The organism is Duganella flavida (assembly GCF_009857445.1).
GTDB classification, from domain to species: domain Bacteria; phylum Pseudomonadota; class Gammaproteobacteria; order Burkholderiales; family Burkholderiaceae_D; genus Rugamonas; species Rugamonas flavida.
In genome coordinates this window covers 1-57109 of record NZ_WWCN01000018.1, presented here as the reverse complement: position 1 = coordinate 57109, position 57109 = coordinate 1, and the positions used below count along the sequence as shown (strand labels likewise).

Annotated in this window: 50 protein-coding genes, 2 pseudogenes and 1 riboswitch (1 of these 53 cut by a window edge); of the genes and pseudogenes, 20 read left to right on the top strand and 32 right to left on the bottom strand. The window is 62.0% G+C overall.

Translation table 11 applies throughout. From position 1 onward, the window contains the following. The 17 genes from GTP46_RS24060 to GTP46_RS23980 all read right to left on the bottom strand — a co-directional run. A protein-coding gene (locus GTP46_RS24060; RefSeq protein WP_161009162.1) for an MMPL family transporter crosses the window boundary here: on the bottom strand, positions 1–176 show its beginning. Its footprint begins 2176 nt before the window's first position; only the first 176 of its 2352 coding nucleotides appear in the window; the start codon lies at positions 174–176; its stop codon lies beyond the left edge, outside the window. Continuing rightward, a complete protein-coding gene (locus GTP46_RS24055; protein ID WP_161009161.1) occupies positions 173–781 on the bottom strand; it encodes an outer membrane lipoprotein carrier protein LolA in 609 nt (202 codons plus the stop codon). The genes GTP46_RS24060 and GTP46_RS24055 overlap by 4 nt, the downstream gene beginning before the upstream one ends. Further along, positions 768–1208 (bottom strand): acyl-CoA thioesterase, encoded by a 441-nt coding sequence (locus GTP46_RS24050; protein ID WP_161009160.1) that lies wholly within the window; start codon positions 1206–1208, stop codon positions 768–770. Before GTP46_RS24050 ends, GTP46_RS24055 begins: the two co-directional genes overlap by 14 nt. After that, positions 1201–2766 (bottom strand): HAL/PAL/TAL family ammonia-lyase, encoded by a 1566-nt coding sequence (locus GTP46_RS24045; RefSeq protein ID WP_161009159.1) that lies wholly within the window; start codon positions 2764–2766, stop codon positions 1201–1203. Before GTP46_RS24045 ends, GTP46_RS24050 begins: the two co-directional genes overlap by 8 nt. Continuing rightward, positions 2753–3706, bottom strand: a complete 954-nt coding sequence (locus tag GTP46_RS24040) for a lysophospholipid acyltransferase family protein (RefSeq protein WP_371869741.1) — start codon at positions 3704–3706, stop codon at positions 2753–2755. Before GTP46_RS24040 ends, GTP46_RS24045 begins: the two co-directional genes overlap by 14 nt. Further along, positions 3691–4434 (bottom strand): glycosyltransferase family 2 protein, encoded by a 744-nt coding sequence (locus GTP46_RS24035; RefSeq protein ID WP_161009158.1) that lies wholly within the window; start codon positions 4432–4434, stop codon positions 3691–3693. The genes GTP46_RS24040 and GTP46_RS24035 overlap by 16 nt, the downstream gene beginning before the upstream one ends. Then, positions 4427–6163, bottom strand: a complete 1737-nt coding sequence (locus GTP46_RS24030) for an ApeI family dehydratase (RefSeq protein WP_161009157.1) — start codon at positions 6161–6163, stop codon at positions 4427–4429. Before GTP46_RS24030 ends, GTP46_RS24035 begins: the two co-directional genes overlap by 8 nt. Continuing rightward, on the bottom strand, positions 6156–6701 hold the full coding sequence (locus GTP46_RS24025) for a COG4648 family protein (protein ID WP_161009156.1): 546 nt from the start codon (positions 6699–6701) through the stop codon (positions 6156–6158). The genes GTP46_RS24030 and GTP46_RS24025 overlap by 8 nt, the downstream gene beginning before the upstream one ends. A 5-nt stretch (positions 6702–6706) precedes the next feature. Next, positions 6707–6958: an acyl carrier protein gene (locus GTP46_RS24020; protein ID WP_161009155.1), complete on the bottom strand. Its 252-nt coding sequence runs from the start codon at positions 6956–6958 to the stop codon at positions 6707–6709. A gap of 40 nt (positions 6959–6998) precedes the next feature. Continuing rightward, positions 6999–7253, bottom strand: a complete 255-nt coding sequence (locus tag GTP46_RS24015; RefSeq protein ID WP_161009154.1) for a phosphopantetheine-binding protein — start codon at positions 7251–7253, stop codon at positions 6999–7001. Continuing rightward, positions 7246–8028 carry a lysophospholipid acyltransferase family protein gene (locus GTP46_RS24010; RefSeq protein ID WP_161009153.1) on the bottom strand — a complete coding sequence of 261 codons (783 nt, stop codon included), beginning with the start codon at positions 8026–8028 and terminating at the stop codon, positions 7246–7248. The genes GTP46_RS24015 and GTP46_RS24010 overlap by 8 nt, the downstream gene beginning before the upstream one ends. After that, positions 8021–8695 (bottom strand): beta-ketoacyl synthase chain length factor, encoded by a 675-nt coding sequence (locus GTP46_RS24005; protein WP_308495446.1) that lies wholly within the window; start codon positions 8693–8695, stop codon positions 8021–8023. Before GTP46_RS24005 ends, GTP46_RS24010 begins: the two co-directional genes overlap by 8 nt. A 219-nt stretch (positions 8696–8914) precedes the next feature. Continuing rightward, positions 8915–9985: an ABC transporter ATP-binding protein gene (locus GTP46_RS24000; protein WP_161009151.1), complete on the bottom strand. Its 1071-nt coding sequence runs from the start codon at positions 9983–9985 to the stop codon at positions 8915–8917. 24 nt (positions 9986–10009) lie between these two features. Continuing rightward, positions 10010–11791, bottom strand: coding sequence for an ABC transporter permease (locus tag GTP46_RS23995; RefSeq protein WP_161009150.1), 1782 nt, complete (start codon positions 11789–11791; stop codon positions 10010–10012). 12 nt (positions 11792–11803) lie between these two features. Continuing rightward, complete coding sequence (locus tag GTP46_RS23990) at positions 11804–12889, bottom strand: ABC transporter substrate-binding protein (RefSeq protein ID WP_161009149.1); 1086 nt, start codon at positions 12887–12889, stop codon at positions 11804–11806. Between the two features lie 24 nt (positions 12890–12913). Continuing rightward, positions 12914–13885: a Bug family tripartite tricarboxylate transporter substrate binding protein gene (locus tag GTP46_RS23985; protein WP_161009148.1), complete on the bottom strand. Its 972-nt coding sequence runs from the start codon at positions 13883–13885 to the stop codon at positions 12914–12916. Continuing rightward, positions 13885–14949, bottom strand: coding sequence for a porin (locus GTP46_RS23980; RefSeq protein WP_161009147.1), 1065 nt, complete (start codon positions 14947–14949; stop codon positions 13885–13887). Before GTP46_RS23980 ends, GTP46_RS23985 begins: the two co-directional genes overlap by 1 nt. 194 nt (positions 14950–15143) lie before the next feature. On the opposite strand from GTP46_RS23980, the gene GTP46_RS23975 reads away from it, so the two are divergent. From GTP46_RS23975 to GTP46_RS23965, 3 genes are read left to right on the top strand one after another with little or no spacing between them, the layout of a single operon-like run. Further along, the gene (locus GTP46_RS23975) at positions 15144–15863 is read left to right on the top strand and encodes a response regulator (RefSeq protein ID WP_161009146.1); all 720 of its coding nucleotides are present in this window, start codon (positions 15144–15146) and stop codon (positions 15861–15863) included. Between the two features lie 5 nt (positions 15864–15868). Beyond that, complete coding sequence (locus GTP46_RS23970; RefSeq protein ID WP_161009145.1) at positions 15869–17329, top strand: sensor histidine kinase; 1461 nt, start codon at positions 15869–15871, stop codon at positions 17327–17329. 25 nt (positions 17330–17354) lie between these two features. Beyond that, the gene (locus GTP46_RS23965) at positions 17355–17696 is read left to right on the top strand and encodes a ribonuclease E inhibitor RraB (RefSeq protein WP_161009144.1); all 342 of its coding nucleotides are present in this window, start codon (positions 17355–17357) and stop codon (positions 17694–17696) included. A gap of 2 nt (positions 17697–17698) precedes the next feature. Here GTP46_RS23965 and GTP46_RS23960 read toward each other — a convergent pair whose 3' ends face one another. Then, the gene (locus GTP46_RS23960) at positions 17699–19582 is read right to left on the bottom strand and encodes a methyl-accepting chemotaxis protein (protein WP_161009143.1); all 1884 of its coding nucleotides are present in this window, start codon (positions 19580–19582) and stop codon (positions 17699–17701) included. 136 nt (positions 19583–19718) lie between these two features. Here GTP46_RS23960 and GTP46_RS23955 point away from each other — a divergent pair, with 136 nt between their 5' ends. The 4 genes from GTP46_RS23955 (at position 19719) to GTP46_RS23940 (ending at position 23586) form a co-directional block, all read left to right on the top strand. Next, positions 19719–21140 carry a sensor histidine kinase gene (locus GTP46_RS23955; protein ID WP_161009142.1) on the top strand — a complete coding sequence of 474 codons (1422 nt, stop codon included), beginning with the start codon at positions 19719–19721 and terminating at the stop codon, positions 21138–21140. After that, entirely contained in the window at positions 21130–21699 is a 570-nt protein-coding gene (locus GTP46_RS23950) for a hypothetical protein (protein WP_161009141.1), read from the top strand. Before GTP46_RS23955 ends, GTP46_RS23950 begins: the two co-directional genes overlap by 11 nt. Continuing rightward, the gene (locus GTP46_RS23945; RefSeq protein ID WP_161009140.1) at positions 21696–23096 is read left to right on the top strand and encodes a sigma 54-interacting transcriptional regulator; all 1401 of its coding nucleotides are present in this window, start codon (positions 21696–21698) and stop codon (positions 23094–23096) included. Before GTP46_RS23950 ends, GTP46_RS23945 begins: the two co-directional genes overlap by 4 nt. Before the next feature lie 169 nt (positions 23097–23265). Continuing rightward, complete coding sequence (locus GTP46_RS23940; RefSeq protein ID WP_161009139.1) at positions 23266–23586, top strand: BON domain-containing protein; 321 nt, start codon at positions 23266–23268, stop codon at positions 23584–23586. Positions 23587–23681: 95 nt separating this feature from the next. Here the strand turns inward: GTP46_RS23940 and GTP46_RS23935 are convergent, their stop codons facing one another. Both GTP46_RS23935 and GTP46_RS23930 read right to left on the bottom strand, forming a co-directional pair. Beyond that, positions 23682–25004 (bottom strand): homoserine dehydrogenase, encoded by a 1323-nt coding sequence (locus GTP46_RS23935; RefSeq protein WP_161009138.1) that lies wholly within the window; start codon positions 25002–25004, stop codon positions 23682–23684. Positions 25005–25038: 34 nt separating this feature from the next. Then, positions 25039–26271, bottom strand: coding sequence for a pyridoxal phosphate-dependent aminotransferase (locus tag GTP46_RS23930; RefSeq protein WP_161009137.1), 1233 nt, complete (start codon positions 26269–26271; stop codon positions 25039–25041). Positions 26272–26445: 174 nt separating this feature from the next. Here GTP46_RS23930 and GTP46_RS23925 point away from each other — a divergent pair, with 174 nt between their 5' ends. From GTP46_RS23925 to GTP46_RS23880, 10 genes are all read left to right on the top strand, one after another. Continuing rightward, on the top strand, positions 26446–26838 hold the full coding sequence (locus GTP46_RS23925) for an Mth938-like domain-containing protein (protein WP_161009136.1): 393 nt from the start codon (positions 26446–26448) through the stop codon (positions 26836–26838). Next, positions 26838–28499, top strand: a complete 1662-nt coding sequence (locus GTP46_RS23920; protein ID WP_161009135.1) for a glycosyltransferase family 39 protein — start codon at positions 26838–26840, stop codon at positions 28497–28499. The genes GTP46_RS23925 and GTP46_RS23920 overlap by 1 nt, the downstream gene beginning before the upstream one ends. A 17-nt stretch (positions 28500–28516) precedes the next feature. Then, positions 28517–28888 carry an SMR family transporter gene (locus GTP46_RS23915; protein WP_161009233.1) on the top strand — a complete coding sequence of 124 codons (372 nt, stop codon included), beginning with the start codon at positions 28517–28519 and terminating at the stop codon, positions 28886–28888. A gap of 62 nt (positions 28889–28950) precedes the next feature. Then, the gene (locus tag GTP46_RS23910; RefSeq protein ID WP_161009134.1) at positions 28951–30087 is read left to right on the top strand and encodes a DegT/DnrJ/EryC1/StrS family aminotransferase; all 1137 of its coding nucleotides are present in this window, start codon (positions 28951–28953) and stop codon (positions 30085–30087) included. Next, positions 30084–31106 (top strand): glycosyltransferase, encoded by a 1023-nt coding sequence (locus tag GTP46_RS23905; RefSeq protein WP_371869740.1) that lies wholly within the window; start codon positions 30084–30086, stop codon positions 31104–31106. Before GTP46_RS23910 ends, GTP46_RS23905 begins: the two co-directional genes overlap by 4 nt. Further along, entirely contained in the window at positions 31099–32025 is a 927-nt protein-coding gene (locus GTP46_RS23900) for a formyltransferase (RefSeq protein WP_161009133.1), read from the top strand. Before GTP46_RS23905 ends, GTP46_RS23900 begins: the two co-directional genes overlap by 8 nt. Positions 32026–32048: 23 nt before the next feature. Continuing rightward, the gene (locus GTP46_RS23895; RefSeq protein ID WP_161009132.1) at positions 32049–33101 is read left to right on the top strand and encodes a bifunctional UDP-4-keto-pentose/UDP-xylose synthase; all 1053 of its coding nucleotides are present in this window, start codon (positions 32049–32051) and stop codon (positions 33099–33101) included. A gap of 21 nt (positions 33102–33122) precedes the next feature. Further along, positions 33123–34067 carry a polysaccharide deacetylase family protein gene (locus GTP46_RS23890; protein WP_161009231.1) on the top strand — a complete coding sequence of 315 codons (945 nt, stop codon included), beginning with the start codon at positions 33123–33125 and terminating at the stop codon, positions 34065–34067. A gap of 18 nt (positions 34068–34085) precedes the next feature. Further along, positions 34086–34541 carry a peroxiredoxin gene (locus tag GTP46_RS23885; RefSeq protein ID WP_161009131.1) on the top strand — a complete coding sequence of 152 codons (456 nt, stop codon included), beginning with the start codon at positions 34086–34088 and terminating at the stop codon, positions 34539–34541. A gap of 287 nt (positions 34542–34828) precedes the next feature. Further along, the gene (locus GTP46_RS23880; RefSeq protein ID WP_161009130.1) at positions 34829–36631 is read left to right on the top strand and encodes a PhoH family protein; all 1803 of its coding nucleotides are present in this window, start codon (positions 34829–34831) and stop codon (positions 36629–36631) included. A gap of 75 nt (positions 36632–36706) precedes the next feature. Here the strand turns inward: GTP46_RS23880 and GTP46_RS23875 are convergent, their stop codons facing one another. Further along, a complete protein-coding gene (locus GTP46_RS23875; protein WP_161009129.1) occupies positions 36707–37345 on the bottom strand; it encodes a CCXG family PEP-CTERM protein in 639 nt (212 codons plus the stop codon). A gap of 278 nt (positions 37346–37623) precedes the next feature. Here GTP46_RS23875 and GTP46_RS23870 point away from each other — a divergent pair, with 278 nt between their 5' ends. Then, the gene (locus tag GTP46_RS23870; protein WP_161009128.1) at positions 37624–37914 is read left to right on the top strand and encodes a type II toxin-antitoxin system HicB family antitoxin; all 291 of its coding nucleotides are present in this window, start codon (positions 37624–37626) and stop codon (positions 37912–37914) included. A 64-nt stretch (positions 37915–37978) separates the two neighbouring features. Then, on the top strand, positions 37979–38179 hold the full coding sequence (locus GTP46_RS23865) for a heavy-metal-associated domain-containing protein (RefSeq protein WP_161009127.1): 201 nt from the start codon (positions 37979–37981) through the stop codon (positions 38177–38179). Here the strand turns inward: GTP46_RS23865 and GTP46_RS23860 are convergent. Next, a pseudogene (locus GTP46_RS23860) lies at positions 38180–38599 on the bottom strand (glutathione S-transferase C-terminal domain-containing protein); the annotation flags it as partial. Positions 38600–38678: 79 nt separating this feature from the next. Between GTP46_RS23860 and GTP46_RS23855 the strand changes: the two are divergent. After that, positions 38679–39428 (top strand): annotated as a pseudogene (locus GTP46_RS23855) (sulfite exporter TauE/SafE family protein). On the opposite strand, the gene GTP46_RS23850 reads toward GTP46_RS23855, so the two are convergent. From GTP46_RS23850 to GTP46_RS29555, 10 genes are all read right to left on the bottom strand, one after another. Then, entirely contained in the window at positions 39425–41467 is a 2043-nt protein-coding gene (locus GTP46_RS23850) for a TonB-dependent receptor (RefSeq protein WP_161009126.1), read from the bottom strand. The pseudogene GTP46_RS23855 and the gene GTP46_RS23850 overlap by 4 nt on opposite strands. Next, positions 41464–45468 (bottom strand): cobaltochelatase subunit CobN, encoded by a 4005-nt coding sequence (locus tag GTP46_RS23845; protein ID WP_161009125.1) that lies wholly within the window; start codon positions 45466–45468, stop codon positions 41464–41466. Before GTP46_RS23845 ends, GTP46_RS23850 begins: the two co-directional genes overlap by 4 nt. Next, the gene (locus GTP46_RS23840) at positions 45455–45790 is read right to left on the bottom strand and encodes a DUF2149 domain-containing protein (RefSeq protein WP_161009124.1); all 336 of its coding nucleotides are present in this window, start codon (positions 45788–45790) and stop codon (positions 45455–45457) included. The genes GTP46_RS23845 and GTP46_RS23840 overlap by 14 nt, the downstream gene beginning before the upstream one ends. A gap of 1 nt (position 45791) precedes the next feature. Next, on the bottom strand, positions 45792–46340 hold the full coding sequence (locus GTP46_RS23835; RefSeq protein ID WP_229259074.1) for a MotA/TolQ/ExbB proton channel family protein: 549 nt from the start codon (positions 46338–46340) through the stop codon (positions 45792–45794). Positions 46341–46455: 115 nt separating this feature from the next. Beyond that, a riboswitch (cobalamin riboswitch) is annotated at positions 46456–46672 on the bottom strand. A gap of 4 nt (positions 46673–46676) precedes the next feature. Then, entirely contained in the window at positions 46677–47063 is a 387-nt protein-coding gene (cueR, locus tag GTP46_RS23830) for a Cu(I)-responsive transcriptional regulator (RefSeq protein WP_161009122.1), read from the bottom strand. Then, a complete protein-coding gene (locus GTP46_RS23825) occupies positions 47060–49237 on the bottom strand; it encodes a heavy metal translocating P-type ATPase (protein WP_229259073.1) in 2178 nt (725 codons plus the stop codon). The genes cueR and GTP46_RS23825 overlap by 4 nt, the downstream gene beginning before the upstream one ends. A gap of 67 nt (positions 49238–49304) precedes the next feature. After that, entirely contained in the window at positions 49305–50153 is an 849-nt protein-coding gene (locus tag GTP46_RS23820) for a FecR family protein (protein ID WP_161009121.1), read from the bottom strand. Further along, a complete protein-coding gene (locus GTP46_RS29560; protein WP_202414416.1) occupies positions 50122–54753 on the bottom strand; it encodes a beta strand repeat-containing protein in 4632 nt (1543 codons plus the stop codon). Before GTP46_RS29560 ends, GTP46_RS23820 begins: the two co-directional genes overlap by 32 nt. 15 nt (positions 54754–54768) lie before the next feature. Further along, positions 54769–56352 carry a ShlB/FhaC/HecB family hemolysin secretion/activation protein gene (locus tag GTP46_RS23810; protein ID WP_161009120.1) on the bottom strand — a complete coding sequence of 528 codons (1584 nt, stop codon included), beginning with the start codon at positions 56350–56352 and terminating at the stop codon, positions 54769–54771. 162 nt (positions 56353–56514) lie between these two features. Further along, the coding region (locus GTP46_RS29555) for a hypothetical protein (protein ID WP_371869739.1) at positions 56515–57109 on the bottom strand (595 nt) is incomplete at its 5' end.

Here is a 57109-nt window from a genome sequence, read left to right as displayed (position 1 = left end):
TCCACCATGTGGCTGAACGACGCCTGCAACACTGGGTCGCGCTCCTGAACCGGTAGCAGCGCCATGATGTCGGTATCCGGCACGATGCGCTTGATCGCCCACAGATAGACGTTATGGCCCAGCAGCAGGCAGACCACCAGTGCCCACAACAGCGCGAGTTGTCTGGTGCGTGTCAAAACAGCGCTGCCTCTTCCTTGCTCATCGCACCCTCACCGGTTTTGATGTCGGAGAAGACGATGGTGGTACGGTCGCCGCTACCCTCGCTCATGACGATGGATTTGACGTAAGCGCCGCCATCCAGTTTGATGGTGCCGATGGCTTTTTCCAGCGCGGCCTGGCGCGGCTTCAGCGCCACGCTCCAGCTGTTGACGTCCACCGTGCCGTCGCCGTCAAACAGCGTATCGAGTTGTCCGAGGTCGCCGGACAGCAGCGAAAACAGCACGTTGTTAATCATGCGTACCGTCGGTTCGGTCTTGGCGTCGAGACGCATGGCCACGCGGTCACCCTGATAATTGACGATTTCGTCGCGCGTCAAACGCAGCGTGCTAGGGAAAGGCTTCAGCGTGCGCCACAACACGCCCTTGCCGGCGATGACGCAGAAGCGGCCTTCGGAAGCCAGCGGCTTTTTCATGCCGGCCAGTTGCTTGGTCTGGTCGAAGCGGCCGCACATCAGCGCCGGCTTGGCCAGCATGGCCTGGATTTTAGCCGCCGGAATAGCGGCCTGCGCGCAAGTGGCGCCGGCCAGCAAGGCAGCAGCGATAGCGTATTTAAACTTGTTCATCAGGCGAGATCCCCAGTTTTTCAAACAGCACCGGCGGCGACACGTAGCACATCTCCTTGGTGGCGATATCGACGGCCACCATGACCGTGCTGGCGCGGTTCAGGCGCTTGCCGGTTTCCGCATCGGTGATCAGGTAATCGATCTTCAGACGATTTTCCCACTCAACGATATCGGCGCGCAGCTTAAGTTTTTGGCCGAAGGTGGCCGAACCCACATACCGCAGCTGCATGTCGATTACCGGCCACGCATAGCCGGACTCCTTCATCTGCGGGTAGTTGTAGCCTATCTTATCGAGCAAGGCGCAGCGCACCACTTCCAGGTACTTGACGTAGCGCCCGTGCCAGACAATCTCCATCGGGTCCAGGTCGAAGAACTGGACCTGCATCTCGACTTCCGCAAACCAGCGGCTTTCTTTTTGCTTACGCATACAGCTCCCATGCCTGCGCACGGATACGCTCCAGCATCAGGCGCAGGTCCGGTTCCAGGCGGCGGTCTTCCACCACCGGCTGGATGTCGTTTTCCAGCGCCGCCTGCATCGCCGACAGTGCGGCCTGCGGTTGCAACTCAGAGCTAACTTGCTGACGCAGCCACACGCCTTGGCGCACGGTGATCAGCAAGGCTGCCACCACTTGTTCGGTCAGGTCCAACACGCGCAGGCAGTCACGCGCGGCGATGGTACCCATGCTGACTTTGTCCTGGTTGTGGCATTCGGTCGACCGCGAGAACACCGAAGCCGGCATGGTGCCCTTCAACGCTTCCGCCGTCCACGCCGAAGCGCTGATCTGCAAGGCTTTCAAGCCATGGTTGATCGGTGCGCGCTCGCCCTTGGCGCCGGACAGGTTGGCCGGCAGGCCGTGGTTGTAGCGGCTATCCACCAGCAGCGCCATCTGGCGATCCAGCAGGTCGGCCAGGTTGGCGACCGCGTTCTTCATGCCGTCCATGGCGAAAGCGATATGACCTCCGTAGAAATGACCACCGTGCAGCACACGCTCGTTATCGGCATCGATCAACGGATTGTCGTTGGCGCTATTCAGCTCATTCTCGATCATGGTGCGGAACAGCGGCATGGCGTCGGCCAGCACGCCGATCACGTGCGGCGCGCAGCGGATCGAGTAGCGGTCCTGCAGACGCTTGCCGTTGCGTTCCCACTGGTCGGTCGGTAGGTCGGTGCGCAGCCACGCGGCCACCTGCTGCATGCCCTCGTGCGGCTTGGCCGAGAACAGCACTTCGTCGAAGTGGTGCGCGTTACCGTCCATCGCAAACGATGCCATCGCGGTAATGCGGGTCGCCAGTTTGGTGAGGTATTCGGCGCGGCCGTAAGCCACGCAGGCCAGCGCCGTCATGACAGCAGTGCCGTTCATGATGGCCAGGCCCTCTTTCGGACGCAAACGCAGCGGCGTGATGCCAGCTTCCTGCAATGCTTGCGCCGCCGGCACTTGCACGCCGTTGCGCCATACTTCGCGCTCGCCGCACAGTACCGCCGCCAGATAGGACAGCGGCGTCAGGTCGCCGCTAGCGCCGACCGAGCCTTCCGATGGAATCAGTGGCAGCAGGCCAGCATCCAGCAGGCGGGTGATCTGCAGCAGCAGTTCCACGCTCACGCCCGAATAGCCTTTGCTCAGCGACGCCAGACGCGCAGCCAGGATGGCGCGGGTCTGCGGCGGCGTGAAATACTCACCCAAGCCGACGCCGTGGTAGGTGTACAGGTGGTGCGGCAGTTCCGGCACCAGCGCCAGCGGCACGTTCACAGTGCACGAGTCGCCATAGCCGGTGGTGACGCCGTAGATAGTGCCGTCCTCGCGCAGCAGGCGGTCGAGGAAATCGGCACCGCGCTGGATGGCGGCGCGGAACGTTGGATCGTCCGACAGCGCGGCGTTGGCGCGGCCTTGTGCGATATCGACGATGTCTTCGATCGTCAGACGGCTTTGGTCGAAGCGCACGGTGCGCGGCGTGTTATTGAGTTGAGCGATGTCAGCGAGGTGCATCGGATGGTTCCAGTTCAGGTAAATGCCAGAAATCGTAATAGTTAAACCACTGCAGCGGCGCGCGCAGTGTGTAGTGTTCGAGACGGCGCGCATAGTCCGCAGCCAATTCAGCCAGCGCGGCGTCGCGGCCTTGGCGCGGAACGCGAACTTCGTCGCGGAAGCGTTCAAAATGTACTTCCGACTTGTCGCCATTGCGGATCGAGAACAGCAGGAATACCGGGCAACGCAGCACGCTGGCCAGCACGTAGGGACCAACCGGGAACGCCGCCGGCGCGCCAAGAAATTCCGCCACCGCCACGCGCGGATTATGCGACACCGGCACTCGGTCACCGGCGATGACTACCAGCTCGCCACGCGCCACGCGCTCGGACAGCAGCATGGCGGTGGCCGGCGTCATCTCGGTCACCTGCATCAAATTCAGCTGGCTCTCCGGATTCAGGCGGCCCAGCATGTCGTTGAAGGCTTGCGCGTGTTTGGTATGCACCAACACCGTCAGTTTGAGGTCACTGCGCTGGCGCGACAGTACGCGGCACAGTTCCAGGTTGCCGAGGTGGGCGCAGATCAGCAAACCGCCCTTGCCCGCAGCCACTGCTTCAGTAATCAGTTCACCGCCATGCAGTTCCACCTGATCCAGTTTGAACAAGCCGCCCCACAGCAGCATTTTGTCGAGAATGCTCTCGCCGAATGCAGCAAAGTGGTGCAGCACACCCGGCAAGCGCGTGCCGCTGCGCGCCGACACACGTTGCAGGTAGTCGCGCGAGGCACGGCGCGGCAGCGGCTTGGTCGCTACATACCACGCCAGCACAGGATACAGCACCACACGGAACGGCCAGCGGCCGAACACCCGGCAGATCCAGAACAGCAGGCGCATGCCAGCCACGAAACTGATTTCGTTGATCGATGCCCAGTGCAAACCGCGTGCGCTCATCGGGTTTGCCATTTCCGCGCCAGCAGTTTGGGTATGCGCGGCAGCATGCCGAAGAACAGCACCGTGTGCATCCACGAGATCAGCACATTGTCGCGCAAGACGCGGAAGTGCGATACGCCGTCCGCCGGATACGACACGCGGGTGCCGAGGTTAATCACGCGCAGGCCGTCCCAGAACAGGCGCACAATGATGTCGGTATCAAAATTCATCCGTACGCCTATCGCATGGCGCGCCGCCAGTGCGTTGACCGGCGCTATCGGATAGACGCGGAAGCCGCACATGGAATCGCGGATTTCCAGCGACAGGGTATTGATCCAGACCCAGATATGGGTGGCGTAGCGACCGTACAAGCGGGCCTTCGGTACCGACTCGTCGTACACCGGATGGCCGCTGATGATGGCCTGCGGATGGGCTTCTGCCAACGCCAGGAACGCCGGCACGTCGCCGGTATCGTGCTGGCCGTCGGCGTCGATTTGCAGCACGTGCGTGTAACCATGCAGCGCGGCCTGGCGGAAGCCGGCCAGCACCGCCGCGCCCTTGCCTTGATTGTGCGGCAGGCGCACCAGCTCCACGCTCGCCGCATGCTCGCGCGCCAGTTCGTCCAGCACGGCGGCGCAGGCGGCAGAACTGCCGTCGTCCACCAGCATGCACGGCACGCCATGACGCAGCAAGCCGGCCAGCACTGCGCCGATGGCGTGTTCGTGGTTGTAGACCGGGACCACAACGACCGGCTTAAACATCGCCGTTCCCGAACAGAATACGGCCGCTGGCGTGCTGCCCGGCGTCCGACACGTAGCGGAATTGCAGGCTGCCTTTGACTGCGTCATGCGCCAGCTCCAGCTGCACCGGCACACCCGGCACCACTACTTGCTGGAACTTCAGCTGCTGCATGCCTTTGAATGCCGGCGGCAGCGCGAAGTACTGGCGGCCGTAGTGGATCGCCCAGTCGACTTGCACCACGCCCGGCAAAATCGGCGCGACGTCGAAGTGGCCGTCGAAGTACAGCAGGTTGGCGGGCGCGATAATTTCCAGTTCCACGCGGCACGGCTCTTGCGCCAGTTCGCGCATGTACGGGAACTGCGGGCGTTCATCGCCGAGCAGCGCGAGCAAGGCCTGCATGGTGGTCTTGCCTTGGGTGTTGACCGGCATCTGGTCCAGATAACGCCAGCGGCGTGGCAGCGCGACGGCTTCCACCACCGTCGCCAGCACTGCGCGCAGGCGGTTGTTCAGCGCCGCTTTGCCTTCGCCGTCCAGCACTGCGCGGCCTTGTGCGCTCGGCACGACAAAGGCGGCCAAGCGCTGGCGCATGCCGCCATCCGGTTCGCACAGCAGCATGCGCGCTTCAGCGGCGAGGCCGGAGGCGATCAACGCAGCTTCCACGCCGTCCAGCGAGATGCGTTTCTCTTCAATCTTGACTATGCGATCGCGCCGGCCTTGCAGCAGGAAGCGCTGTTCGCCGGTGCGCTCGACACGTTCGGCGCGGTCGGCCAGCGCCAGCCAATCGTCGTCCGGCAGGTGCGGCGAGCGCACTTCCAGCGTGCTGTCTTCTTCGTTCAATCGCCATTGCACCGTGGGGAACGGCGTCCATGCATTGTCGTCAATGGATGCACGCTGGCGCCATGCGACGCCGCCGGTCTCCGAACTGCCATACACTTCCACCGGCACGGTGCCTAGCAAGGCACCCGCAGCCAGCGCCGCATCCGGCGCCAGCGGACCGCCGGACGAAAACACCGCGCGCAGCATACCAGCGGCGCCGCGCCAGTCCAGATGATCCGGCAAGCGCTTCAAGTGCGCGGGGCTGGCCACTAGCACGCAAGGTGCTGCGCCCAGCGCCGGCGCCAGTTCTTCAGGATAGATCACGCTCTGGGCGTGGATGCCTCGGCAAGTGGTCAAAGGCCACAGCACCTTGAACAGCAGGCCGTAAATGTGCTGGTGCGACACCGTGGCCCACACCGAGGCGTCGCCGGCGCGTGCGCCGAACAACACGTCCAGCGTTTCCACCTCGCTCGCCATCTGCGACAGTTTTTTTGGAATCGCTTGCGCTGCGCCGGTGCTGCCGGACGTGAACACCACAAGAGCAGGCAAGTCGCCACGGAGACTCCGCGCCAAGGCCGCAGCCGGCGAAGGCTCCGCAGCCGGCTGCAGCGGTGCGCAGTAGGCCGGAAACTCGCCGAGGAAACCATCTACCGATGGCAGCAACAACTGGCACGTTGCAGGCAGGGTATCGGCACTAAGCCACACGGTTTTCCTTGCATGCCAAGCGCCCAGCAGCGCCGCACCAAACTCGATGCTGTCATCGAGATAAAGCGCAAAATTGCGGCCAGCTTGCGCGGCAAGCAAACCATGCCACGCATGCACGCGCTTCAAAAACGCCGCATTGGACACCGGCTCTGCGCCGCGCCAGCCGACCACACCGTCGGCAGGACGGGCCGCCATCGCGGCATATAAATTCTCGATACGGTCAGACATGATGCAAACGTTTAAATCGCAGACGCACCAGGTACTCCGCACCAAACAAAATGCCCATCAGGGCGTACGACACCACGCCGGTGTACAGCGACCACACGGCCTCCGACGCCCACAACGCGGTGCCGAAAGCAATCGCGCCATTCAGCACGAAGAAGCCGCACCACACCTGCGTCACCTTGCGCATATAGGCTTGCGCCACCGGCGGAAAATCCTGTCCGCCCATACGCGCCATGCGCTCGACGGCGGACATAGGCGTGGTCAGGCTGTAGCCGAAACCGGCCAACAGCGCCATGTTCACCAACACCGGATACAGTTTTAACGGCAGCAGCAGATTGCTCCAGATGGCGCAGCCGACCAGCACCAGCGCGCCGGCCACCGACCAGCGTGCAACGCCGCTCAGCTTCAGCGCAGGCAGGCGCGTGGCCGCAGCCAGCAGCAGCAAGCCGGCCAGCCAGCGCGGCTCCACCTGTCCGTGGCCGAACCAGATTGCTAATGGATACAGCAGCGTCACCGCCACCGTCAAGACAGTCATCGGCATCGTGCTTACGCCACCTGCTCCGTCATGCCGGCCAAGGCGTCGACCACGTCGCCGATGGTGCGGATATTCTTGAACACTTCCGGCGCCAGACGCTTGCCGGTCATTTGTTTCAGCTTGACCGCCAGGTCGACCGCATCGATGCTGTCGATATCCAGGTCCGCGTACAGGTTGGACTCCGCAGTCAGGCCGGACTTATCAAGTTCAAACATCTCCGCCAGCAGGTCCGTCACCCAGCTTTGCAGCTGGTCTCTATTCATTGAGTTCAAATCGATCATCTCTACATCCCTTCTTTATTACTTACTTTTTTCTATGGCTTTCAATCATGGCCGCCAGTGCCTGCACCGAGGCGAAATGGCGGCGCGTATCTTCCGAGTCTGCCGACAACGAGATACCGTACTTCTTCTGCAGGGCCACGCCCAGCTCCAGCGCATCGATAGAATCCAGCCCCAGTCCTTCAACGAACAACGGTGCTGCGCTATCGATATCTTCTGGCGTGATGTCCTCCAGTTGCAGGACATCGATAATCAAATTCTTCACTTCCAGTTCAAGCATGGCTTTGACACTTCCCGGTAAAATAATTTTGTAAAAACTCTGTCAGCTGGCGCGCCGCCAGCACTTCGCTGACGCCGTTGCCGGTAAATTCCGCGACGGCCAGGTCGTCCTGCACTGCGATCTGTATCAGCACCCGGCGCGGCGGCACGCGCCACCATTTATCGCCTTTGCCCAGCGTCGCAGGTTCGCAGCGTATCAGCACCGGCGTCATATCGCGCGCACCGCGCACTGCGATATTGGCCGCGCCGCGCTTCATGCTAATCAGGCCATTGACCGGAGTACGCGTCCCTTCCGGGAACACGATCAGGTTATTGCCATGCTCCAGGCTTGCAATGCAGTCGTCCACCAGGCCTGCGCCGCTGTCGTTGCGGATGTAGCCGGCGGCGCGCACCGGTCCGCGCGTGAACGGGTTATTCCACAACGCGCTCTTGACGATGCAATCGGCATTTTTCACAAACGCCATCAGGAACACCGTATCAATCAGCGTCGGATGGTTGGCCAGTATCAGCAGGCCGCCGCGCTCCAGTTTCTCTAGTCCGCGGACGTCATACCGCAGCACGCCCAGCATGCGCATCAACTCCACATACGCGCGGAAGGCACGGCGTATCACCGTGCGCGCCGCCCGCACGCGCCGGTGCGGCGTCCAGACAAAGACATTCAGCAGCGGGAACACCAGCACCCGCAACAGCACGCCGCCGACGCCAAACACCACGAAACTCAGACCCGTTGCAAACACCCGCCAGCACAGCGACAGGCGCGCCATCACATCACGCATCGCGGCTCCAGCGCCAGCGCAGGCGCCCATCGCAACGCTCCAGGCCCGGCGCTTCGCCCAACAAGAAAGCGGCAATCTGCAAGCCGCCCGGCATGCCGGCAGCCGGCGCTTCATCGCTGGCGCTCCAGCTCAACGACAGTGCCTCGTCCTGCGGCGCCGTCAGCAGCCACGCCCAGGCGTAGGGCTGCTCCTCGCAATCTTCAAATGGCGTGAACAACTCCGGCAACGGGCAATCGCACGCCACCAGCAGCACCGATTGCGCGCCATCGGCCAGCAAACCGCAAGCTTCAATCACCGCATGTTCGATAGTCGCCGCGCCGGATGCCAGCGCAATGTGATTCGCGCGGTCGCTGCGGGCAATCGAAAACAGGCCGGGAATCGCGTTATGCACCGCCATGCCGAAGGCAGTCGGCGACAGCGCTTCAGCGCGCGCCAGGTCGGTCAGCAACTCCAGCGCGCGCGCCACATCGCCATGGCGCGAACAAAACACGGTAGGAATGTCGCTGCGGCCGTCCAGGCACTGATACGCCACTTCCAGCGCCATCTTGCCAAGAAAACCGGCACGGCGGCGCAACATGGCCGGCATCGCCTTTGCACCCGGCTCCTCGCCCGGCACGATAGCTTGCGGTGCTTGTGCCCACGCGGCCCATGCTTCAGGTGTGCTCAATCCAGGCGCCCAATGGGCATGCCGGGCGATAGAAAAACGAAGGCCTTGATTGCGCATGTGTTGATATTTTGTTCAGAATAGGCCAGTCAGCGTACTTTTCAAATTATAAACTATCAGTCAACAGGGTGCGACAAAATACATTGATACGCGGCAACTATTAAAAAAGGCGGCCCGCATCGCTGCGGAACCGCCTTATCAAAAACAGCAGGAGCAAGGTTTTTAGAACACCCAGAGTTTCTCCACCGGCAGCTGGAGCCAATAACGGCTGCCCGGCTCCAGCCGGTAGCGCGAGTAGGCTCGCAGATTAATGTCGCCGCTATCGCTCTTGAACAGGCACTCGAAGCGGTCGCCGAGGTACATGCAGGTCAGCAGCGGCAGTTCGATGGCGTTATCCACTTGCGTGGTGCTGATCTTCACTTCTTCTACCCGGATGATGGTGCTGCCCTCGGCTGCTGCGCCGCGCGCGGTCGCTTGCAGGCGCGTGCCGTTGACGTCGAGCTGCACCTGCTGGCCGTCACGCTGGACCACGCGCGCCGGCAGCTTGTTGTTACTGCCCATGAACTCCGCCGTGAACAAGGTGTCCGGCGTTTCGTACATGCTTTGCGGCGTACCTTGCTGCTCGATCTTGCCGTTATTGAGCAGCAGGATGCGGTCCGAAATCGCCATCGCCTCGGCTTGGTCGTGGGTGACCATCAGCGCCGACAGGCCCAGTCGCACAATCAGCTCACGCAGGAAGGCGCGTGCTTCCTCGCGCAGTTTGGCGTCGAGGTTGGACAGCGGTTCGTCCAGCAAAATCACCGGCGGGTTGTAGACCAGCGCGCGCGCAATCGCTACACGTTGTTGCTGGCCGCCGGATAGCTGGTGCGGAAAGCGTTCACCCAAGTGGCCCAGCCCAAGGTTCTTCAATACGTCATTGACCTTGTCCTTGATTTCAGCCGCGCCCATTTTGCGCAGCTTGAGGCCATACGCCACGTTGTCGAACACCGTCTTGTGCGGCCACAGTGCGTAGGACTGGAATACCAGCCCGAGGTTGCGCTGCTCGGCCGGCATTTCGAAATTCTTCGCGCCGTCGAACACATTGCGGTCGCCGATGTTAATGGTGCCGGCCTTCGGGCTTTCCAGCCCGGCCACAGCGCGCAGCAGCGTGGTCTTGCCGCTGCCCGATGGTCCCAGCAGCGCCACCACTTCGCCTTTTTGCAGGTGCATCGACACACCTTTCAGGATCGGATTGGCGCTGGCGCCGCTGCCGTAGTCCAGGTGCAGATCGTTGACGGTCAGTTCGTTAGTCATGATGTCTCGTTTCATAATGTTCTCTTAGTTGTGCAGCTTGATGCCGAAGCGCAGCGCGATCCCAAGGCCGACTGCCACCAGCGCGATATTGATCAGCGAAAGCGCCGCCACCAGGTCGGTGGAGCCGGTCGCCCACAGCGACACCAGCAACGCGCCGATTACCTCGGTGCCCGGTGACAGCAAGTACACGCCGGTCGAATATTCGCGTTCAAAAATCAGGAACACCATCAGCCACGCGCCCAGCAAGCCGTATTTGATCAGCGGGACCGTGACATCACGCGTCACCCGGCCGCGTGTTGCGCCAACCGCACGCGCCGCCTCTTCCAGCTCCGGGCCCACTTGCAGCAGCGCGGTCGAAATCAAACGCATGCCGTAAGCCAGCCACACCACCGAATACGCCAGCCACAGGGCGAAGATGGTCGAGCGCAGGGAACGCAGCATCGGAATCGCATGCTCGCTCAGCCACAGGGCAGCGCCGTTATCCATGCCCTTCAAAGCGCCATCCAGCCAGCTAGGCACAAACAGGAACACCCACAGGAAGGACAGGCCGGCCAGCAGACCAGGTACAGCGCGCGGCACCAGTACGCTGTAGTCGAGGAAGCGGGTAATCATGTCCGGCTTGCGGTGCATGGCCAGCGCGATGCCGCAGTAGCAGATCACCGCACAGCCGCCGCCGATTACGCCGATCAGCACCGTGTTGAAGATGCCGCGCACCAGCGCTGGTTGTTCGAGGATTTCGCGGAAGTGCTGCAAGGTCAGTACGTCGGCCAGGTTCACGCCCTCCCCCCAGTACTGCACGAAAGAGCGCAACACGATGCCGGACATCGGCATGATGATGGTGAACATCAGCCAGCCGAAGATCAGCGCAAACGCCAGCCACTTCCAGCGGCCCAGCGGCATGGCTTTAGAACGCGCGCCCTTGCCCTTGATCGATACGAATTTGTTGGAGGATTTAAGCAGCCAGCGCTGCACCATCACCAGCGGCATGGTCACCATCACCAGGCAGACAGCAACAGCGGCCATCAGGTGATACGACGGCGTACCGAGTTTGTTGGTCAGTTTGTACAGGTAGGTCGCCAGCACCATATGGCCTTCCGGATCGCCCAGCACCAGCACCAGGCCGAAGACTTCAAAGCCGAGGAAGAACACCAGCACACCGGCATAGGCCAGCGCCGGCGTAATCATCGGCAGCGAGACGTTGAACATCACCTGCAGCGGCGAAGCACCGGTGACGCGCGCAGCTTCCTCCACGTCCGAACCAAGACTCTTCAGCGCCGACGACGCATACAGGTACACGTGCGGCACGTGGGTCAGGCCCGCAATCACTACGATGCTGGTGAACGAATAGATATTCCACGGGATGAAGCCGAGAATGTTCTTCGCCCACAGCGAGTAGAAGCCCACCGGCCCCATGGCCACCACGTAGCCGAAGCCCATCACCATCGGCGACACGAAGATCGGCACCAGCAGCAGCGGCGCGATAAAGCCCTTGCCCGGCAAGTCGGTGCGGATCATCAGGAAGGCCAGCATGCCGCCCAGCGGCACGGCGATCAGCGCCAAACCGCTGGCCAGCCAGAAGGCGTTCTTGAAGGCCACCGCAAAATCGGGATCTTCAAAGATGAAGCGATAGGCATCCAGGCCCAGCTCCTTGGCCGGCATGAAGAACGGCGCATTCAAAAAGCTTTGATAAAAAATCAGGAACAGCGGCAGGAAGATGGCGCAGGAAGCCAGCGCCACGACCACACCGCGCGGCCAATTGATGCTGGCCAAGCGGCTCGGCCGGCTGGAGTGAGCGAGTGTTTGCATAATAAGTGCCTCTTACTTTTTACCTGCGGTTTCTTTCCACTGCTTGAGGAAGGCCATGCGCTTGGCTGGTCCCAGGAATTGCAGCAGAATCGGGTGCACCGGCACTGGCTTGATTTTGTCGGCACCGATTTGCTTGATTAGCTCCGCCGACGTGGTTTCGCCGGTAACGTCGGCGCGGATCGCAAACAGCTTGGAGTCGTTGGCGATGATGGTCTGGCCGCGATGCGACAGCATGTAGTCCAGCCACAGCTTGGCGGCGTTGACGTTTTTGGCTGCCTTGTTGATGAAGAACACGCGCGACATCACCAGCGTGTAATCCTTCGGCAGCACCACGCCGATCGACGGATCGGTCTTGGCGCGTACCAGCGCGTAGGAACCCAGCACGTTGTAGCCGATCAGATTTTCGCCCGACGAGATACGCTCCATCATGGTGCCGGTGGACGATTGCACGCGCACCTTGGCCACGCCGAAGGCGTTCTCCAGATCCAGGAATTTCGGATTTTCACGCGCATCCTGCGTCATGAACATGAAGCCAACGCCGGATTTCTCGATATCGTAGGTGGTGACTTTGTCTTTAAACTTAGGCTGCTGGATCAGCGCCGCAAAATCAGCGTGGGTTTGCGGTACTTCCTTGGCGTCGACCAGGCGCTTGTTGTAGACGATGGCGGCTGGCTCGAAAGTGGTGCCGTAAGCCTTGTCGTCCCACACCGCCCAGCCGGGGATCTTGGACGCTTCCACCGATTTGTATTGCAGCGCGTAGCCGTCCGAGGCCAGGCGCATTTGCAGGTCCATAGCGGACGACCACATGGCGTCGGCGGTATTGCCGCCGGCTGCCACTTCGGAGATGAAGCGGTTATACACTTCGGTGGAATTCATGTCGTTGTATTCCACCGTAATGCCAGGGTACAGCGCACTGAAATCTTTGATCAGCGGCTGGGTGGCCTTGCTGTCGGTGGCGCCGTAGATCACCAGCTTGCCCTCTTTTTTAGCGGCGTCGATGATCTTCTGGTAGTCGGCCGGATAGCCCGCCGGAACCTGTGCCAGTGCGGAACCGGCGAAAAGCGCGCATGCGGCGGCCACAGTCTGTTTCAACATCATCGTAATCTCCAGTTTTTTGAGTGTTTAGCGCACCAGGCCTAGTTCGGCGGCACGCTTGCCGTAGTCGTCCACGGCTTTCTTGACATAGACCGCCAGCGCATCGCCGGTCAGCCCAAAGGGATACAAGCCCGAAGTGGCGCGCATCTGCGCAAACTGCGGACTGGCCAGCACCCGGTCGAAGTGCGCGACCCAGCGCCGGTAGTCTTGATCAGGCACATTGGGCCCCATCCACACGCCGCGAATGATGGGCCACACCACATCGAAGCCCTGCTCGCGCGCAGTCGGCACGTTAGCTAGCACGCCGGGTAAGCGCTGCTCGGACAGCACTGCCAGCACGCGGGTGTTGCCACTCGCCGCGTACAGCGTCGCCTCGCTGGCGTCGCCCGAGACCACGTGCACGAAGTTGGCGTGCATCGCGGTGAAGGCTTCGCCGCCGCCTTCCAGCGCCACGAAACGCAGCGCTTTTGGATCGAGACCGGCGCTCTTCGACAGCAGCGCCATCTTCAGCCAATCCTGGCTGCCGATGGTGCCGGACACGCCGATCAGCACCTTCTCCGGATTGGCTTTCAGTGCCGCGACCAGGTCGCGCAGCGTTTTGTACGGCGAGTCGGCACGCACGGCGATCATGCCGTAGTCCGCGCCCAGCGCCGCCACCCAGCGCACATCAGATGATTTCACCTTGCCGAACTTGCCCTGCGCGAGATTCAGCAGCGAGCCGCCGGAAAACGCTACCAGCGTATTCGGCTCGGTGCGGCGGCGCGACACCAGCGAGTGCCACGCCACTGCACCGATCCCGCCCGGCAGATACGTGATGTGCATATCGGACGGCGGCGCATTCGGCGTGTCTTGCAGACCCGCCAAACCTTTTTGCGCCAGCTTGCAGGTCAGGTCCATCGCGCCACCCGGTTTGGACGGCACGATGCATTCCAGTCCCGCCGCCTGGGCCGCCGCGCCGAAACACAACGCGCAGATAAGGAGCAGCAAGGTTTTCATCATCAGTAGCGGTGCTGCATGCCGATGGTCAGGCCATGCTGGTTGGTGCCATAGCCGGCGTCGTCGCGCGACAGGCCGGTGAGCTGGCCGTTCTTGGCTTTGGCGTAGGCTGCGGTCACGTGCAGGTCGGTGCGCTTGGACAGCGCGTAGCGATAGCGCGCCACATACATGGTCGGGTCGGCGTCCTTGCCGGCAGCAACGTTCTTCACGTTGACGTGGTAGACCGCGCCGGTCAGCGTGGTTGCGCCGCCGGTTTTGTACGCAAGGCCGGCCCACGTGGTAGTTGCGTCGACATCAGCGGTGAGCGCTTTGCCCGCAACCAGTTTGTAGTCACGCACCACGGCCCACATCTTGAACGGACCGGTTTCATACATGCCGCCGACGTGCCATACGGTGTTCTTGTCACGGTTGCCGGTGGCGACCACGGTGTTGCCGTTATTGCGTTCCCAGGTTGCCATCAGGTTGACGTCACCCAGTTTGTAGACCGTGCTGAAACCCGTCTTGGCGCTGTCTTGCGCACCGGTGGTTTGTTCACCGGCCGCATAGTTGGCGCCGACCTTCCAGTCGCCAAAGCTGCCTGCGTATTTGATGATGTTGTCGTACTGGGTGGTGAAACCGTATTTGCTTGGGCCGGTGGCCGGGCCGGAAGTGGCCCACGAATAGAACGGCGCAAAGCCCATCGGATCGAACGCGATGACGGTGTCGTACACGGTGGTGAACGAGCGGCCCACCACCACGCGGCCATATGCGCCTTCCAGGCCGACGTTGGCCTGGCGCTTGAACAGCGCGCCGTCTTGTGCGCCGGTGTCCATCAGGATGCCGCCTTCTAGATTGAAGACGGCTTTCAGGCCGCCGCCCAGGTCTTCACTGCCGCGCAGGCCCCAGCGCGAAGTGTTCATGCCGCCGGAGATCACGCGGGTCATGCTGCCGCCGGTTGGGCTCTGGTTGTTGGCGGTCTCCATGCCAACGTCCAGCAGGCCGTAAACCTGCACGTTGGATTGGGCCTGTACGCTACCGGCGGCCGCGAACAATGCCATGACCGCGAGGGCCAAGGAGGATTTCTTCATGAATTGTCTCCAGATATAGTTTTATGTGTGCCTGATTTCTCAATCAGTGCTGCCACTATAGGAGCGTCAATCTTTCAATTGCCTTTCAATGTCTCCTGCTGACCACAAGCGCGGCGGGGACTTCCCTTTTCTGCGCGCCAGGGCCATGATGCTGGCCTTACCCTGCACTTATTTGAACGAACTGGCAAGTCCTCATGCGCATACTGTTAGTAGAAGACCACACTGAATTGCAGCATTGGCTGGCCAAAGCCCTGCGCGACGCCAACCTCGCGGTGGAATGCGCCGACAACGGCGCAGATGCGGACGCCCTGCTGCACACCCAGGATTACGCGCTGGTGATCCTCGATCTCACCCTGCCGCGCATGGATGGACTGGATGTGCTCAAGCGCCTGCGCGCACGCGGCGGCCCGCGCGGCAAAACGCCAGTGCTGATTTTAACCGCGCGCGGCGGATTGGAGGACCGTGTGCAGGGGCTGAATCTCGGCGCGGACGATTACCTGGCCAAGCCGTTCGAACTGGCGGAACTGGAGGCGCGCGTGAAAGCGCTGCTGCGCCGCAGCGGCGGCAGCACGGTGGTACACAACTGCGGCGCGCTGAGTTTCGATACCGTGACGCGTATGTTCAGCTACGCCGGCAATGCAATGGCGCTGACGCCGCGCGAGCATGCGGTGCTGGAGACGCTGATCACACGTACCGGCCGCGCGGTCTCGAAGGAAAAGCTGTTCGATGAAGTGTTCTCGCTGGGCGATGACGCCGGCATCGATGCGATAGACCTGTACATCCACCGCGTCCGCAAAAAGCTCGACATTCCCGGCCCCGACGCCGCCGTCATCACCACCCTGCGCGGCATCGGCTACCTGCTACAGCCTCGCTCCGCAGTCGGCGCCCCAGCCACGCCGGGCGGCGCGGCTTAACTGGCATGCCGCTGCTGCCCGCCCTCGCCCGCCGCCTCGGCATCGGCCCCGGCGCCGCGCCGGGCAGCTTGCGCGGACAGCTGCTGCGATGGCTGCTCGGCCCCTTGCTGATACTGGTCGCACTCAACACCTTCTCGGTCTACCGCAACGCGCTGGACGCCGCCGATACCGCCTACGACCGCTCCCTGCTGGCCTCCACCCGCGCGCTAGCCGAACGCGTCTCCGTAGTCGAAGGCAAAGTGGTAGCCGACGTGCCTTACGTCGCGCTGGACAGCTTCGAAACCGATACGCTGGGCCGCATCTACTACAAAGTAACCGACATCACCGGCGAAACCGTTTCGGGCTACGGCGACCTGCCGCCGGTACCGGCCAACGTGCCGCGCTCGGAAGCCTATCCGGCGCTGGTGCGCTTTTACCACGCCAACTACAACGGCCAGCCGGTGCGCATCGCCGCGCTGCTGCAGCCGGTGTACGACGACTCCATGCGCGGCATCGCGCTGATACAAGTCGGCGAAACGCTGGAAGCCCGCCGCGTACTCTCCAACAAAATCCTGTTCGACACCCTGCTGTGGCAAGCCTTGCTGCTGGCCGCAGTGGCGCTGCTGGTGTGGTTCGCCGTGCGCCTCGTGCTGCAACCGCTGATGCGCCTGAAAATCGCCGTCGAAACGCGCGGCCCGAACGACGCCTCCGACGTCGATCCAACGCTGGTGCACAAGGAAGTGCGCCCGCTGGTCGCTGCCTTGAACAGCTCCCGCTCGCGCATGCACATGCTGATCAACAGCCAGCGCCGCTTCATCGCCGACGCCTCGCATCAATTACGCACGCCGCTGACCGTCTTGAAGACGCAAGCCGAACTAGCACTGCGCGAATGCGACAAAGCCAGCAACGATCCGGACGCACTGCGAGAAATCGTCCGCAGCATGGCTAACACCACCGACTCCACCGTCAACCTGGCTAACCGCTTGCTCACGCTGGCACGCATCGAACACCGTGCAGAGGACAGCACCACGCCAGTCTCACTGCGCGAGACCGCGCGCCAGGTCGGCCTTGAGCAGGCCATCGCCGCCGTCAACAAAAACATCGACCTCTCGCTGGAAGCCGACCAAGAAGGCATAGTGCAAGGCCAAGCCCTGCTTCTACACGAAATGCTGGCCAACCTGGTCGACAACGCCCTGCGCTACACGCCACAAGGCGGAGCCGTCATCCTGCGCGTGATAGAAGATGCCAACGGCACCACGCTGGAAATCGAAGACAGCGGTCCGGGCATCGCAGCAACGGAACGAGAGCGCGTCTTCGCTCCCTTCTACCGCGCCACCGCCACGATGGAAATCAATCCGGCCGGACATGGTCTCGGTCTCGCCATCGTGCGCGACATCGCCACCCTGCACAACGCCGCCATCACATTGGAAGACGCCTCCACCAGCAACGGCCTGAAAGTACGCATCTCCTTCGGCGCGGTAAAATAGCGGCCTAACCGTCAAGGATCAAGAAATGATTACCAAAGAAGAAATGGTCGCGCTGTTCGCCGACATGAAGCAAAACGCCCCGTGGGATATCACCAAGCCGCTGCTGTGGGGGTATTTCTTTGCCGATGCCGACAAGGCCAAGCTGGAAGCTGCAGCGACCGCGCTGCAGGCCAAGGGCTACCAGTTCGTCGGCATCTACGACTCCAAGCCGGAAGCCGGCAATGCCGCGCTGTGGTGGCTGCACATTGAAAAAGTCGAAAAGCACACGGTCGACACCCTGCACGCCCGCAACCAGGATTTCTACAAGTTCGCCGAAGAACAGCAGCTGGAATCCTACGACGGCATGGACGTCGGCCCGGCGCAATAATCCTATCGGCGAGCGTCATCCAGTTTAAACACGCTGACCACCTGCTGAAGATTAGCCGCCTGCTCCTGCAATGATCCTGCAGCGGCGGCGGCCTGCTCCACCAGCGCCGCGTTCTGCTGCGTAGTGCCGTCGATATCGGTAACGGCCAGATTGACTTGTGCGATGCCCGAACTCTGTTCGCGGCTCGCTGCCACAATCTCGCCCATGATGCCGGTCACCTGCTGCACCGAGGTCACCACTTTGCTCATGGTCGCTCCGGCTTCGTCCACTAGCTTGCTACCGGCATCGACCTTCTCCACCGAGTCGTTGATCAACTCCTTGATCTCCTTGGCCGCACTGGCCGAGCGCTGCGCCAGCGTGCGCACTTCCGATGCTACCACCGCAAAGCCGCGTCCCTGTTCGCCGGCACGTGCCGCTTCCACCGCAGCATTCAGCGCCAGGATATTGGTCTGGAACGCAATGCCATCAATGACGCCAATGATGTCGACAATCTTGCGCGAGCTATCCTTGATCGACTCCATCGTCTGCACCACGCGCCCCACCACCGCGCCACCTTCCGATGCAATGCCCGCCGCCGACTGCACCAGCTGGTTGGCCTGCTGCGCGTTGTCGGCATTCTGGTTCACGGTGGCCGTCAGCTGTTCCATCGCCGATGCCGTCTGCTCAAGGCTGGAGGCCTGCGCCTCGGTGCGCGCCGACAGGTCCAGGTTACCGCTGGCGATTTCGCTGGACGCCGTGGCTATCGTTTCCGTGCTATCGCGCACTTTACGGATAGTGTTATTGAGCGACGCAACGAAGCGGTTAAAGCCATCCGCCAGCGCGCCCAGTTCATCCTGGCTTTCGACCGGCATACGGCGGCTCAAGTCACCATTGCCGTCGGCGATCTCGCCCAGCATCTGCGCCGCGCGCGCCACCGGCGCAGCAATCGCCGCACTCACCAGATACACCACGAACAAGCCGATACCGCCGCCCACCAGTCCACCAATCAGCGCCGACACCGTGAGCGAACGCGTGACCTGCCCCAGCACCTCGGCCTCCGGCACCTCCGCAATCACGTACATATTCAGCTCCGGCACAAACGACGCGGCCACCAGCCGCTTGCCGTCCGGTGCGGAATAGCTGTCGCTGGTGTAGCGATCGGATCCCAGCAGCTTGCCGATCAGCGCCGCGTCAAAGCCAGGCAGGTCTTTCATATTGTGCTTGCCATCGGCCAGCGCCGCGTCGCGATGGATAATCAGCGTGCCGTTCTGCCGCACCAGATACACAAAGCCGGACTGCCCGACCTTGTAGCCGCGAATGGTCTCGGCCAGCTTATCCACCGCCAGCCCCACGCTGGTGGTGCCGATCTTGCCGTCGCCGGCATCGAAGCGCGTGTTGACGAACACGTTGTAGGTCGCGCTGCCGACTTCCTTGTCCAGATTGAGCGTGTACGGCTTGCCGGTGGCGAGGAAGCCGTAGAACCACTGATCGCCGGAAGCGCCCTTGTCCAGCGTGCGCTTGTAACCGTTGTGATCGAAGTATTTGCCAGTGGCCGCCGACACCCACGACACCGACGCCGCGCCGGTCAGCTTGCGGATGTTTTCGGCGTAGGCCTTCCACGCCGCCTGTCCCTCGTCGGGCAGGCCGGCTTTTTCCCAGTTCAGCAAAAAGGTGTTGGCGGCGATGGCGCTGGCTGCAGCCAGCGGCACGGTGATCTGGCGCTGGATATCGTTACGGATCTCGCCCACCTCGGCCGGCAGCTCCTGCGTGATGACGCGCTGGCGGATGGTATTGCCGGTCATGACCACGCTCAGCGTCGCCGAGATGGCGCCAAACAGCAGCAGGCAGAACGCCATGCTCAGCAGCAGCTTGTTACGGATCGACAGCCTGTTCAACAAATTCGACATAACGCCTCCCTTGCCCCGGAGAATCCAGCGTAATCGAAACCCGTAGCGGAAGGCAACAAGTTCCGGCCAATCGTACAGGCCATCGCGGCTATTTAGCCATATGATTTGATCAACTTAGCCTATTTCTACCTAGACGATGCTTACGAAACTGTCGTTTCGGCAGCTGCTGCTGGGCGTCTTCCTGCTGATCGCCGTGCTGCTCAGCGCCGCTTCGCTGCACGCGCTGTGGACGCTGGACCGGCTGGCTGCCCACAGCCGCGACAGCGGACGCCACGCACTGGCCCTCACCGAACACACCCAGCAACTGGCCGAACGCAGTGTCGCCATGAGCCGCAGCGCACGCCAATACCTGGTGCTGGACGATCCTGCCTTCCTCAAGCGCTACGCCGACACCTGGCGCGACGCGCAAGCCTCGCTCGACGAAGTCGCCGCAGCCCTGCCCTACACGCCGGCCTCGCTGTTCGAGCGCTGGCGCCAGTCCGGCCAGCAAGCGTGGGACATCTTGCAAACGCCGCCGCGCCAGCGCAGCGCAGCCCGCCAGCAGCTGGAAAAAGTGCTGGCGGCGCTGCCGGCAGTGAACCAGTTGCTGGCCGACGAAGTCAAACAGGAAGTCGATCGCCGCAACGGCGAGCTGCTCACCGAGCTGGACCAGCGGCGCGCTGTGCTGAAGGCGCAAGTGATAGCCTCCATTGTGCTGGGCGCGCTGCTGGCGGGCGGCGTCGGCCTGTGGCTATCGCGGCCGCTGGCGCAAATCGAGCAGGCCATCGATACGCTGGGCGAGAACCGCTACGACCAGCCCATCGCCGTGCGCGGCCCGAACGATTTGCAGCGCGTCGGCCAGCAGCTGAATTGGCTGCGCCAGCGGCTGGCCGACCTTGAAGCGGACAAGGCGCGCTTCCTGCGCCACATTTCGCACGAGCTGAAGACGCCGCTGGCGGCGCTGCGCGAAGGCGTAGCCTTGCTGGAGGACGGCGTGGCCGGCGAGCTGTCGCCCGACCAGCGCGAGATTGCCGCCATCCTTAACCAGAACACGGTGGCCTTGCAGTCGCAGATCGAGGCGCTGCTGCGCTACAACGCCGCCGCCTTCGACGCCCAGCGCCTGCAGCGCCAGCCGGTCGATATGAACAACCTGCTGGCGCAAGCCATCGAGGGCCAGCGCCTGCAGTGGCAAGCAGCACAACTGACGGTGGTGACCGAAGGCCAGGCCAGCCCCATCGCCGTCGATGCCGACAAGATGGCAACGGTGGTGGGCAACCTGCTGTCCAACGCCGTGCGCTTCAGTCCGACCAACGGCCTGATCAGCTTCCGCCTCGGCGAACTGAACGGCAAGCTGCTGCTGGAATGCAGCGACCAGGGACCGGGCGTGGCGGCCGAGGATGCGGCCCGCATCTTTGAACCGTTCTACCAGGGACAGCGCCAGCCGCCCGGCGCGCGGCGCGGCAACGGCATTGGCCTGTCCATCGTGCATGAATATGTCGCCGCGCATGGCGGCGTTTTACAACTACTGCGCTCCGAACGGGGTGCGCTATTCCGGATTGAACTGCCTTATGAAAGCTAATCTCTGTTGGTTGGTGCTGGCCTGCCTGCTGGCCGCCTGCACCGTGAACCCGCCCAAGCCGGCGCCGGAACCGCCACCACCGCCACCGCCGCTGGTGCAAATCGTCACGCAGCCAGCGCCGCCCGATGAAATCGGCCCGCTGCTCAGCTATCACCAATCGTTGCGGCGCATGAGCCAGGGCGAGCTGCTGAAGGAATTGAGCGGCCTCGGCCTGCAACAGCGCAGTCCGCGCGTGGCGCTGCAAATGGGCATGGTGTTGATGCTGACACGCGGCAGCGGCGACCTCGCGCGCGCCCAAGCCCTGCTCGACGGCATCGCTAGTTCGACCGATGCCGACACCGCGCCGCTCCGCCCGCTGGCGCAACTGCTGTCCAGCAACTGCGCCGAAACGCGCCGCGTGGCCGACCATGCCGACAAGCTGGCCACGCAACAAAAGGAAAACCAGCGCCGTATCGACCAGCTCAACGAAACGCTGGAAGCGCTGAAAACCATCGAGCGCACGCTGCCAGTCCGCCCGACGCCGACGCCCACACCGCCGCCGCCGCAGGTGAACAAATGAGCCCGCAACAAGGGCTAGGCGCGCACCTGCTGCTGGTCGATGACGACGACGATCTGCTGCGCCTGCTCTCGATGCGCCTGAGCGCCAACGGCTACCGCGTCACTGCCGTTGGCAGCGCCGAGGCTGCATTGGCGCGGCTATCGATAGAGCTACCGCGTCTGGTAATCAGCGACATCCGCCTGCCGGACCGCGACGGCATGGCGCTGTTCCAGGAAATCCGCCGCAGCCATCCTGCCCTGCCGGTGATCCTGCTGACCGCGCACGGCACCATTCCAGATGCGGTGGAAGCTACCACCCTCGGCGCTTACGCCTACCTGACCAAGCCATTCGACGCCAAGCTGCTGCTGGAACGCATCGCTCAAGCGCTGAGCCTGGCAGCGCCAGCCGCACGTACTACCGACGGCGATGAGCAATGGCGCGCCGCCATCATCAGCCGCAGCCAGTGCATGGACGAACTGCTGGCCGAAGCGCGCCTGGTGGCCGCCTCCGACGCCAGCATTTTGATACGCGGCGAAAGCGGCACCGGCAAGGAGCTGCTGGCCCAAGCCATCCATCGCGCCAGCCGCCGCGCCAAAGCGCCCTTCATCGCCGTCAACTGCGGGGCGATTCCGGAGGCGCTGCTGGAATCGGAATTATTCGGCCACGTCAAAGGCGCTTACACTGGCGCGCTGTCCAGCCGCGAAGGCTTGCTGCAAGCGGCAGACGGCGGCACCCTATTCCTCGACGAAATTGGTGACATGCCCTTGCTGCTGCAAGTGAAGCTGCTGCGTGTGCTGCAAGAGCGCGTAGTACGCCAGCTGGGCTCGGATGTGGGACGGCCAGTCGATGTGCGCATCTTGTCCGCTACCCACCGCGACCTCGACGCCGCCATGCACGAAGGCCAGTTCCGCGAAGACTTGTACTACCGCCTCAACGTCATCACGCTGACCTTGCCGCCGCTGGCACAGCGTCGCGAAGATATCGCGCCGATGGCGACCCAGTTCCTGCAATCGCTGGCCAGCAAATACGACAAGACCGTACGCGGCTTTGCACCGGATGCGCTGGAAGCACTGACCACCTCGGCCTGGCCCGGCAATGTACGCCAGCTGTACAACGTGGTCGAGCATGTTTGCGCGCTGGCGACAGCGCCGCTGGTGCCCTTGTCGCTGGTGCAGCGGGCCTTGCGCGTACCCTCGCTGGAGGTATTGAGCTACACCGAGGCGCGCCGCCGCTTCGAGCGCAATTACCTGGTACAGCTGCTCAAACTCACCGACGGCAACGTGGCCGACGCCGCCCGACTGGCCGAGCGCAACCGCACAGAGTTCTACCGCCTGCTGCAAAAGCACGAGCTGGACGCCAGCTTGTTCCGGGGCGATGTCGCCATCGAGCGACAAGACGAACCGCTTAAAAATCAATGACTTAGCTTACGGCGGCAGGTTCGTGTCGCCGTTTCCCGACAAATTCCTGCCCATTTTCGGCAACATGGCCGAAAGATAAATATAAGTCGTTGAATATTAAGGTTAAATTTTCCTGGCACGCAGTTTGCAAAGAGGTGTGTACCCTCAACTGAAAATAAGGAAGCACATCATGACCATCAACAAACTGATCGCCCGCCTGATGATCGCCGCAGCCGCCCTGAGCGCAACCGGCGCCGCCTTGGCCCAGCAGGAAGGTGCCTTGGCTGGCGCGGCCAAAACCAGCAGCGCGACCGCCGATGAAGCAATCACCAGCAAGATCAAGGCTTCGTTGACTGATCAAAAGCAAATTGGCGTGACCACCGCTGACGGTGTGGTAACGCTGAGTGGTACCGTGGCCAGCACGGATGCAGGCACCAAGGCTATCCAGGTGGCGTCGGCTGTGCCGGGTGTGAAGGAAGTGAAAAGCGAACTGACCGTCGCTTCGAAGTAGGCAGCAGCTAGTAGTAGCCGCTCCGTTAACCCCTTTTTCCGGGCAGTGTGCGTAGACACTGCCCGGCTTTTTTACGTCTGGGCTTAGCGCAAGTCTTAGCTCAGGTTTTCCAAACGGATCTTGGTGACGGCGCCGCACACGGTCGACAGGCCTTCCATCTTGGCGATGGCAGCAGTGACGTGTTTCTCCTGCGTCTGGTGCGTCAGGAAGATGATGTCGGTGCGGGTTTCGCCGTCCGCCGGTTCCTTCTGCAGCATGGCGTCGATCGAGATGCCAGCATCGGCCAGGATGCGCGTCAGGTCGGCCAGTACGCCCGGCTGGTCGCTCACGTTCATGCGCAGGTAGTAGCTGGTGGTGACTTCCGACATCGGCAGGATCTCGATGTTGGTCATCTCGTTCGGCTGGAACGCCAGGTGCGGTACGCGGTGCTCAGGATCTGCGGTGGCCAGGCGGGTGATGTCCACCAGGTCCGCAATCACGGCCGACGCAGTCGGCTCCGAGCCTGCGCCCTTGCCGTAGTAAAGCGTGGCGCCAACAGCGTCGCCCTGCACCAGCACGGCGTTCATCGCGCCTTCCACATTGGCGATCAGGCGCTTCGATGGAATCAGGGTCGGGTGCACGCGCAGCTCCACGCCTTCCTTGCCGTTGACCTTGGCGCGCTTGGCGATGCCCAGCAGCTTGATGCGGTAGCCCAGCTGTTCAGCGTAGCGGATGTCCACGGCGTTCAGCTTGGAGATGCCTTCCACGTGCGCCTTGTCGAACTGCACCGGAATACCAAAGGCAATCGCCGACATGATGGTGGCCTTGTGCGCCGCGTCCACGCCTTCGATGTCGAAGGTCGGGTCGGCTTCAGCGTAGCCCAGTTCCTGTGCCTGCTTCAGCGCGGTGGCGAAATCCAGGCCCTTGTCGCGCATCTCGGACAGGATGAAGTTGGTGGTGCCGTTGATGATGCCGGCCAGCCAGTCGATGCGGTTGGCGGTCAGACCTTCGCGCAGCGCTTTAATAATCGGGATGCCGCCGGCTACAGCCGCTTCAAACGCGACCATCACGCCCTTGGCTTGCGCTGCGGCGAAAATCTCGTTGCCGTGCACGGCCAGCAGCGCCTTGTTGGCGGTGACCACGTGCTTGCCGTTTTCAATCGCCTTCAGCACCAGCTCGCGCGCCTGCTCGTAGCCGCCGATCAGTTCGACGACGATATCGATTTCCGGGTCGTTGACGATGTCCATTGGATTCGCCACCACGGCCACTTTGCCGCCGGTGCGCGTCCTAGCGCGCTCGAGGTTGCGGGCCGAGACGGCCACTACTTCGATGTTGCGGCCGGCGCGGCGGCGGATTTCTTCCTGGTTGCGTTCCAGTACGTCAAACGTACCACCGCCGACATTGCCGACGCCTAACAGGCCTACTTTGATTGGTTTCATATTCGTGTTTCCAGAGATCGGTACTTATCGGTACTTAGAAGCTGGCGCCGTGGCGCTTGCGGTAGCTTTCCATAAACTTGGCCATGCGGCCAAAAGCTTCCACCATATCGTCCGAGTTCGGCAGGAACACGACGCGGAAGTGATCCGGCGCGATCCAGTTGAAGCCGCTGCCCTGGACGATCAGCACTTTGGTTTCGGCCAGCAGCTCATATGCGAATTGCTGGTCATCCGCGATCGGATAAATCTTCGGATCGAGGCGTGGGAACATGTACAGCGCCGCTTTCGGCTTGACCACGCTAACGCCCGGAATCTCGGACAGCAGCTGGTAAGCCAAATCGCGTTGCTTCAACAGGCGCCCGCCCGGTGCTACCAGGTCGTCAATCGACTGGTAGCCGCCGAGTGCAGTCTGGATCGCAAACTGCCCCGGCGCGTTGGCACACAAGCGCATCGAGGCCAGCATGTTGAGGCCCTCAATGTAATCTTTTGCGTGCGATTTTTCGCCCGACACCACCATCCAGCCGGAACGGTAGCCGCAGGCGCGGTAATTTTTCGACAGACCGTTGAAGGTCACAAACAGGAGATCGTCCGCCAGCGAGGCGATCGACACGTGCTGGGCGCCGTCATACAGCACCTTGTCGTAGATTTCATCAGCGTAGATGATCAGGTCGTGCTGGCGCGCCAGCTCAATGATCTGCAGCAGCAGCTCGACCGGGTACAACGCGCCGGTTGGATTGTTCGGGTTGATCACCACGATCGCGCGCGTGTTCGGCGTGATCTTGCGGCGCATGTCTTCAATATCCGGATACCAGTCCTGCTGCTCGTCGCAGATATAGTGCACCGGCTTGCCGCCGGACAGGCTGACCGCCGCAGTCCACAGCGGATAGTCGGGCGCCGGCACCAGCACTTCGTCGCCGTTGTTGAGCAGCGCGTTCATCGACATCACGATCAGTTCGGAGGCGCCGTTGCCGAGGTAGATGTCGTCGATAGCCACGCCGCGGATATTCTTGCCCTGGGTGTAGTGCATCACCGCCTTGCGCGGCGCAAACATGCCCTTGGAGTCGGTATAGCCGGCCGCATTGGACAGGTTGATTTTCATGTCCTGCACGATCTCGTCCGGCGGATCGAAGCCGAATACGGCCAGATTGCCAATATTCAACTTGGTGATCTTATGGCCTTCTTCCTCCATTTGCCGGGCTTTTTCTGGCACCGGACCGCGGATCTCGTAGCAGACCTCCGCCAGTTTGTTCGATTTTTGAATCGGTCGCAAAATAAAATCCTGTTTATGTAAGGCAAACTTCTCTGACCTGCCAAAACACCCGGCGCCGGCCCGTGCTGCAATGCGAAAAGAACCATTCTGCCGAAAGGCCTTGATTTAATCAACCTTTCATCTTTAAAACGCTACAATGATGCTTCTTTTGCCGTTTAAATACCGTTTCCTGCCATGAAGCTCCACCAAAGCGATACCCAGAAATACCAGACTGTCACCGGCTACGATGAAACCGGGGTCGAAATCAATGCCGAGCGCTACAACTACAGCCTGATCGTGCTGCCGGAAACTCCCGCGCGCGCGTGGAATGCGCCCTCGTTTGAAGCCCTGACCGTGGAGCACTTCGACCTGATCGGTCAGGACAGCCCGGACGTGGTCATCCTCGGCACCGGCGCCAAGCAGCGCTTCATCCATCCCAAGCTGACCGCCGCGCTGACCATGCGCCGCATTGGCGTGGAATGCATGGACAGCCAGGCCGCCTGCCGCACCTACAACATCCTGATGGGCGAGGGCCGCAAGGTCACGCTGGCCCTGGTAATCGACGCTAACGAGGGCAAAAGCGCCTGATGAACGACCTGTATAACTCTAAAAAATTCGTCTGGGGACTATTGGCGGTATTCACCATCGTGTGGCTGTACGTGCTGGGCATCCGCACGCTGGTGCCGCCTGATGAGGGCCGCTACGCTGAAATGGCGCGCGAGATGTGGGCCAATGGCGATTGGATCACCACCCGCCTGAACGGCATCAAATACTTCGAGAAGCCGCCACTGCAAACCTGGATGAACGCCCTGTCGTTCGGCCTGTTCGGCTACGGCGAGTGGCAGGCGCGCCTGTGGACCGGCCTGTGCGGCCTGGGCGGCGTGATCTTCACCGGCTACGCCGCAAGCCGCGTGTTCAGCGCCCGTGCCGGCTTCTACGCCGCACTGGTACTGGGCTCCAGCCTGTTCTGGGTCGCTTCCGGCCAGATCGATTCGCTGGACATGAGCTTGTCGGGCATGATGACCATCGCCCTGTGCGGCCTGGTAATCGCCCAGCACGACGGCGCCACGCCATCCGAACAACGCAACTGGATGCTGGTCTGCTGGGCCGGCATGGCGCTGGCGGTGCTGGCCAAGGGCTTGATCGGCCTGGTGCTGCCGGGCGCGGTGCTGGTGTTGTACAGCGCCCTGTCGCGCGACCTCGCCATCTGGAAGCGCCTGCATCTCGGCAAAGGCCTGCTGCTGTTCTTCGCCATCGCCACGCCATGGTTTGTGCTGGTGGCCCTGAAGAACCCGGAGCAGCCGCACTTCTTCTTCATCCATGAACACTGGGAACGCTTCTTCCTCAAGACCCACCACCGTGAAGGCGCCTGGTACTACTTCCTGGTCATGCTGATCCCGGGCCTGATGCCATGGCTGGGCGTGGCGCCGCAAGCGCTGCTCAACGGCGTCAAGCGCGAGCAGCAGGCCGTGTTCCAGCCCAAGCTGATGCTGGTGATCTGGGTTGTGTTCATCACCTTCTTCTTCAGCTACTCCAGCTCCAAGCTGCCGGGCTACATCCTGCCGGTTTTCCCGGCAATGGCCATGCTGAGCGCGGTCTACCTGGAAAACGCTTCGCGCCTGCAGCGCACCATCGCCGCCGGCCTGCTGATCGTGGTCGGCGTAGCCGGCCTGGCCGCCGTGCCGCAGATGGCCCACATGGCAGTGCGGCATCCGGAAGAACGCGTGCTGCTGGAAGCCTACCAGCCGTGGGTGCTGACCGCCGCCATCATCGCCACCGCCGGCGGCGCGCTGGCGCTGCTGCATGCGCGTCAACTGCGCCGCGACCTCAGCGTGCTGACGCTGGCCATCGCCGGCTTCCTGTCGGTGCAACTGATCCTGACCGGCTTTGAACCGTACGGCAAAATGCGCGCCGGTAAAGCGCTGGCGATGAAAATGCTGCCGGAACTGAAGCCGGACACCAAGATCTACTCGGTGGCCACCTACGAACAGTCGATGACCTTCTACCTGAAGCGTACCGTGATCCTGGTCGACTACTGGGACGAGTTCACCTTCGGCCTGCGCCAGCAGCCGGAGCTGTCGATCCCGACGCTGGACGGCTTCGTCGCCCAGTGGCAGCAGCACAGTGCCGACAACGTCAAGGCGCTGGCCATCATCAGCAACGAAGCCTATGAGACCCTCAAGGCCAAGGGCGTGACCATGCGCGTGGTAGCGGAAGACACCCGCCGCCTGGTCATTACCAATCTGTAATGAATAAAACCATCAAGATGAATATTGCAACTTTTAGTTTCATTGTCACCGGCGTGCTGCTGAATGCGGTAGCCCAGCTGCTGCTGAAGGCCGGCGCCCGCAACGTCGGCGAAATCCACCTGACCTTGAACAATCTGTTCAGCGTCGGCTGGCGCGTTGCCACCCAGTTGCCCATTATCGGCGGGCTGACTTGCTATGTGCTGTCAGTGGTGCTGTGGATTATTGCGCTGTCGCGCGTCGATGTGTCCGTAGCGTACCCTATGCTGTCGCTGGGCTACGTGGTCACGGCTTTCGGCGCCTGGTACCTGTTCGGCGAAGCGTTGTCGGTGCAGCGTCTGCTTGCCATTTTCGTCATCCTGGCGGGCGTGGCGTGGCTGGCGCGTACCTGACGAACACTTTAGAATTGCGCCCATACGATTTATTACAAAAATACTAGCGAGCACACCACCTCATGAGTGACCTGCCCTTCCTGCCTTTTTCCAAGCCTACGATAGACGAGGCCACCATTACCGCCGTCGGCGAAGTCCTGCGTTCGGGCTGGATTACCAGCGGCCCGAAAGTGGCCGCGTTTGAAGCCCAGATGTCGGAATACTTCGGCGGCCGTCCGGTCCGCACCTTCAACTCCGGCACCTGCACCATGGAGATCGCGCTGCGCATCGCCGGCATCGGTGCTGGCGATGAAGTGATCACCACCCCGATTTCGTGGGTCGCCACGGCCAACGTCATCATCGAAGTGGGCGCCACGCCGGTGTTTGCCGATATCGACCCGATCACCCGCAACATTGACCTCGACAAGCTGGAAGCAGCGATCACCCCGCGCACCAAGGCCATCATCCCGGTCTACCTGTCCGGCCTGCCGGTCGACATGGACCGCCTGTACGCCATCGCCAAAAAGCACAATCTGCGCGTGGTGGAAGATGCGGCGCAAGCCTTTGGCTCGGAATGGAAAGGCCAGCGCATCGGTGCGTTTGGCGACTTCATCTCGTTCAGCTTCCAGGCCAACAAGAACATCACCACCGGCGAAGGTGGCGCACTGGTCCTGAACAATCTGGAAGAAGCCAAGCTGGCCGAGAAGTATCGCCTGCAAGGCGTGACCCGCAGCGGCGTGGACGGCATCGACGTCGACGTCCTGGGCGGCAAATACAATATGAGCGACATCATGGCCGCCATCGGCCTGGGCCAGTTCGCCAATATTGAAAAGATCACCGCGCACCGCCGCGCGCTGGCACGCCGCTACTACGAGCAGTTTGGCGCTGATTTCGAAGCCCAGTCCGGCGCGCAGTTGCCGCTGCAAGCCTTCGACAGCAGCAACTACCACCTGTTCCAGATCATCCTGCCGGACACCGGCCCGACCGCCCGCGCCGACTTCATGAACGCGCTGAAAGACCGCTTCAACATCGGCACTGGCTACCACTACGCGCCGATTCATTTGTTCACCATGTACCGCGAACGCGGCTTCAAGGAAGGCATGTTCCCGGTCTCTGAGAAGATCGGCCGCCTGACCGTGACCCTGCCGATGTTCTACGCCATGACCACTGCCGACGTCGACCGCACGGTCGCCGCCGTGAAAGCGATCCTGATCAAATGACCGCGATGCTGACTATGCACCCCAAGCCGGAAGTTTCCGTCGTCATCCCGATCTACAACGAGCAGGCCGGCCTGCAGTCGCTGTTCGACCGCCTGTACCCGGCGCTCGACAAGCTGGGCACCAGCTACGAGATCGTGTTCATCAACGACGGCAGCCGCGACAACTCGGTGTCAATTCTGGCCGAGCAGTTCCGCCTGCGCCCGGACGTCACGCGCGTAGTGCTGTTCAACGGTAACTACGGCCAGCACATGGCGATTTTGGCCGGCTTTGAAGCGTCGCGCGGCGAGATCATGATCACGCTCGACGCCGACCTGCAAAATCCGCCGGAAGAAATCGGCAACCTGGTGGCCAAGGTGCGCGAAGGCTACGACTACGTCGGCTCGATCCGCCGCAAGCGCCAGGATTCGGCGTGGCGCACTTACGCGTCCAAGGCCATGAACCAGCTGCGCGAGCGCATCACCAACATCAAGATCACCGACCAGGGCAATATGCTGCGCGCCTACGGCCGCAATGTGATCGACCTGGTCAACCAGTGCGCCGAGGTGAACACCTTCGTGCCGGCGCTGGCCTACCGCTTCTCGCGCAACCCGACTGAAATCATGGTCGAGCACGAAGAGCGCGCAGCCGGCGAATCGAAGTACTCGCTGTACAGCCTGATCCGTCTGAACTTCGACCTGGTCACCGGCTTCTCGCTGGTGCCGCTGCAGTTCTATTCCATGATGGGCATGCTGATGTCCATCATCTCCGGCCTGCTGGTGACGGTGCTGCTGGTACGCCGCCTGTTCCTGGGCGCGGAGGCGGAAGGCCTGTTCACCCTGTTCGCGATTGCGTTCTTCTTCATGGGCGTAATCTTGTTCGGCATCGGTTTGCTGGGCGAGTACGTGGGCCGTATCTTCCAGCAAGTACGCGCGCGTCCGCGCTACGTGGTGCAGACCATCTTGCAGCAGAAGCCGGCAGATCTGATCGACATGCCGCCACCGGGCGTGGAAAAACGTACGGTGGGCCGTCCGCATGACTGATCTCACTCCACGCAAACGCGCCGTCGTCTTCGGCTACCACAACGTTGGTGTGCGCTGCTTGAAAGTATTGCTGGCCGGCGGCGTGGATGTCGCGCTGGTGGTCACGCATGAAGACAACGCCAGCGAAAACATCTGGTTCGAATCGGTGATTTCGCTGTGCCAAAGCGAGGGCATCCCCTACATCACTCCAGCCGACGCCAAGTCGCCGGAGCTGCTGGAGCAGGTCAAGGCCGTCCAGCCGGACCTGATGTTCAGCTTCTACTACCGCAACATGCTGCCAGCCGAACTACTGGCGGTAGCGCCGGCTTTCAATATGCACGGTTCGCTGCTGCCGGAATTCCGCGGCCGCGCGCCGGTCAACTGGGCGGTGCTGCACGGCGCTACCGAAACCGGCGCCACCCTGCATGAAATGACTGTCAAGCCGGACGCCGGCGCCATTGTCTCGCAGATGGAAGTGCCGATCCTGCCGGACGACACCGCGCACGAAGTATTCGGCAAAGTGCAGGTCGCGGCCGAGCAGGCGCTGTGGCGTGTGCTGCCGTCGCTGCTGGGCGGCACGGCGGTGCGTCGGCACAACGACCTGAGCAAGGGCGGCTATTTCAGCGGCCGCAAGCCGGAAGATGGCCGCATCGACTGGAGCCAGCCGGCCCAGCAGGTGTACAACCTGCACCGTGCCGTGGCGCCGCCGTATCCAGGCGCTTTTACCGACGTCGGCGGGGTGCGCTACGTGATCGAACGCGCCCGCTTCCGTGATCATTTAAGCAACGATTTTTGTCGCAGTTTGCCACTAGGCTTGACCGTGGTAGATAATTGCATCTTTGGCGTGTGCGGCGATGGTCGCGCGCTGACGATTTCTGCACTGACGGCAGACGGTGTACCGGTCACTGCCCAACAATTACAAGCCCGCCTGGCGGCATAAGAACATTCTTTGGAAACCACAACATGAAAAAAGTACTCATCCTGGGCGTTAACGGCTTTATCGGCCACCACCTGTCGAAGCGCATTCTGGAAACCACCGACTGGCACGTGTACGGTATGGACATGAGCACCGACCGTATCACCGACCTGCTGGAAAATGAATCCTACAAGTCGCGCATGCACTTCTTCGAAGGCGACATCACCATCAACAAGGAATGGGTGGAATACCACGTCAAGAAGTGCGACGTGATCCTGCCGCTGGTGGCGATCGCTACCCCGTCGACCTACGTCAAAGCGCCACTGCGCGTGTTTGAACTGGACTTCGAAGCCAACCTGCCTATCGTGCGTTCGGCTGCCAAGTACGGCAAGCACCTGGTATTCCCATCGACCTCGGAAGTGTATGGCATGTGCCACGACGAAGAGTTCGATCCTGAGAACTCGGAACTGATCTGCGGCCCGATCAACAAGCCGCGCTGGATCTACTCCAACGCCAAGCAGCTGATGGACCGCGTGATCTGGGGCTACGGCATGGAAGGCCTGAACTTCACCCTGTTCCGTCCATTCAACTGGATTGGCGCTGGTCTGGATTCGATCCACACCCCGAAAGAAGGTTCGTCGCGCGTGGTGACCCAGTTCTTCGGCCACATCGTCCGTGGCGAGAACATCTCGCTGGTGGATGGCGGCGCGCAAAAACGCGCGTTCACCGACATCGACGACGGCATCGACGCACTGATGAAAATCATCGAGAACAAGAACGGCGCGGCGACCGGCAAGATCTACAACATCGGTAACCCGGTCAACAACTACTCGATCCGCGAACTGGCCAACATGATGCTGGAACTGGCGCCTAAGTACCCTGAGTACGCCGACGGCGCAGCCAAGGTCAAGATCGTTGAGACCACCTCGGGCGCGTACTACGGTTCGGGCTACCAGGACGTGCAAAACCGCGTGCCGAAGATCACCAACACCTGCGAAGAGCTGAACTGGAAACCGACCACCACCATGGCCGACGCCCTGAAGAAAATCTTCGACGCCTACCGCAGCCAGGTAGCCGAAGCGCAGAAACTGGTGGACTAAGCATTGGTCAATAAACCACTGATGGTGTTGAAGATCGACGTCGACACCTACCGCGGCACCCGTGAAGGCGTTCCCAACCTGGTACGTATGTTGAAAGCGCACCAGGCTGGCGCAACCTTCCTGTTCTCGCTCGGTAAAGACCACACCGGCTGGGCGATGCGCCGCGCGCTGCGTCCCGGCTTTTTCAGCAAGGTCTCGCGCACCTCGGTGGTAGAGCATTACGGCTTCAAAACCCTGATGTACGGCGTGCTGCTGCCCGGCCCGGACATTGGCAAAAACTGCGCCGCTGAAATGCGCGCCGTGCAGGATGCCGGCTTTGAATGCGGCATCCACACCTGGGACCACGTCCTCTGGCAAGACAACGTCGCCAAGCGCGACGCTGGCTGGTCGCAAGCCATGATGCGCAAGGCCGCCGCCCGTTTCACGCAAGTGTTCGGCGTGGCCCCGCGCACCCACGGCGCCGCCGGCTGGCAGATGAATAACGGCGCTTTCGCCGAGCATGACAGCGCCGGCTACGGCTACGCCTCCGACGGCCGCTGCGTGCTGAACCCCGACGGCTCGCTGGCCAATCCAGCCAACGGTCCGCACCGTTTGTCCGACGGCGCCAAGGTGCTCAAGCACATCCAGATGCCGACCACCCTGCCAACGCTGGACGAAATCCTCGGTTGCGAGATCGATGGCGTCACCATCAGCACTGCCAACATCGCCGCCTTCCTGCTCAAGCTGACTGCGGGCGCCACGCGCGACCACGTTTATACTTTGCACGCAGAACTTGAAGGCCAGAAACTCGCCCCCATCTTCGAGCAGTTATTGGCAGGATGGCAAGCGCAGGGATACCAACTGGCGTCGATGGCCGACTACTATCAGAAGATCCAGCACCTGCCGATGCCTGTTTGTCCCATCACCTGGGGCGAGCTGCCGGGACGTTCGGGCCAGCTGATCATCCAGGGCGCCGCCCTCGCCTAAACCCTTCAGGAGACGCCTGTGGCTGACGTAGTAAGCAATTTTTCCGCCCCCATGACCAGCGGCCAGACCTTTGAACTGGGCGGCCGCCCGGCGCGCTACACCGTGCTGTTCTTCTACCCGAAGGACAACACCCCAGGCTGCACCACCGAGAACATGGCCTTCCGCGACCTGCATGAGCAGTTCCTCGAGGCCGGCGCCGAGATCTATGGCGTCAGCCGCGATTCCCTGCGTTCGCACGAAGGCTTCAAAACCAAACTGGGCCTGCCGTTTGAACTGATTTCCGACCCTGAAGAAGCCGTCTGCCAGCAGTTCGGCGTCATGAAGATGAAGCAAATGTACGGCAAGACCGTGCGCGGTATCGAACGCAGTACGTTTGTGATTGACGCTAACGGTCAATTGGTGAAAGAATGGAGAGGCGTGAAGGTAGCGGGTCACGTCGATGAAGTGCTGGAATTTGTAGCGCGTCAGGCCTGAGTTATCAGGATCGTTGTTGGGATGCGTTTGCAGCTTCCAGTTTGCTCAACCGTAGCAGAACCGAGCGTATCCAGTTATTTTGAGTCATCACTGTAATTCCTCCCACCCTACATGGTGGCCAGCCGGCCACCACGCGGTACTTTCACCGGGCAAGATGAGCGCCCGACGGCAGTCTACTATCCCGTTTTACCCAGCATCCACCCCATCCGGTTCCAACATGGCTGCCTCCCAGTCATGTGCTGCGCCTATGGGCGGATTCCTCCAGTTATTTTCCTATTGAGATCCTGATGCCACTGCCAAAAATTCCAAGTAAGCCAGCGACTATACTGCTGGCAAAAGATTACCCTAAGGCCAGCGGCCGAGTGACGCCTGCCCTCACGGCAGTCGCCGATATTGCGCCTGAGCCTGCACCAGCGCCGAAGAAAGCGGCAACCGTGAAAGCCGTTCCTGCAGCAAAAAAACCGGCAGTCGCCAAAACGCCTGCCAAGTCCAAAGCCGTGGCCGCCGTACTGAAAGCCGCGCCGGCCGTATTGAAGGCTGCCGCCGACACCATCGAAGCCAAGGGCAAATCCTCGCCACGTGGCAAGGTCACCCCGATCACGGCGGAAGCGCCGCATCCGGCCAAGCACAAGCCGAACGAAGTGGCGATCAAGTCGTCCACCAGCCGTCACGCTGACCAGACCGGCACCACCAAGATGTTCGTGCTGGACACCAACGTGCTGATGCACGATCCATCGTCGCTGTTCCGCTTTGAGGAACACGATGTCTACCTGCCGATGATGACGCTGGAAGAACTGGACAACCACAAGAAAGGCATGACCGAGGTAGCGCGTAACGCCCGCCAGGTCTCGCGTACTTTGGATGCGCTGGTCTCCAACACCGACGACGACGCCATCGAAAACGGCATCCCGCTGTCCAAGCTGGGCAACAAGGACGCCAAGGGCCGCTTGTACTTCCAGACCCGTCTGCAAACGGCGGAACTGCCGGTCGGCCTGCCATCGGGCAAAGCCGATAACCAGATCCTGTCGGTAGTGCGTTCGCTGGAAGCGGAGCAGGAAGGCCGCGCCATCGTGCTGGTGTCGAAAGACATCAACATGCGCATCAAGGCGCGCGCGCTGGGCCTGCCGGCCGAGGACTACTTCAATGACCACGTCATGGAAGATACCGACCTGCTGTACTCGGGCATCCTGCAACTGCCGGACGATTTCTGGAACAAGCACGGCAAGGATCTCGAATCGTGGCAGGAAAACAAGAGCGGCCAGAGCGCAACCTTCTACCGCGTGACCGGTCCGTTTGTGCCGTCGATGCTGGTCAACCAGTTCGTGTTCCTGGAGCCGAAGAATGGCGAAGCGCCGTTCTATGGCCAGGTCAAGCAAATCAACGGCAAGACCGCCGTGCTGCAAACCCTGCGCGACTTCAGCCACAACAAGAACAATGTGTGGGGCGTGACCGCGCGCAACCGCGAGCAGAACTTTGCGCTGAACTTGCTGATGAATCCGGAGTGCGATTTCGTCACCCTGCTGGGTCAGGCTGGCACGGGTAAAACCCTGCTGGCACTGGCGGCCGGTCTGGCGCAAGTGCTGGAGACCAAGCTCTACAACGAAATCATTGTCACCCGCGTGACGGTGCCAGTCGGTGAAGACATCGGTTTCCTGCCGGGTACCGAGGAAGAGAAAATGTCGCCGTGGATGGGCGCGTTTGACGACAACCTGGAAGTGCTCAACAAGTCCGATTCGGATGGCGGTGAGTGGGGCCGTGCGGCGACGCAAGACCTGATCCGTTCGCGCATCAAGATCAAATCGCTGAACTTCATGCGTGGCCGTACCTTCGTCAACAAGTTCCTGATCATCGACGAAGCGCAGAACTTGACGCCGAAACAGGTCAAGACGCTGGTAACGCGCGCGGGTCCGGGTACCAAGATCATCTGCCTGGGTAATATCGCGCAGATCGATACGCCATACCTGACTGAAGGTTCGAGCGGCCTGACCTACGTGGTCGACCGCTTCAAAGGCTGGTCGCATAGCGGCCACGTCACCCTGGCGCGCGGCGAACGCTCGCGCCTGGCAGACCACGCCAGCGAAGTTTTGTAACGCCTTTAAAAACTAAGTAAATCGTTTAGATAGTTCTCAGCCCCGCCCGCAGCAATGCCGGCGGGGCTGTTTTTTTCAGGCTTGCTGTTTGTAGCGGCGGCGACGCGCCAGCGTGCCCACTACACCCAGACCGCCCAGCAGCATGGCGTAGGTTTCCGGTTCAGGTACTGGGGCCAGCGTGGCAGTGCTGAAGCTATGGAAACTCTCGCCATCAGTCGCGTACTGGACTTGCTGGCCGCCGTCGCAGCAGCCTTCCAGGCCGTAGATGGTCAGCGTGTGGTTGCCAGCCGACAGCGCCGTGCTGTTGATAGCGAAGAACTGGTCGGTGCTGCCATAGCCATAGTTCCACCACATGTCCGTGCTCTTGTATGCCACCGGAGTGTTATCCAGGAACACCGCGCCGCCATTGCCAAAATCGACACCGGCACGGAACCAGTAAGTGCCGGCGCTCGCCAGGCCGAAAGTAATGGTGGACTTGAAGGCGATGTTGCTGTTACTTCCACCAAAAATCGACTGGTTGGAAACGTCGTCATAAGTACTCAACAGCGTGTTGTTTGGCGAACCTGCAACAGCGGCGTTGACGACATCGCGATAATCTTCCGCCGAGGCTTGCGAACCGGCGGCCGAGTAACCGGTCTGGAACGAGATGACCGCAGCATCGGCGCTGCCCACGCCGATCGTGAGAGCGAGGGCGGCAAGTTTGATCAATTTCATAGTAACTCCCATCATGGTGAGGTGAAAAAGCGTTGCGCTTAACCAGGCACGGTGACAGGCAGCCTAGTTGGCAATATTTCTACGGAGATACATTAAATACAACGAGGAATTATTTGGATGTTATATGAGGCAATATGCCGTGTCAATCGAACAAATCGCAGAACAACAGGGCAAATGCAGGCGTGCGAAAGTGCTTGAAACCAGCGGCGACCTGTATAACACTAGACTCCCAAGTCATTGATTTCACCGGTCTTTCGCGCTAGCTGAGGTAAGACATCATGGACATTCCTATCCTGATCCAGAAGACGGTGAGCGCCAAGAAAAAGTACGGCGTCACGGTGCCTGACATCCCAGGTTGCGTCACCACTGGCGAGACAGTGGACAAAGCCATGAGCAATGCCACCAAAGCCATTTACGGCCACGTCAGCCAACTGCTGGAGCAAGGCAAAGCCTTCGAGATCCGCGCATCCGAAGTGGAAAACCTGGCCCATGAACCTGATTACGCCGGCGGCATCTGGGCCCTGGTCAGCCTCGACCTCGCCCGCCTCGACGATCCCCCAGAAGATTAAACTTGACCTTCCCACCGCTGGAAGGATTACAGTGTGCTCATCGAAACTGTTTTGGGAGTACACGATGTACCAGCTTCAAGTAGAAAACATGAGCTGCGGCCACTGCGTGGGCGCCGTGACCAAGGCGGTGCAGGCGGTCGATGCCGCAGCCAAGGTAGAAATCGACCTCGGCACCAAATCGGTCACAATCGACAGCGCCACGCCGCTGGCCCCACTAAAATCCGCCATCGCCGACGCTGGCTACCCGGTCACCAGCGCCGCCTGATTATTTATCCAGTTCCGGATAATGGCGGAAGATGCCGGTTTCATTGAAGGGGATGCGGCGTTTGGATTGCAGGTAGGCGGCGATGTTGGGACGAGCCACTACCTTGTCGTGCAGCGCGATCAGCTTCGGATACGACGACTCCAGCCGCGCCATCGCTTTCGGGAAGGCACGCTTTCAAAATAATCCAGTACTTCGGGATGCGCTGCTCGCGGAAATCCTTGGAGCGCGCTTTCGCTTCTTTCTTCTGGTCTTCGTAGTAGAGATTCGTTGAAATCGGATGGTGCGTATCGTGTGCTTCGTTGACGATGTCGGCGATGGTCAGCTGTAGCTGGTTGGCCCACAAGCGCGCGGCGCCAGCTTGTGCTTCGCGCCGAGGTACATCAGGATATTGGCCGTCTGACCGATCAGCAGCTCGCCCGCCAGTCACCACACCCCTGCAGGCCGGGCCAATAAAATAGTTGGTAGGGAGAGGTCGTGCACTCATGGTAGCATCAAAGCCATGCCACTCGACACACACACCATCATCATGATCGCCGCTGCCGGCTTGTTTGCCGGCGTCCAGAACGCGTTGGCTGGCGGCGGCTCCTTCATCACCTTCCCTGCCCTGCTGCTGGCCGGCCTCAATCCACTCGCAGCGAACATGACCTCCACCATCGCCATGTTCCCGGCGCAGACCACCACCGCTTACGCAGGCCGCTAGCTGGCCGGTGACGTCGGCACGCTGCGCTTCCGCCACCTGTTCATCATCAGCATAGTCGGAGGCATCGCCGGTGCGCTGCTGTTGCTGCACACGCCTGCATCGTTCTTCGCCAAGCTGGTGCCGTGGCTGGTGTTGTTTGCCACCAGTGTGTTCGCGTGGGGTAGCTTCCGCCGCAAACCGCTACACGCAGCCAGCAGCATGCCGCGCTGGGCACTGGTGTTGGTGCAGGCCTGCATCTCGATCTACGGCGGCTACTTCGGCGGCGGTATCGGCTTCCTGATGCTGGCCGCACTGACCATCGCCGGCCAGCAGGTGCGCGTCGCCATCGCCACCAAGAACGTGCTGGCGATGGCAATGAACGCCGCCGCCACGCTGATCTTCGCTACTTCCGATTTAATCAGTTGGCCCGCCGCTGCCGCACTTTGCGCAGGCGGCATCGCCGGTGGCGTGTGCGGCGGGTGGCTGGTACACCGCTTGCCGGAGAAAATCATGCGCGGCTTCGTGGTGCTGGTCGGCGCCACGCTGACCATTTGGATGTTCGTCCGTTAGAACGTCGTCTTTACCGTCAGGCGCAGGCTGCGTCGTTCAGCCGGATGGTAGTGGATGTCGTCCACGCCTTCCGCCGGTTCGCCCGGCAGGCGCGAGGCGTAGTAGTAGTCCACATCACTCACCTTGCGGTCGAACAGGTTGAAGGCATCCAGCTGCACCGTCCAGCGGCGATTGAATTTGTAGCCCAGGCGCGCATACGCAATCGCCGTGGTGGCGGAACGCTTGCTGTTATCTTCGATCAGCGGACGCGGACCAAAGTAGCGCATCTGGAACGCCGCCGACCACGGACCAAGATCCATAATCGTCGCACCAAACGACGCTACCTTGCCGATTGCTCCCGGAATGTAATCGCCCACTTCGTCATGCTCGGTGTAGTGTGCACGGGAATACGCCAGGTCAACGTCAAACAGCAGCCACGAATTGGCGATGTAGTGGTTGTTCCACTCGATGCCGGAACGGTAGCTGCCACGGCTCGCCGAGGTATCGCCCGCATCGCCTGAGAACACCAGCTCCGACTCCGAGCGCAGCTTCCACAGGGCGACAGAGCTTTGCAGTCCCGGTACGATCTCGGTGCGCGCACCAAGCTCCGCGCCACGCGTTTTCACCAGCGGCGTGACGGGATCGATCGGCTCCAGCTCCTTCGGCGTCAAGTGCACTGTGGTGCCGCGCGCATCGTTGCTGTGAAAGCCCTCGCCGTAGTTGATGAAGAATTCGGTCTTGGCCCAAGGCCCCAGCACCACCGAGAATTTCGGCGACGTGGTACCTGCACTGACCTTGCCCGAGTTTTCGGCGATATTGCTGTCCACATCAAAGCGATAACGGTCATAGCGCAAGCCCGCCGTAGTACGCAGCCAATCGCGCCACTGCACTGTATTCTCCAGATAGGCGCCGACACTGCCCTCCTTCACCTTCGACTCCGTGATGGTGCGCAAAGTCTGCTCGTTGCGCGTGGCATACAGCGCCAACGGCGACAGGTAGTCGTAACGCCCCTGCACGCCGACCTTGTTGCTGACATCCAGACCGCCCCAATGGCTGAACCACGTCTGCGCCACGTCGAAGCCGCCCATGCGACGCTTCTCCTGCTGACGCGACTGGTCGCCGTTGACCGGATCATCAAGGAAGTAAGTGAAGTCGTTGTACAGCGTCAGGCTCGATTGCACCAGATAGGCATTCGCCTGCAGCAGCGTATCGGCGGTACGCTTGCGCATAGTGGCGGACAAGCTGTAACGCGAGGTCATGCCGCCATCGCTGGTATCAATCGCGCCATACGGATCGAGCGCTCCGCTTTGTACTGCGCGCAGCGGGATCTGGTTACTGGCATACCACGCGCCCTTGTAGAACATGCCGGTCACGCTGAACTGGTCGTCGCTGGCACCTTGCGAATAACGCAGCACGCCCAAGCTTTTGTGGAAGGCTTCCGGCTCCACCCACGGGCCGTTGTTGTGGCCCAGTTCCGCGCCGTACACCAGATTGCCCGCGCCCAGCGGCGTCGAGCCGGTGACCACCGAACGAGTGTACTGGTTCTCACCGACCGTCACGCTGGCCGTGCTGTCACGCAGCTTGTTCGCCAGCGTCATATGCGCCGCACCGGCAGAGGCGAAGTCGCCTTCGTCCGCGTAGTACGGGCCTTTTTTATAGTTAATGCGGTCCACCAGCTCAGGGATCAGGAAGTTCAAATCCGTGTAGCCTTGGCCGTGCGCGTGGGTGCGCATGTTGACCGGCATGCCGTCAACGAAGGTCGCAAAGTCGGTACCGTGATCGAGGTTGAAGCCGCGCAGGAAGTACTGGTTCGCCTTGCCGTCACCGCTGTGCTGCGTGACGATCACGCCTGGCACAAATTCCAGCAGCTCGCCCGGACGCAAGGCTGGACGATTGGCGATCAACTCCGCCGTGACCGCACCCTGGCTGGCGGCGCCGGAGGTACCAACGCCGTTATCATAGTGACCGCGCACTTCCACCGTCGTATCCACAGTATCCGTTTCAGCATGAGCAGCCAGCGGCAAAACAGCCGCCAACGCGACGAGGGACTTACCGATCATACAAAGCCTTTCAATTTTCGAAGTTTGTTGCGACGAGCGAGATAGCCGATGCCCACCAGTGCAGCGGCTAGCGCCAGCAGCACGAGCGTGCCCACTGTCTTCTGGACCGTAGTCAAGTTGGACAAGGATTGCATTTCAAAGCCGCTGACTTTAGCGTCGGCAGCTTCCGGTTTGGCCTGCGGTGCAGGCTTCGCCCTGGCCTGTGGTGGCGGCGGTGGCGGGTGCTGAGTCTCGGCCTTTGCCTGCAAGGCCTGCAACTCGGCAGCGGCGTTGTTCATCGCCGCTTGTGGTGACGGTGCTGCGCCGCCAACTCGCGCGGCTTGCACAGCACCCTTCACGATACTAGCATTGGATCCGACGTTTGGCGCGAACTCCGGGTTGAATTGCGGTGCTATTTTTAACGTCGCCTTGCTGCACGAATCGGCACTGCACGAAACACCGGCATCTTTGATGGCTATAGCATTCATCTGGCTTAGTTTCTTGAACACTGCGTCACTAGGCTTCCAGTAACCACGTTCGACGGCGCTCAGCATGCGGTCCGTCATCGCCTGGAATGCGCGCAGGTTGCCGGCAGCCGCGAAGCGCTCGCGCACCTTCAAACCATGACGGTCTTCAACGTAGGTATCGTACATGCGCTGCCACTTGCCGTTGTCGACCACCTCCGGCACCGTGACCTGCCACGCCCACAGATAATCCACCACGCGGTTGATGTAGCGTGCGCCGGAGTAGCCCTCTTTCAGCATGCTGTCAGCCCAGCGCGGGTTCAGGTAGCGCGCCTGCATCTCCTGTCCCATGTACTGCTCCAGCGTCTTGTGCGAAGCGCGGCGCGGATTGGCCAGGTCGCTGACCATCACCTCTGGCGTCTTGCCATCCACGCTGCGGATCGCCATCGCGGTGCCACCGAGGTACTGGAAGAAGTCATCGTTGTCCAGCGTCGCAAACAGGTTGCTGGAACGACTGTGCAGCGCAATCTGGCTGCCGGACAGCGCCTGCTTGAACAACTCGCGGCGCTGCTCCGGATTGGCCTTGTCGTCGCCCCAGTAACCGGCGCCGAACGGATGGCTCATGCGATTGATGAACACATCCGCCACTTCCTTCTCGTTCTGCCACGCGTTCGTGAGCGGGATCAGTTTTTCGATCTGCGTGCCATACGCGCCACTCGGCACGCCGAAGATGCGCACCGACGCCATGCGCTGCGCTTCTTCCGCCGAAACGCCGCGCGCCGTCAAGGCGGCAGCCACCTTGCGGCTGTGCGCCGTCATCACGTTGCCGCCTTCGTCGTCCTGTTTCTGCGCCAGTTGCGCGGCTTGATCCATCAGCGTGAGCAGGTTCGGGAACAAGTCGCGGAACAGGCCGGAGGACACCAGCGTGACGTCCACGCGTGGGCGTCCCAGCTGCTTGCGCGTCAGCGCTTCCACTCCGGTGACGCGGCCACGTTCATCCCACGTCGGACGAACACCCATCAGCGACATGGCTTGCGCTTCCATCACGCCTTCGTGGCGCGAGGTCTCCACGCCCCACAAATTCATACTGAGCTTTTCCGGATAGGCGCCATGACGCTTGCGATAATCCTCCGCCAGTTGCTGCGCCAGTTTCGCGCCAGCTTCGTAGGTGGTTTTGCTCGGAATGCGCGATGGATCGAGGCCGAAAAAGTTACGCCCGGTCGGCAGCGCATTCGGATTGCGCACCAAGTCCGCACTCGCACCGGTCGGGATGTAGCGACCCGACAGTGCTTGCATCAAGCGGTCCAGTTCCAGCTGCGCGCTTTGCTCAATATCCGCCTCCAGCTGCGCGATGCGCTTGACCTTCTGCTCCGGCGTGGAAGTGTTATCGAGGCTGACCACCGCGCGCGCGGTGGAATTGCGGTGCTCTGCTGATGGCGCCACGCCGAAGGTGTGCAGGCCGAATGGCGTCAGCTTGCTGCCGGTGTCGTCGAGATATTCTTCGAGACCCTCCATGTCAGCTTCCGATTTCAGTTCGGTCTTCTTCATGTCCTTCAACACGCCGCTCTTTGCTGCGAGGCGGTTGATGGCTTTCAGGTGGCTGGCCGCCAGCAACGGGCTTTTCTGCTCTGCGACGCGATAGTCATTCAGCAGCGCGCCCAGTTCGCGCAGGTCGGGATTCAGGCCAGCCACGTCGAACGGCGGCGTCATATGATCGATGATGGTCGCCATGCCGCGACGCTTGGCCTGGATCCCCTCGCCCACGTCGTCCATCACGTACGGATAGATGTTGGGCATGGCGCCAATCAGCGCCTCGGTCGGATCGCTGTCGGACAGGCCGGCCTCTTTACCGGTCAGCCACTCCTGCGTGCCGTGGGTACCGATGTGCATCACCGCATTGGCCTGGAAGTCCTTTTGCAGCCACAGGTAAAACGCGATGTACTCGTGCGACGGCGGCATGCTCACTTCATTATGCAGCTTTTCGAGGTTCTGTTCCCAAGCGCGGCCCGGCTGCGGCGCCATCAGCACATTACCGAAGCGGCGTGCCGGATAAACGAAGAACGCCTCACCTTTCGCGTTGCGCCACAGGACCGGCGCTTTCTCCGGCTTGCCCCACGACTGTTCGATCGATGCGCGCAGCGGCTGCGGCAGTTTCTCGAACCACTGCTGGTATTCGGACAGCGGCACCAGCAAGGCCTGGCCACTTTCGGCCAGATGCTTCAGGCCCGCCATGTAGTCGCCTTTGGACTTGCCGGGATAGTTGCCCCACTTCTGGATCTCGCCTTGCAGCTCTGCTTCGTTGGCTGGCAGCGCCTCGCCGGTGCGGTAGCCATCATGCTTGAGACGCTGGACGATTTTCCATAAGCTCTCAGGCAGCACGTTCAGATAAGCCGCGCCGATGGTCTCGGAGCCGTGCGGATAATTAAAGTAGATCATGGCGACACGCTTGTCGCCATTGGCCTGTTTGCGCAGCGCCAGCCACGCGGCCACGCGCTCGTTGAGGCGTTCGACGCGCTCCGCAATCGGCGTCTCTTCAACGTAAGCTAGACCAGTCTGCGCATCGCTGATGCGCTCACGGCTAGCCACCACGGTTGGCTGAATCAGGCCCGCCGCTTCCGCGCCGGCCAGTTGCCACGTGCGCTCAATAATGTCGAGACCAATCTTGGATTCCTGCCACTGCGCGTAAGTCTGCTGGCTCAGGGTAATGGCGTTAATCGCCGGGACGCCAATCTGGTCAAGCAACGCGCCCACGCTGGCAGTACCGCCGACCTTCATGCCCAGTGCAACGATCAAGTCCACACGGCTCTTGCCGTTTTCGTCCAGCAGCAGCTTGAGTGGCGTTTCGTACGGATAGCCGAACACCGGCACCACGTTGTAACCACTCGCCTCCAGCCGTGTGACAATGGCCGTCAGCGGCAGCGTTTGACCTGCCACCAGGCTGGCGCGATAGAACGGCACAGCGATCCACGGAGCGCCCGGCTTGTGATGCCCGTAACCGCGCACGTAATCATCGTAGGTACTGACGGTGCGGTTGGCCTGCACATCGTACAGGCCCGATTCCGGCATGGCGTGCACCGGTGCGACACTTACCTTCGAACCGAAGCTGTTACGCAAAATATAGCGCAGCAGGTTGCCAATGTTTTCCACGCCGCCTTCCGCGTGATAGGCCTGGATCGACTGATCATCGCGTACGCCGAGTTCACGCAAGCTATCGTCAATCGCACCGACGGCAAACACCGGCTTGCGCGCTTTTTGCAGCGCTTGCAGTTCGCCGGTGAGACCAGCCATCGCCTGGCGGCCTTTAACGTTGATGACGGCGACATCGGCGGCAGCGAGCGCGCTGCGATCCGCCGGCGTGAGACCGTTCACAGGAATGATGCGGATGGCGACATTCAGCGCCTTCAACTCATCCTGCAAACCACGCACTGCCAGTACGGCGGGACGCGACTCCACGTCGCCCAGCATCAGCGCCAGCGTGCGCGGCGACTGCGCCGAATGCACGTAGCCGACCAGGCATAGCAACAACAAGGCAAACGCCCAAAGCTTATTCCGGAACATAAACCACCTTCCCGTCCGGCAGTTGGTACGCAGTGCCCAAACGTTTGCCGGAGCCGGACAGCGGTTTGTCGCTAACCTTGCTCACTTTGATTTCCGCCCCCCTCTTCGTCAGCACTTCGACATGGCCGTCGGCGGACTTCTTGGCGATGGTGACTTCGGAATTCGGATCCAGCAGATCCATCATGTTCCAGGCTGAGAACAGCGCCAGCATCATCGCCACGATGAACACGATACTGGCGTCGAACAGGTTGGCGACGCCCGATAGAGGATCTTCGCCATGCTCGCCGAGGCGAGAATAGCGGTGTTTATTCAAGTAGCGCATGTCAGGCCTCCGCGCGGACCAGGTGCGGCTTGGCGGCGTGCGACGCCAGCAGCGATTCGGCGGCGAATGCGATTTCGGTCAGGTCGCTGCGCAGCCAGTGCTCGCGCACCAGCGTCAGCACGTAGGCGCTGACGCTGCACGCCAAACCGACCACCGTGGCGGTGAAAGCGGTAGTCATCGACTCGGCCATCTTCGGCAGGTTGCCTTGTGCGAGGCCGGCCAGCGAGATGCCCATCGGGATCAGGGTGCCCATCAGGCCCAATGCGGGACCGACGCGTACCACGAAGCGCACGCCATCGAGGCGGCGCACACCACTGGTGTCGGCGCGCTGCACCACACGTTCGAGGCGGGCATCGAGTGCCGGCTCACCTTCTTGTGCGGTCAGCGTTTCGGACATCTCCTTGCGTGCAGTGGCGACCAGCATGCGCATGCCGCGACGGCGTTCGAACCATTCGGCGGCGAAGGTGCCGAAGCACACCAGCATGTGCAGCACCAGCGCGGCGATGCCGACCAATACCGGCAGGTAGAGGACATTGGAAATGGAGTACAACAGCGTTTCAATAGAATGAATCGCTGCGTCAACAGGCAGATTTTGCATAGACGGATTGTGTAAAGACGCGCAAACCACTCACCTCCCCGTGAGTGGTTTGAACAGAAGCGCTTGCGGCGCTTCCACCTGTTTGGCCGGTATCCGGGCTCGCAAGCAGATCCACCTGACCTTCCCATGCATGAAGCACAGTGGTTTAGCGAAGTGGATTGTCGTCGTGTGACGACGCTTGTTTACCGTTGCGGGGGCAGCACAGGTTCGCCGTTGAAGGCTCCTGTTTCCCGTTTAACTGCGCATCTGGACAGACGCGCGTGCACCAAAACGTGACGGAATTATACGTTAGTCAGCGAGGCTTTGGAGGATTGGGCAGTCGGGACGATCATCGCCGTGGCAGCAGCCGGCCAGTGTTTGCAGGGTGTCGCGCATTTCGGTCAGTTCGGCGATGCGCTGGTTAAGCTGCGTCACGTGACCCAGCGCGATGGTTTTGACGTCGGCGCTGGCGCGCTCTTTGTTCTGCCATAGCGACAGCAGGTCGCGGATCTGGTCGAGCGAGAATCCCAGCAGCCGTGCCCGTTTCACGAAGCGCAGCGTGTGCAGGTCGTTCTCGCCGTAGATGCGGTAGCCGGCGTCAGTGCGCTTCCCTGCCGGGATCAGGGCGATGCTTTCGTAGTAGCGGATCATTTTGGCAGAAACGCCGGTGGCGCTCGCGGCTTGGCCGATGTTCATGTGCGGTGCTCCGGTTTCCAGCGCCGCAGCAGCAGCGCATTGCTGATGACGCTGACCGAGCTTAGAGCCATCGCACCGCCTGCCACCATGGGGTTGAGCAGACCGAAAGCCGCCAGCGGGATGCCGATCAGGTTATAGATGAAGGCCCAGAACAGGTTCTGGCGGATTTTGTTGTAGCTGTGGCGCGAGATGCTGATGGCGGCAGCCACCAGCGCTGGGTCGCCGCGCATCAGGGTGATACCGGCAGCGTGCATGGCGACGTCGGTGCCGTTGGACATGGCGATGCCGACGTCCGCTGCAGCCAGCGCGGGGGCGTCGTTGATGCCGTCGCCGATCATGGCGATGGTGGCGCCGCCGCGCTTCATGCCGGCGATGGTGCTGGCTTTGTCGGCGGGGAGCATGTTGGCGATTACGCGCTGGATGCCGAGTTGCTGGCCGATGGCGTCGGCGCTGCCTTGGTTGTCGCCGGTGAGCATGACGGTTTGGATGTTCATGGCGTGCAGCGCTTGCACGGCGGCGCGGGCTTGCGGTTTGATGCGATCACCGAAGGCGAGCAGGCCAAGGAGTTGGTGGGTGTTGGCGTCGGCCAGCCAGGAGATGGTGTGGCCTGCCTGCTCCAACGCTTCGGCGCGGGTGGAAAGTGCTTGCAATGAGATACCGTGTTCCTGCATCACCCGCGTGCTGCCCAATACGAGGCGCACGCCCTCCACCGTCGCCGCCACGCCGCGTCCCGGCAGCGCGCTGACGTCAGTCGCGAGCAGCGGCGCAATGGCGGGCGAGGTCGCGGTGCGGGCCTCGGCGGCTTGTACGACGGCCCGCGCGAGTGGGTGTTCGCTGCCGCGTTGGACGGCGGCGGCTAGTTGCAGCAGGCGCGTTTCGTCGGTGCCCGGCGCGGGGGCGAGTTCGGTCAGCGATGGCTGGCCTTCGGTCAGCGTGCCGGTTTTATCGAAGGCGACGGCGGTGATGCGGTGCGCCAGCTCCAGCGCTTCGGCGTCTTTGATCAAAATGCCGTAGCGCGCCGCGACGCCGGTGCCGGCCATGATGGCGGCTGGTGTCGCCAATCCCAGCGCGCATGGGCAGGCAATCACCAGCACCGCTACCGCGTTGATAATGGCTTGCTCCGCGCCGCCGACCAGCCACCAGCCGGCAAAGGTCAGCAGCGCCAGCACCAGCACCACTGGCACGAACACCGCGCTCACGCGGTCTACCAGATGCTGCACCGGCGCTTTGGCGGCCTGCGCGTCTTCCACCAAGCGGATGATGCGCGACAGCGTGCTCTCCGCGCCGACCGCGCTCACGCGCACCAGCAGCAGGCCTTCGCCGTTGATTGCGCCGCCCGTCACGCGTTCGCCGGCGTGGCGTGCAACGGGCAGGCTTTCACCGGTGATCAGCGCCTCGTCGACATGGCTTGCGCCTTCGGTCACGATGCCGTCGGCGGCGATACGTTCGCCGGGACGGATGACGATGATGTCATCCACGCGCACCTCATTGATGGCGATATCGAGGTCTTGGCCGTCGCGGCGCACGCGTGCGGATTCGGGCCGCAGCACTTGCAAGGCGCGGATGGCAGCGGTGGTCTGGCGCTTGGCGCGCGCCTCCAGCCATTTGCCCAGCAGGACCAGCGTGATCACCACCGATGACGCTTCAAAGTACAGATGCGGCATAGCGCCGCCGGCCAGCAGCAGGTAGACGCTCAGGCCATAGGCGGCGCTGGTACCCAATGCGACCAGCAAGTCCATATTGCCGCTGCGGGCGCGGGCTGCCAGCCAGCCGGCGCGATAAAAACGTGCGCCCAGCCAGAACTGCACCGGCGTGGCGAACAGCCATTGAATGCGGCCGTCCAGCATCCAGTGGACGCCGGCGAATTCCAGCAGCATGGGGAGCAGCAGCGGCAGCGAAAACAGCGCGGCCAGTCCGACGGCACGTCCGTCCGCCGATGCCGCCACAGGCGGTGGCGATGCGGCTTCGACTTGCGAGGCCCGATAGCCTGCCTTGTCGATCGCTTGCGCCAGCATGCCGAAGTCTAGCGGCTGCGCCGACTCCACGCGCGCCATTTCGGTGGCGAGGTTGATGCTGACCTTGTCCACGCCCGGCACGGCCGCGAGCACCCGCTCTACCCTGCCGACACAAGACGCGCAGCTCATACCGTCAATTTTGATTGCTTGCTGATTCATGGGACACCCAATGCTGTTTCACCATCTACAGCATCAAGTATCCCACGGTTGGAAGGTCAAGGTTTTTTTAGCGGACTTCGCAATCAACCTGGTTGGATTTGGCCGGGCCGACAGCAGGGCCGCCTGATGTTGTAGAACTGGCGTTGAAGACTGGCGGCGGCGTGAATTTCAGGCCTGGATTCTGCGGCACGATAACCGCTTGCTGGGTGGGACTCGGCGTGAAGCCGAACTGCCCGGCATTGAATTGGAAGGAGCCGCCCTTGTTACTCAAATTGATAATGCCGTCAATCACCTGAACGTACAGCCCCGGGGCCAAGCCGTTTGGCGACGCCGGCACCGGTCCTTGCGCCAGCATCAGCGGCTGGACCGGGTAGCTGTCACCCAACGCTGCGGTGCTGGCCATTAGCCAGGCCTGGCGCGCGGCCGCTGCCTGCGCCACCGCTTCAGGCGATGGCTCTACCCACTCGGCAATGAAGGTGGTGCCGCGAATACCGATGGTGGCGCTCGGCGTCTTCATTGCGAACTTTTCCTTGTTACGTTTGCCCAGCAGCCCGGTCACCGAGCGCAGGCCGCCCTTGACCAGGTTGAACGAGGCGTTGTCGCCATCTGGCTTGCCGGCATCGTAGCTGAAGTTCTCGACCTTGAAGGTGGTCGACGGCTTGAGCGTGATTTCGCTGTTGTCGATGAATTTCACCATGGCGTAGGTGTTCTTCTCAGTCACCAGTGTGTCGCCGCTTTCCACTTCGGACTTCATGGACAAGATACGCACCGCGCCGTCGGCCTTCTTGGCCAGCAGCGGACCGCTCAGCTGCACCACCGTGCCCGCCACCTGCGCGGCCCAGCTTGCGCCGGCCACACAGAACAGCATCAGCACCCACAGTGCTTTAATTGCAGTACAGTTTTTTAACTTGGTCATTTTTAATTCCGCTCTTGTCTTTGGATGCGTCATCGGCCACTTTGTCGGTGCTCTTTTCGGACTTGGTATCGTCCGGCGTGGACGAGGTAGCAGCACCGCCGCTGGAGCTACTGGAGCTGCCAGAGGTGCTGGAGCTGCTGGTTGTAGCTGGTTTCTTGTCGCTCGTGATGAGCGCGTCGCCAGAGGCCAAGGTCGTGATCACCTGGTTGGACGCCTGCTGCACCGGCTTGACCGGTTCCGTTGCCGTCGGCGGCGACAATACCTGACACAGCGCCGAATTCGGCGCGATGGTGCAGATGTCGGCCGATGGTGGCGGCGTTGGCGTTGGCGTTGGCGTTGGCGTTGGCGTTGGCGTCGGCGTTGGCGTTGGCGTTGGCGTCGGCGTCGGCGTTGGCGTTGGTGTCGGTGTCGGCGTTGGTGTCGGCGTTGGCGTCGGCGTCGGCGTCGGCGTCGGTGTTGGCGTCGGCGTTGGCGTTGGCGTTGGCGTCGGGGTTGGGGTCGGCGTTGGCGTTGGCGTTGGCGTTGGGGGCGGCGTAGGAGTCGGCGCTGGAATCAGCGTTGGCGACACCGCGCCATGCACGTCCGTCACCGTACCGCCCGGCACGTAGCTGGTCGCCGTCATCGTCACACTGCCGCTGGTCGAGCTCACGCTCGCCGAGCCGCCAATAGTCAGAACGTTGTCAGTGCCGTAGCCGGTACCCGCCGCCATCATGATACTGCCGGAATCCGTCGTCACATGGCCATCGATCTCCAGCGGGCTGTGCGTCTGCAGCGTAATTCCGCCGGTGCTGGTTTGCACGTTGCCGGCCACCGTCATGCCGCCGATATTGTCGATGGTGAAGCTGCCGCCGTTGCCGGTGCCCGCCTGCAGCACATTATGCACCGTGGCTCTATCCGGGTGAGCCGGGTTGTTGGTGTTGGCGATATTGATCGGCGCCGTGCCGCTGGTCGCCGTATTGGTCACTGTCAGCTCCGACACTTGGGTAGCCAGCGCCAGCGAAGAGTCGCCAACGCCGCCGGTCGTGTTTACGGTCAGCGTATTGGCCGTCAGCGTACCGCCCGGCACGGTGCCGCTGCCTTTGATCAGCGCGCCGGTCACGTTGAAGGTGGCCGAGCCCAGCGTATTCACACCGTCGATGTTGTACAGCACCTGGGAGGTGGAGGAACCGCCGGTCAGCTTCGCAATCGCCAGCGGACCGGTGTTCGAGAAGCTCAGGTTGCCGGAGCCGGTCTGCGACACCGCCAGATTGCTGACGGTATTAGCGGAATTGGCCAGTGTGATATTGCCCGCAGTTTCAATCCCCAGGTCACGCACATTGATTGCCGCCAGCTGCGTAATGTTGCCAGCATAGCTGAGCAGGCCGATGCGCTGGGTCACCGCGCTGTAGCTGCTATCCGTGGTACCGACGCCGGCCAAGCCGTTGGCCACGATGTTGCCCACATTGAGCTCAGCGTTAGTCGAGCCCAGTCCAATCGTCGGCGCCACCACGTGATACAGCTTTTGCACCGACAGGCAACCCGTGCTGCAGCCGGTGCTATCGCCGAGCTGCATGCTGTAGCCCGCCGTGTGCGGCGTGATGCTGGCCACCGTGGCAGTGAGGTCTGCGTTCAGGTTCAGCGTATCGGCGCCGATACGGAACACGGCAGCCGAACCGGCTGTGTTGACATTCACCGTGCCGCCATCCAGCGTCACGCTCTGGCTCTTGCCATCGATGGCGCCCGCCACGTCAATGGTCGGCGCGCTGATTGCAGCGGAGCCGCCGGTCTTGGCACCGCTCAAGGAAATGGCGTTCAGGCTAATACCATCGGTATTTTTCACCGTCAGCGAGCCGACGCTGGTGGCGCTCAGCGCAGCGATGTGATTGGTGATGCCCGTCAACTGCACCGCGCCCGGCGCACCGGTGATGCTCAGCGACGGCGTGGTCAGCACGGCGCCACTGTTCTGGGTGATATCGGCGCCCGATTGCAGGGTGATGCCGGTGGCGCCAGTCATGTCGCCGGTGATGTTCAGGTTGCCCAGCGTGGCAAACGAAAACGCGCCGCTGCGGGAAATGCCGCTGACCCCGGCCACCGTATTGTCGCCGGTCAGCGCCACCGAGCCGCCTTTGGCCGACAAGGCGCCAGCGGTGATCGCTGCCGCGCCGCTGAGGGCGCCGCTGCCGGCATCCATACTCAGGCCGCTCAGCGTCTGCAGCGTGCTCGATACGGTAATCGCACCGCCGCGCAGGTTCAGGTTGCTGGTAGCGGTGCTGCCGCTGCTGAGGTCGATCGCACCGCCGACGGTGATGGCGCCGCTATAGCTTTCGCCGGTGCCGATCGTTAGCGTGCCCGAGCGCAGGGTATTGAGTTCCGCCTGTGTCAGGCTGAGCTTGTCGGAGACTTCGGCCCCGAGGCTGATGCCGGTGGTCGCCCCAGAAGTACCGACCGTGATGGTGCCTGCGCTGATATTACCAGCCAGCGCCATCTTGTTGCTGGTCAGCCCGATCGTATTGAGACCGGAGAGACTGACGCCGCTGCTGGTGCTCAGGGTGCCGGTGCCGTCCACGCTCACGTAGAGGTTGTTTGTGCCGGACAGCGCCTTGCTCAGCGTGATGTCGTTACCGCTTTCCAGTAGCAGGTTGCCAACGTTGTTCAATGCCACGTCGACGCCGGTGGTAATGCTGCCTGCGCCGGCATGGCCGATGTTCAAGTTAGCAGTGGCGATCGATTGCAAGCCGGTGGCGTCCAGGCTGAGTTTGCCAGTAGCAGGCGCACCGCCGAAGACGATGTCGCGACCGGCAGTGCTGCTGATAATCGAAACCGTATCGCTGCCGTCCGACGAGCCGCCGCCGATGGTGCCGGCGGCGCCGCCCAGGCTGAGGTTATCCGCCTTGAAGGACAGCATGCCAAAGCCAGAGGTCGCCACGGCGCTGTTGGCGCCCAGCGTAATCACGCCTTCGGCCACCGTAGCTTGCGCATCGAGGTCGCCGCCGCCCAGATTGAGCTTGCCGTTGATGGTGATGAAAGAACCGGTGGCCGTCAGCTTGTGACCGTTGGTGCGGATGGTGTCCGTATCCGAATACCTGGCAATGGTCACGCCGCCGATGCCGGTGGCGGCGCCGCTGGTGGCGTCGTTGGCGCTGAGCGTAACGTCACCGTTCATGTAGATCGGATTGTTAACGATGATGTCGTTGCCGGCCACCGCAGTCAGGCTCACGCCAGCGTTGCTGTTGTTGATGCCGGCGTTGAAGGTGATGTCATGCCGCGCATGCAGCACCACATTGCTGCTGGCGCCAGAAATCAGGCTGGCGCTGACGTTGGAGGTGCCGCTGGTGTCGGTGCCAAACGTGTCCAGGCCGTCCAGCGAACCGCCCTCGCTGGTGATCACCGTAATGTTGAATGGGTCGAGCAGCCATAGTCCGGTGGCGCCCTTGAAGGCGCGGGTACTCACGCGCGCGCCGGCCACGTCGAGGTAGTCGCCCGAGGTTTCCACCGAGCCGCCGTTGCCGCCCAGTGCACCGCCGCGCGCCGACAGCGAACCGTACATGCGCGTCGCCTTGTCGCTCCACACCACCAGCTTGCCGCCGTCGCCGCTCTCGGTAGCGTCAGCGCTGATCACGGCATCCTTGGCCACGTAGGTGGCTTGCGCATTCATCACTGCCGCATTCTTGCCCTGGTAATCGCCGCCGACCAGCACCGAGCCGCCGCCTGCTGCGCCGCTGGCATCGACTGTGGCGTTGCCCATCACGCCCACTTTCGCGCCCAGCAGCATGATGTCGCCGCCGGTGTTGAGGTTGCTGCCGGTGGCGCTGGTGAGGCTGCCCGCTTCCACCAGCGTGGTATCACTGGCCTTGAGCACGATCTTGCCGTTCTCGCCGCGCACCGCGCTGTTGGCGTTGATCACGCCGCGCTGGTTGACCAGTGCGCCAAACACGCCGACGCGGCCGCCCTGCGCCACGATCTGGCCAAGGTTGATGGCCTGGTCGGATGGCGACGATACCACCACCTGCACATTCGGATCGCTGGAATCAAACAGCTGCACGCTCTTGCCTGCGGCCAGCACCACGTCACCGTTCGGCGACGAGATGATGCCGCTGTTTTCCACCGCCGGCGCAATCAGGAAAATCTGCCCGCCGGACGGCGTGGTGATGCTGCCCTGGTTGCTGACCTTGCCCGCGTTGGCGGCGCCGTCGAAATTGTTTTTCCCGGCCAGGAAATCGGCGTTGGACATATTCAGACTGGAGGCCACCAGGCCGTTCACATCAACGCGCGAGCCGGCGCCGAAGATCACACCGTCCGGGTTAATCAGGAACACCTTGCCGTTCGATTGCAGCGAACCGAGAATCTGGCTCGGGTCCTGGCCGGTGATGCGGTTCAGCACCTTGCTGTCGGCGCTTTGCTGGATGAAACGGGTGATCTCGCCCGGCGCGATCGAGAAGCTGCGCCAGTCGATGATGGTGTTGGGCGTATTGGTGATCGAGTACAGGCTGCCTTGCTGGTTGAAGGTCGCCATGCCGTGCACCACGGTCGGCGCCACCGGATTGGCCTGCACGCTGCTGAAGGCGGCGGCCACTACCACGGCCAGGACCTTGCGGCGCAGTTTAAAGGAGCTAGGTTTCATCGTCTCTATCTTCAATCAGTAAGCAAGGCCGAGGCGCAGATGCAGGCGGTTGGCATTGGCGCGGGTGGTGGCGCCGGCCTTGGTCACATGGCCGTAGTCCAGTTGCAGGTTCACATAAGTCGACAGGACAAAGCGCGCGCCGACGCCGGCGCTGGCAATGGTCGTGCTGGCCAGTTCGCTCGGCAGGGCTTTGTTACGGTGCACGTAGGCGCTGTCGTAGAAGCCCAGCAGGCGGCAGTTCCAGGCGGCGCGCGCGCACAGGTTGGGCGTGTAGGCCTCCAGATTAACGCCGAGGCCGGAGTCGTTGGCGATTTCGCGTTCGATGAAGCCGCGCACCGAGCTGGCGCCGCCAGCGCCGAACTGCTCGCCCGGAATCAGCGCATCGTTGCTGTACTGGCCGTTGACGATGGCGCGCAGCTGCCATTCACTGGCCAGTGCACGCGTCACGCTGCCGCCGAAGCGCAAGATGGTGTAGTTGGCCTTGGAAGCCGGACGCACCAGGGTGAAGGCATCCTGGCCACCGTTGCTGCCGCCCGAGACGTTGCGCAACAGGGTGACTTGTCCGCCCATCTCGCCCTGCTTGATCGGCAGGCTGGCCTGGTAGCTGATGCTGAGCGGATGCACGGTGACGTTGTTGCCCAGCTCGGTGTCACCCAACAACACACTGTTCTTGAAGGCTTTCACGTCCAGTCCATACGACAGCTTGGCGTCGAGTTCGCCGCGCTTGGCCAGGGCCTGATTGTAACGCCCGCCATACACCGCGCCCTTGCCGCTGACGGCCAGATTGAAGGCGCCGGCGCTGACTGTGCCGGAGTCGACATTGGAATAGCTGGCGTAGAAATCCAGCGAATCGCCACTGGCGTACAGCGGGATGTGGTAGCCAGCGCCGTACACCTTGACGCGGCCCGGCTCTTCGGCCGAGGAGGTGTATTGGAGCGAAGCCAGGTGGTCGCGCCCAAACAGGTTGGCGTTTTGCAGCACCACGCCGACGTGGGTCTTGCCGGTAGCGGTGGTGCCGGTGTTGTCGGCATTGGCCATCACCTTCCACGGCGATTCATCCTTGACGTCCAGCACGGCGTCGACTTCATCGTCCTTCTCGCCGCTTTGCAGTTTCATCGTCACTTGCTTGGACGGATTCTCGTTGCCCTGCTTGAGGTTATTCGACACGGCCTTCAGGTTGGGCGACTGGCCCTCCTGCAGCGCCGGCAGGCTGCGGCGGATATTGGCTTCGTCGAAGTGCTGGTTATTCTTGACGCTGACACGGCCGATCCTGGTTTCCACCACACGCAGCTGCACCACGCCGCCGTTGAGTTCCTGCTCCGGCAGTTCGATCGTCACCACGTTATAACCGCGCTGGTGATAGACCGCTTCCAGCGCCTCCAGCGCCCGCTGCACGTCGCCGAAGTCGCGCTGTTTGCCGCTGTAGGGCGCCAGCGCGGCCTCGATTTCGGCTGGCGGCAACAGCGTGTTGCCCTTGACCTCGAAGCGGGAAATTTCAAAGCGGATGGTGCTGTCGTCGGGCGCCGGTGCGGCCCAGGCCGAAGCGACGGCGGCGGCGAGAACGGAACCCGCAAGCAGGCGCGTTAGACTATATCTCATGTTGTGGACTCTTATCTGGCAGTGAGCACTGTCAAGCTTGGCATTTTATTATTTTACATTAACAATCTTTCCCCCGATGCTAGCATAGCCCCCCCTTGCTGCGCGGCGTTCTTACCCGCCGAGCCTGTAACTGTCAGGCAAGTGTTGGATTTTTGCCTGCACTTAGTTGCAATACATTTTCTTGACCTGCTCCTTGGCGTTCGCAGTATTGAAGACCTTGCTGCTGCCATCAGCATTTTTCTCATCCGGCACCTTGTCGTCCGGCGTGCTGCCGCCGCTGCTGCTGCCGCTGCTGCCACTGCTGGCCACCCGCGTATCGGGCACCGTGCTTGGGGCGCTGCTTTTCTGGCTGGCGTTGACCGAGGTATTGATGATGTTGACCGTGGAATTGATGGCGGCGGCCACTGGCTGGTTCTGGTTCTGAGTGGTGGCGGCATCGGCTGCGGCTTTGGCGGCCGCATCGGCGGCGGCCTTGGCAGCGGCGTCGGCGGCCGCTTTGGCCGCTGCATCGGCAGCAGCCTTGGCCGCGGCTTCTGCCGCCGCTCTGGCGGTCTCGGCGGCTGCGGCAGCATCGGCTGCTGTCTTGGCGGCGGCCGCATCAGCAGCGGCTTTGGCAGCAGCGTCGGCGGCAGCTTTGGATGCAGCATCGGCGGCCGCTTTGGCGGCGGCATCGGCAGCGGCTTTGGTGGCAGCGTCGGCGGCGGCTTTGGACGCAGCATCGGCGGCCGCTTTGGCGGCGGCATCAGCGGCGGCTTTG

What these genes read in the sequence shown, in the direction of transcription:
- GTP46_RS24055 (WP_161009161.1), bottom strand. Translation starts at nt 781, where the DNA reads ATGAACAAGTTTAAATACGCTATCGCTGCTGCCTTGCTGGCCGGCGCC.
- GTP46_RS24050 (WP_161009160.1), bottom strand. Translation starts at nt 1,208, where the DNA reads ATGCGTAAGCAAAAAGAAAGCCGCTGGTTTGCGGAAGTCGAGATGCAG.
- GTP46_RS24045 (WP_161009159.1), bottom strand. Translation starts at nt 2,766, where the DNA reads ATGCACCTCGCTGACATCGCTCAACTCAATAACACGCCGCGCACCGTG.
- GTP46_RS24040 (WP_371869741.1), bottom strand. Translation starts at nt 3,706, where the DNA reads ATGGCAAACCCGATGAGCGCACGCGGTTTGCACTGGGCATCGATCAAC.
- GTP46_RS24035 (WP_161009158.1), bottom strand. Translation starts at nt 4,434, where the DNA reads ATGTTTAAGCCGGTCGTTGTGGTCCCGGTCTACAACCACGAACACGCC.
- GTP46_RS24030 (WP_161009157.1), bottom strand. Translation starts at nt 6,163, where the DNA reads ATGTCTGACCGTATCGAGAATTTATATGCCGCGATGGCGGCCCGTCCT.
- GTP46_RS24025 (WP_161009156.1), bottom strand. Translation starts at nt 6,701, where the DNA reads ATGCCGATGACTGTCTTGACGGTGGCGGTGACGCTGCTGTATCCATTA.
- GTP46_RS24020 (WP_161009155.1), bottom strand. Translation starts at nt 6,958, where the DNA reads ATGAATAGAGACCAGCTGCAAAGCTGGGTGACGGACCTGCTGGCGGAG.
- GTP46_RS24015 (WP_161009154.1), bottom strand. Translation starts at nt 7,253, where the DNA reads ATGCTTGAACTGGAAGTGAAGAATTTGATTATCGATGTCCTGCAACTG.
- GTP46_RS24010 (WP_161009153.1), bottom strand. Translation starts at nt 8,028, where the DNA reads ATGCGTGATGTGATGGCGCGCCTGTCGCTGTGCTGGCGGGTGTTTGCA.
- GTP46_RS24000 (WP_161009151.1), bottom strand. Translation starts at nt 9,985, where the DNA reads ATGACTAACGAACTGACCGTCAACGATCTGCACCTGGACTACGGCAGC.
- GTP46_RS23995 (WP_161009150.1), bottom strand. Translation starts at nt 11,791, where the DNA reads ATGCAAACACTCGCTCACTCCAGCCGGCCGAGCCGCTTGGCCAGCATC.
- GTP46_RS23990 (WP_161009149.1), bottom strand. Translation starts at nt 12,889, where the DNA reads ATGATGTTGAAACAGACTGTGGCCGCCGCATGCGCGCTTTTCGCCGGT.
- GTP46_RS23985 (WP_161009148.1), bottom strand. Translation starts at nt 13,885, where the DNA reads ATGATGAAAACCTTGCTGCTCCTTATCTGCGCGTTGTGTTTCGGCGCG.
- GTP46_RS23980 (WP_161009147.1), bottom strand. Translation starts at nt 14,949, where the DNA reads ATGAAGAAATCCTCCTTGGCCCTCGCGGTCATGGCATTGTTCGCGGCC.
- GTP46_RS23975 (WP_161009146.1), top strand. Translation starts at nt 15,144, where the DNA reads ATGCGCATACTGTTAGTAGAAGACCACACTGAATTGCAGCATTGGCTG.
- GTP46_RS23970 (WP_161009145.1), top strand. Translation starts at nt 15,869, where the DNA reads ATGCCGCTGCTGCCCGCCCTCGCCCGCCGCCTCGGCATCGGCCCCGGC.
- GTP46_RS23965 (WP_161009144.1), top strand. Translation starts at nt 17,355, where the DNA reads ATGATTACCAAAGAAGAAATGGTCGCGCTGTTCGCCGACATGAAGCAA.
- GTP46_RS23960 (WP_161009143.1), bottom strand. Translation starts at nt 19,582, where the DNA reads ATGTCGAATTTGTTGAACAGGCTGTCGATCCGTAACAAGCTGCTGCTG.
- GTP46_RS23955 (WP_161009142.1), top strand. Translation starts at nt 19,719, where the DNA reads ATGCTTACGAAACTGTCGTTTCGGCAGCTGCTGCTGGGCGTCTTCCTG.
- GTP46_RS23950 (WP_161009141.1), top strand. Translation starts at nt 21,130, where the DNA reads ATGAAAGCTAATCTCTGTTGGTTGGTGCTGGCCTGCCTGCTGGCCGCC.
- GTP46_RS23945 (WP_161009140.1), top strand. Translation starts at nt 21,696, where the DNA reads ATGAGCCCGCAACAAGGGCTAGGCGCGCACCTGCTGCTGGTCGATGAC.
- GTP46_RS23940 (WP_161009139.1), top strand. Translation starts at nt 23,266, where the DNA reads ATGACCATCAACAAACTGATCGCCCGCCTGATGATCGCCGCAGCCGCC.
- GTP46_RS23935 (WP_161009138.1), bottom strand. Translation starts at nt 25,004, where the DNA reads ATGAAACCAATCAAAGTAGGCCTGTTAGGCGTCGGCAATGTCGGCGGT.
- GTP46_RS23925 (WP_161009136.1), top strand. Translation starts at nt 26,446, where the DNA reads ATGAAGCTCCACCAAAGCGATACCCAGAAATACCAGACTGTCACCGGC.
- GTP46_RS23920 (WP_161009135.1), top strand. Translation starts at nt 26,838, where the DNA reads ATGAACGACCTGTATAACTCTAAAAAATTCGTCTGGGGACTATTGGCG.
- GTP46_RS23915 (WP_161009233.1), top strand. Translation starts at nt 28,517, where the DNA reads ATGAATATTGCAACTTTTAGTTTCATTGTCACCGGCGTGCTGCTGAAT.
- GTP46_RS23910 (WP_161009134.1), top strand. Translation starts at nt 28,951, where the DNA reads ATGAGTGACCTGCCCTTCCTGCCTTTTTCCAAGCCTACGATAGACGAG.
- GTP46_RS23905 (WP_371869740.1), top strand. Translation starts at nt 30,084, where the DNA reads ATGACCGCGATGCTGACTATGCACCCCAAGCCGGAAGTTTCCGTCGTC.
- GTP46_RS23900 (WP_161009133.1), top strand. Translation starts at nt 31,099, where the DNA reads ATGACTGATCTCACTCCACGCAAACGCGCCGTCGTCTTCGGCTACCAC.
- GTP46_RS23895 (WP_161009132.1), top strand. Translation starts at nt 32,049, where the DNA reads ATGAAAAAAGTACTCATCCTGGGCGTTAACGGCTTTATCGGCCACCAC.
- GTP46_RS23890 (WP_161009231.1), top strand. Translation starts at nt 33,123, where the DNA reads ATGGTGTTGAAGATCGACGTCGACACCTACCGCGGCACCCGTGAAGGC.
- GTP46_RS23880 (WP_161009130.1), top strand. Translation starts at nt 34,829, where the DNA reads ATGCCACTGCCAAAAATTCCAAGTAAGCCAGCGACTATACTGCTGGCA.
- GTP46_RS23875 (WP_161009129.1), bottom strand. Translation starts at nt 37,345, where the DNA reads ATGAAATTGATCAAACTTGCCGCCCTCGCTCTCACGATCGGCGTGGGC.
- GTP46_RS23870 (WP_161009128.1), top strand. Translation starts at nt 37,624, where the DNA reads ATGGACATTCCTATCCTGATCCAGAAGACGGTGAGCGCCAAGAAAAAG.
- GTP46_RS23865 (WP_161009127.1), top strand. Translation starts at nt 37,979, where the DNA reads ATGTACCAGCTTCAAGTAGAAAACATGAGCTGCGGCCACTGCGTGGGC.
- GTP46_RS23850 (WP_161009126.1), bottom strand. Translation starts at nt 41,467, where the DNA reads ATGATCGGTAAGTCCCTCGTCGCGTTGGCGGCTGTTTTGCCGCTGGCT.
- GTP46_RS23845 (WP_161009125.1), bottom strand. Translation starts at nt 45,468, where the DNA reads ATGTTCCGGAATAAGCTTTGGGCGTTTGCCTTGTTGTTGCTATGCCTG.
- GTP46_RS23840 (WP_161009124.1), bottom strand. Translation starts at nt 45,790, where the DNA reads ATGCGCTACTTGAATAAACACCGCTATTCTCGCCTCGGCGAGCATGGC.
- cueR (WP_161009122.1), bottom strand. Translation starts at nt 47,063, where the DNA reads ATGAACATCGGCCAAGCCGCGAGCGCCACCGGCGTTTCTGCCAAAATG.
- GTP46_RS23825 (WP_229259073.1), bottom strand. Translation starts at nt 49,237, where the DNA reads ATGAATCAGCAAGCAATCAAAATTGACGGTATGAGCTGCGCGTCTTGT.
- GTP46_RS23820 (WP_161009121.1), bottom strand. Translation starts at nt 50,153, where the DNA reads ATGACCAAGTTAAAAAACTGTACTGCAATTAAAGCACTGTGGGTGCTG.
- GTP46_RS29560 (WP_202414416.1), bottom strand. Translation starts at nt 54,753, where the DNA reads ATGAAACCTAGCTCCTTTAAACTGCGCCGCAAGGTCCTGGCCGTGGTA.
- GTP46_RS23810 (WP_161009120.1), bottom strand. Translation starts at nt 56,352, where the DNA reads ATGAGATATAGTCTAACGCGCCTGCTTGCGGGTTCCGTTCTCGCCGCC.